The sequence below is a fragment of the Rhodococcus sp. WAY2 genome, assembly GCF_009859915.1.
Taxonomy (GTDB): domain Bacteria; phylum Actinomycetota; class Actinomycetes; order Mycobacteriales; family Mycobacteriaceae; genus Rhodococcus_F; species Rhodococcus_F oxybenzonivorans.
In genome coordinates, this window is record NZ_CP046572.1 from 859598 (window position 1) to 915656 (window position 56059).

Annotated in this window: 52 protein-coding genes and 3 pseudogenes (2 of these 55 cut by a window edge); 27 read left to right on the plus strand and 28 right to left on the minus strand. The window is 65.8% G+C overall.

Going from position 1 to position 56059, the window contains the following annotated elements:
* Both GFS60_RS04045 and GFS60_RS04050 read left to right on the plus strand, forming a co-directional pair.
* Positions 1-5108, plus strand: the final stretch of a protein-coding gene (locus GFS60_RS04045) for a non-ribosomal peptide synthetase (protein WP_159919080.1). 12832 nt of this gene lie to the left of the window's left edge; only the last 5108 of its 17940 coding nucleotides appear in the window; its start codon lies off the left edge, out of view; the stop codon is at positions 5106-5108.
* Positions 5109-5485: 377 nt separating this feature from the next.
* The gene (locus GFS60_RS04050) at positions 5486-5887 is read left to right on the plus strand and encodes a serine recombinase (RefSeq protein WP_159919081.1); all 402 of its coding nucleotides are present in this window, start codon (positions 5486-5488) and stop codon (positions 5885-5887) included.
* A gap of 44 nt (positions 5888-5931) precedes the next feature.
* On the opposite strand, the gene puuE is transcribed toward GFS60_RS04050, so the two are convergent.
* The 6 genes from puuE to GFS60_RS04080 form a co-directional block, all read right to left on the minus strand.
* The gene (gene puuE / locus GFS60_RS04055) at positions 5932-6876 is read right to left on the minus strand and encodes an allantoinase PuuE (RefSeq protein ID WP_159919082.1); all 945 of its coding nucleotides are present in this window, start codon (positions 6874-6876) and stop codon (positions 5932-5934) included.
* On the minus strand, positions 6873-7868 hold the full coding sequence (gene alc / locus GFS60_RS04060; RefSeq protein ID WP_201453500.1) for an allantoicase: 996 nt from the start codon (positions 7866-7868) through the stop codon (positions 6873-6875). Before alc ends, puuE begins: the two co-directional genes overlap by 4 nt.
* Positions 7869-7951: 83 nt before the next feature.
* The gene (locus GFS60_RS04065; protein ID WP_159919084.1) at positions 7952-9199 is read right to left on the minus strand and encodes a DUF6986 family protein; all 1248 of its coding nucleotides are present in this window, start codon (positions 9197-9199) and stop codon (positions 7952-7954) included.
* Positions 9200-9537: 338 nt separating this feature from the next.
* On the minus strand, positions 9538-9774 hold the full coding sequence (locus GFS60_RS04070; protein WP_159919085.1) for a hypothetical protein: 237 nt from the start codon (positions 9772-9774) through the stop codon (positions 9538-9540).
* Between the two features lie 136 nt (positions 9775-9910).
* Complete coding sequence (locus GFS60_RS04075) at positions 9911-12112, minus strand: heavy metal translocating P-type ATPase (protein ID WP_159919086.1); 2202 nt, start codon at positions 12110-12112, stop codon at positions 9911-9913.
* Position 12113: 1 nt separating this feature from the next.
* Complete coding sequence (locus tag GFS60_RS04080; protein ID WP_159919087.1) at positions 12114-12398, minus strand: DUF1490 family protein; 285 nt, start codon at positions 12396-12398, stop codon at positions 12114-12116.
* 665 nt (positions 12399-13063) lie between these two features.
* Here GFS60_RS04080 and GFS60_RS04085 point away from each other — a divergent pair.
* A pseudogene (locus GFS60_RS04085) lies at positions 13064-13243 on the plus strand (DUF4177 domain-containing protein); the annotation flags it as partial.
* Between the two features lie 45 nt (positions 13244-13288).
* Here GFS60_RS04085 and GFS60_RS04090 read toward each other — a convergent pair.
* Positions 13289-13876, minus strand: a complete 588-nt coding sequence (locus GFS60_RS04090) for a DUF998 domain-containing protein (protein ID WP_236603369.1) — start codon at positions 13874-13876, stop codon at positions 13289-13291.
* A gap of 870 nt (positions 13877-14746) precedes the next feature.
* On the minus strand, positions 14747-15145 hold the full coding sequence (locus GFS60_RS04095) for a DUF7144 family membrane protein (RefSeq protein WP_159919089.1): 399 nt from the start codon (positions 15143-15145) through the stop codon (positions 14747-14749).
* Positions 15146-15404: 259 nt separating this feature from the next.
* Between GFS60_RS04095 and GFS60_RS04100 the strand changes: the two are divergent.
* Positions 15405-15575: pseudogene (locus tag GFS60_RS04100) on the plus strand (PhoU domain-containing protein); the annotation flags it as partial.
* Between the two features lie 229 nt (positions 15576-15804).
* Here GFS60_RS04100 and GFS60_RS04105 read toward each other — a convergent pair.
* The gene (locus GFS60_RS04105; protein ID WP_159919090.1) at positions 15805-16188 is read right to left on the minus strand and encodes a hypothetical protein; all 384 of its coding nucleotides are present in this window, start codon (positions 16186-16188) and stop codon (positions 15805-15807) included.
* A gap of 262 nt (positions 16189-16450) precedes the next feature.
* Here GFS60_RS04105 and GFS60_RS04110 point away from each other — a divergent pair, with 262 nt between their 5' ends.
* From GFS60_RS04110 to GFS60_RS04130, 5 genes are read left to right on the plus strand one after another with little or no spacing between them, the layout of a single operon-like run.
* A complete protein-coding gene (locus GFS60_RS04110) occupies positions 16451-17449 on the plus strand; it encodes a DUF4129 domain-containing protein (protein ID WP_159919091.1) in 999 nt (332 codons plus the stop codon).
* The gene (locus GFS60_RS04115) at positions 17431-17913 is read left to right on the plus strand and encodes a hypothetical protein (protein WP_109326645.1); all 483 of its coding nucleotides are present in this window, start codon (positions 17431-17433) and stop codon (positions 17911-17913) included. Before GFS60_RS04110 ends, GFS60_RS04115 begins: the two co-directional genes overlap by 19 nt.
* A complete protein-coding gene (locus GFS60_RS04120) occupies positions 17910-18866 on the plus strand; it encodes an AAA family ATPase (RefSeq protein ID WP_159919092.1) in 957 nt (318 codons plus the stop codon). Before GFS60_RS04115 ends, GFS60_RS04120 begins: the two co-directional genes overlap by 4 nt.
* Positions 18863-20095: a DUF58 domain-containing protein gene (locus GFS60_RS04125; RefSeq protein ID WP_159919093.1), complete on the plus strand. Its 1233-nt coding sequence runs from the start codon at positions 18863-18865 to the stop codon at positions 20093-20095. The genes GFS60_RS04120 and GFS60_RS04125 overlap by 4 nt, the downstream gene beginning before the upstream one ends.
* Complete coding sequence (locus GFS60_RS04130; protein ID WP_159919094.1) at positions 20092-20415, plus strand: hypothetical protein; 324 nt, start codon at positions 20092-20094, stop codon at positions 20413-20415. Before GFS60_RS04125 ends, GFS60_RS04130 begins: the two co-directional genes overlap by 4 nt.
* Here GFS60_RS04130 and GFS60_RS04135 read toward each other — a convergent pair.
* Together GFS60_RS04135 and GFS60_RS04140 are read right to left on the minus strand one after the other, a co-directional pair.
* Positions 20394-20918, minus strand: coding sequence for a C40 family peptidase (locus GFS60_RS04135; RefSeq protein WP_236603370.1), 525 nt, complete (start codon positions 20916-20918; stop codon positions 20394-20396). The two genes, GFS60_RS04130 and GFS60_RS04135, sit on opposite strands and share 22 nt — an antisense overlap.
* 161 nt (positions 20919-21079) lie before the next feature.
* Positions 21080-21946 (minus strand): MaoC/PaaZ C-terminal domain-containing protein, encoded by an 867-nt coding sequence (locus tag GFS60_RS04140; protein ID WP_159919096.1) that lies wholly within the window; start codon positions 21944-21946, stop codon positions 21080-21082.
* Between the two features lie 215 nt (positions 21947-22161).
* Here GFS60_RS04140 and GFS60_RS04145 point away from each other — a divergent pair, with 215 nt between their 5' ends.
* The 3 genes from GFS60_RS04145 to dmpG are packed head-to-tail and all read left to right on the plus strand — an operon-like array spanning position 22162 to position 24895.
* Positions 22162-22947, plus strand: coding sequence for a 2-keto-4-pentenoate hydratase (locus GFS60_RS04145; RefSeq protein WP_159919097.1), 786 nt, complete (start codon positions 22162-22164; stop codon positions 22945-22947).
* Between the two features lie 11 nt (positions 22948-22958).
* Positions 22959-23861: an acetaldehyde dehydrogenase (acetylating) gene (locus GFS60_RS04150; RefSeq protein ID WP_159919098.1), complete on the plus strand. Its 903-nt coding sequence runs from the start codon at positions 22959-22961 to the stop codon at positions 23859-23861.
* 5 nt (positions 23862-23866) lie between these two features.
* Positions 23867-24895 carry a 4-hydroxy-2-oxovalerate aldolase gene (gene dmpG / locus GFS60_RS04155; RefSeq protein ID WP_159926855.1) on the plus strand — a complete coding sequence of 343 codons (1029 nt, stop codon included), beginning with the start codon at positions 23867-23869 and terminating at the stop codon, positions 24893-24895.
* Between the two features lie 99 nt (positions 24896-24994).
* Here dmpG and GFS60_RS04160 read toward each other — a convergent pair whose 3' ends face one another.
* The 4 genes from GFS60_RS04160 to GFS60_RS04175 form a co-directional block, all read right to left on the minus strand.
* The gene (locus tag GFS60_RS04160) at positions 24995-26194 is read right to left on the minus strand and encodes a DDE-type integrase/transposase/recombinase (RefSeq protein WP_236603167.1); all 1200 of its coding nucleotides are present in this window, start codon (positions 26192-26194) and stop codon (positions 24995-24997) included.
* A gap of 133 nt (positions 26195-26327) precedes the next feature.
* Positions 26328-26705 (minus strand): VOC family protein, encoded by a 378-nt coding sequence (locus GFS60_RS04165; RefSeq protein ID WP_159919099.1) that lies wholly within the window; start codon positions 26703-26705, stop codon positions 26328-26330.
* 167 nt (positions 26706-26872) lie between these two features.
* Complete coding sequence (locus GFS60_RS04170) at positions 26873-27220, minus strand: hypothetical protein (protein ID WP_159919100.1); 348 nt, start codon at positions 27218-27220, stop codon at positions 26873-26875.
* 2 nt (positions 27221-27222) lie between these two features.
* Positions 27223-28398 (minus strand): Rieske 2Fe-2S domain-containing protein, encoded by a 1176-nt coding sequence (locus GFS60_RS04175; RefSeq protein ID WP_159919101.1) that lies wholly within the window; start codon positions 28396-28398, stop codon positions 27223-27225.
* A 216-nt stretch (positions 28399-28614) separates the two neighbouring features.
* Here GFS60_RS04175 and hsaA point away from each other — a divergent pair, with 216 nt between their 5' ends.
* Genes hsaA through hsaB form a run of 4 tightly spaced genes read left to right on the plus strand, consistent with a single transcriptional unit; the run spans position 28615 to position 32136 of the window.
* The gene (gene hsaA / locus GFS60_RS04180; RefSeq protein WP_201453588.1) at positions 28615-29763 is read left to right on the plus strand and encodes a 3-hydroxy-9,10-secoandrosta-1,3,5(10)-triene-9,17-dione monooxygenase oxygenase subunit; all 1149 of its coding nucleotides are present in this window, start codon (positions 28615-28617) and stop codon (positions 29761-29763) included.
* Positions 29764-29771: 8 nt separating this feature from the next.
* Positions 29772-30650, plus strand: coding sequence for a 4,5:9,10-diseco-3-hydroxy-5,9,17-trioxoandrosta-1(10),2-diene-4-oate hydrolase (gene hsaD, locus GFS60_RS04185; RefSeq protein ID WP_159919102.1), 879 nt, complete (start codon positions 29772-29774; stop codon positions 30648-30650).
* The gene (gene hsaC, locus GFS60_RS04190; protein ID WP_159919103.1) at positions 30650-31552 is read left to right on the plus strand and encodes an iron-dependent extradiol dioxygenase HsaC; all 903 of its coding nucleotides are present in this window, start codon (positions 30650-30652) and stop codon (positions 31550-31552) included. Before hsaD ends, hsaC begins: the two co-directional genes overlap by 1 nt.
* Positions 31549-32136: a 3-hydroxy-9,10-secoandrosta-1,3,5(10)-triene-9,17-dione monooxygenase reductase subunit gene (gene hsaB, locus GFS60_RS04195; protein WP_159919104.1), complete on the plus strand. Its 588-nt coding sequence runs from the start codon at positions 31549-31551 to the stop codon at positions 32134-32136. Before hsaC ends, hsaB begins: the two co-directional genes overlap by 4 nt.
* A gap of 24 nt (positions 32137-32160) precedes the next feature.
* Here the strand turns inward: hsaB and GFS60_RS04200 are convergent, their stop codons facing one another.
* On the minus strand, positions 32161-33609 hold the full coding sequence (locus tag GFS60_RS04200) for an NAD-dependent succinate-semialdehyde dehydrogenase (protein ID WP_159919105.1): 1449 nt from the start codon (positions 33607-33609) through the stop codon (positions 32161-32163).
* A 118-nt stretch (positions 33610-33727) separates the two neighbouring features.
* Here GFS60_RS04200 and GFS60_RS04205 point away from each other — a divergent pair, with 118 nt between their 5' ends.
* The 3 genes from GFS60_RS04205 (at position 33728) to GFS60_RS04215 (ending at position 36903) form a co-directional block, all read left to right on the plus strand.
* The gene (locus GFS60_RS04205; RefSeq protein WP_159919106.1) at positions 33728-34969 is read left to right on the plus strand and encodes an aspartate aminotransferase family protein; all 1242 of its coding nucleotides are present in this window, start codon (positions 33728-33730) and stop codon (positions 34967-34969) included.
* Positions 34970-35105: 136 nt separating this feature from the next.
* A complete protein-coding gene (locus GFS60_RS04210; RefSeq protein ID WP_236603167.1) occupies positions 35106-36305 on the plus strand; it encodes a DDE-type integrase/transposase/recombinase in 1200 nt (399 codons plus the stop codon).
* A 103-nt stretch (positions 36306-36408) separates the two neighbouring features.
* Positions 36409-36903: a DUF3830 family protein gene (locus tag GFS60_RS04215; protein ID WP_109326674.1), complete on the plus strand. Its 495-nt coding sequence runs from the start codon at positions 36409-36411 to the stop codon at positions 36901-36903.
* An 88-nt stretch (positions 36904-36991) separates the two neighbouring features.
* Here GFS60_RS04215 and GFS60_RS04220 read toward each other — a convergent pair whose 3' ends face one another.
* Together GFS60_RS04220 and GFS60_RS04225 are read right to left on the minus strand one after the other, a co-directional pair.
* Complete coding sequence (locus tag GFS60_RS04220) at positions 36992-38362, minus strand: amidase (protein ID WP_159919107.1); 1371 nt, start codon at positions 38360-38362, stop codon at positions 36992-36994.
* Positions 38363-38397: 35 nt separating this feature from the next.
* Entirely contained in the window at positions 38398-39372 is a 975-nt protein-coding gene (locus GFS60_RS04225; RefSeq protein WP_159919108.1) for a D-2-hydroxyacid dehydrogenase, read from the minus strand.
* An 83-nt stretch (positions 39373-39455) separates the two neighbouring features.
* Between GFS60_RS04225 and GFS60_RS04230 the strand changes: the two genes are divergently transcribed.
* The 4 genes from GFS60_RS04230 to thpD are packed head-to-tail and all read left to right on the plus strand — an operon-like array spanning position 39456 to position 42583.
* Positions 39456-40196, plus strand: coding sequence for a maleate cis-trans isomerase family protein (locus GFS60_RS04230; protein ID WP_159919109.1), 741 nt, complete (start codon positions 39456-39458; stop codon positions 40194-40196).
* 32 nt (positions 40197-40228) lie between these two features.
* The gene (locus GFS60_RS04235) at positions 40229-40969 is read left to right on the plus strand and encodes a maleate cis-trans isomerase family protein (RefSeq protein WP_159919110.1); all 741 of its coding nucleotides are present in this window, start codon (positions 40229-40231) and stop codon (positions 40967-40969) included.
* Complete coding sequence (locus tag GFS60_RS04240; protein ID WP_159919111.1) at positions 40956-41633, plus strand: GntR family transcriptional regulator; 678 nt, start codon at positions 40956-40958, stop codon at positions 41631-41633. Before GFS60_RS04235 ends, GFS60_RS04240 begins: the two co-directional genes overlap by 14 nt.
* A 35-nt stretch (positions 41634-41668) precedes the next feature.
* Positions 41669-42583 carry an ectoine hydroxylase gene (thpD, locus tag GFS60_RS04245; protein WP_159919112.1) on the plus strand — a complete coding sequence of 305 codons (915 nt, stop codon included), beginning with the start codon at positions 41669-41671 and terminating at the stop codon, positions 42581-42583.
* Positions 42584-42625: 42 nt separating this feature from the next.
* Here thpD and GFS60_RS04250 read toward each other — a convergent pair whose 3' ends face one another.
* Positions 42626-43069 (minus strand): MarR family winged helix-turn-helix transcriptional regulator, encoded by a 444-nt coding sequence (locus GFS60_RS04250; protein WP_109326680.1) that lies wholly within the window; start codon positions 43067-43069, stop codon positions 42626-42628.
* Positions 43070-43225: 156 nt separating this feature from the next.
* Between GFS60_RS04250 and GFS60_RS04255 the strand changes: the two genes are divergently transcribed.
* Positions 43226-44419, plus strand: a complete 1194-nt coding sequence (locus GFS60_RS04255) for an MFS transporter (protein ID WP_159919113.1) — start codon at positions 43226-43228, stop codon at positions 44417-44419.
* A 13-nt stretch (positions 44420-44432) separates the two neighbouring features.
* Here GFS60_RS04255 and GFS60_RS04260 read toward each other — a convergent pair whose 3' ends face one another.
* The 3 genes from GFS60_RS04260 to GFS60_RS04270 all read right to left on the minus strand — a co-directional run bounded on the left by GFS60_RS04260 (position 44433) and on the right by GFS60_RS04270 (position 47000).
* Complete coding sequence (locus GFS60_RS04260; RefSeq protein ID WP_159919114.1) at positions 44433-45275, minus strand: amino acid-binding protein; 843 nt, start codon at positions 45273-45275, stop codon at positions 44433-44435.
* A 148-nt stretch (positions 45276-45423) separates the two neighbouring features.
* On the minus strand, positions 45424-46152 hold the full coding sequence (locus GFS60_RS04265; RefSeq protein WP_159919115.1) for an acetoacetate decarboxylase family protein: 729 nt from the start codon (positions 46150-46152) through the stop codon (positions 45424-45426).
* Positions 46149-47000, minus strand: a complete 852-nt coding sequence (locus GFS60_RS04270) for an SDR family oxidoreductase (protein ID WP_236603371.1) — start codon at positions 46998-47000, stop codon at positions 46149-46151. Before GFS60_RS04270 ends, GFS60_RS04265 begins: the two co-directional genes overlap by 4 nt.
* A 143-nt stretch (positions 47001-47143) precedes the next feature.
* On the opposite strand from GFS60_RS04270, the pseudogene GFS60_RS04275 reads away from it, so the two are divergent.
* A pseudogene (locus GFS60_RS04275) lies at positions 47144-48319 on the plus strand (cytochrome P450).
* Positions 48320-48386: 67 nt separating this feature from the next.
* Here the strand turns inward: GFS60_RS04275 and GFS60_RS04280 are convergent.
* Entirely contained in the window at positions 48387-49268 is an 882-nt protein-coding gene (locus GFS60_RS04280; protein WP_159919117.1) for an aldo/keto reductase, read from the minus strand.
* A gap of 66 nt (positions 49269-49334) precedes the next feature.
* On the opposite strand from GFS60_RS04280, the gene GFS60_RS04285 reads away from it, so the two are divergent.
* The gene (locus tag GFS60_RS04285) at positions 49335-50159 is read left to right on the plus strand and encodes an HAD family hydrolase (protein WP_159919118.1); all 825 of its coding nucleotides are present in this window, start codon (positions 49335-49337) and stop codon (positions 50157-50159) included.
* 342 nt (positions 50160-50501) lie between these two features.
* On the opposite strand, the gene GFS60_RS04290 is transcribed toward GFS60_RS04285, so the two are convergent.
* A complete protein-coding gene (locus GFS60_RS04290; protein WP_159919119.1) occupies positions 50502-51848 on the minus strand; it encodes an HNH endonuclease signature motif containing protein in 1347 nt (448 codons plus the stop codon).
* 87 nt (positions 51849-51935) lie between these two features.
* Here GFS60_RS04290 and GFS60_RS38930 point away from each other — a divergent pair, with 87 nt between their 5' ends.
* Entirely contained in the window at positions 51936-52511 is a 576-nt protein-coding gene (locus tag GFS60_RS38930) for a cold-shock protein (protein WP_236603372.1), read from the plus strand.
* A gap of 9 nt (positions 52512-52520) precedes the next feature.
* Here the strand turns inward: GFS60_RS38930 and GFS60_RS04300 are convergent, their stop codons facing one another.
* The 4 genes in view from GFS60_RS04300 to GFS60_RS04315 are tightly spaced (each overlapping or abutting the next) and all read right to left on the minus strand, a layout consistent with a single transcriptional unit that may run on beyond the window.
* A complete protein-coding gene (locus tag GFS60_RS04300; protein ID WP_159919120.1) occupies positions 52521-53579 on the minus strand; it encodes an acyl-CoA dehydrogenase family protein in 1059 nt (352 codons plus the stop codon).
* Complete coding sequence (locus tag GFS60_RS04305) at positions 53576-54544, minus strand: acyl-CoA dehydrogenase family protein (protein ID WP_159919121.1); 969 nt, start codon at positions 54542-54544, stop codon at positions 53576-53578. The genes GFS60_RS04300 and GFS60_RS04305 overlap by 4 nt, the downstream gene beginning before the upstream one ends.
* The gene (locus GFS60_RS04310) at positions 54541-55701 is read right to left on the minus strand and encodes an acyl-CoA dehydrogenase family protein (RefSeq protein WP_159919122.1); all 1161 of its coding nucleotides are present in this window, start codon (positions 55699-55701) and stop codon (positions 54541-54543) included. Before GFS60_RS04310 ends, GFS60_RS04305 begins: the two co-directional genes overlap by 4 nt.
* Positions 55701-56059, minus strand: the final stretch of a protein-coding gene (locus tag GFS60_RS04315; RefSeq protein WP_159919123.1) for an enoyl-CoA hydratase. It continues 514 nt past the right edge of the window; the window shows 359 of its 873 coding nt (coding positions 515-873); the start codon falls outside the window, past its right edge; the stop codon is at positions 55701-55703. The genes GFS60_RS04310 and GFS60_RS04315 overlap by 1 nt, the downstream gene beginning before the upstream one ends.

Consider the following 56059-nt stretch of genomic DNA (forward strand, 5'->3'; position numbering starts at 1 on the left):
CAGGCGCCGTCGACGTCGACTCTCTCGTGCACCGGATCGACTGGGATCCGCGGACGGATCCGACCGAACCGGCTCGGCGTGAACTGGATTCGGCGCTGAACCGCCTGAACCCGCGGGCCGGCATCATGCTGCAGTGCGTCTGGCTCGACCCGGTCGGCGTACCCGGACGGAGCGGCCGTCTGATCGTCTCCGCCCACCACCTCGTGGTCGACGGCGTGTCCTGGCGCATTCTGATTCCGGATCTGATCGCCGCGTGGGCGCAGATCTCGTCCGGTGAGGCTGCGACGCTCCCGCCGGTCGGCACGTCGATGCGCCGGTGGGCGCACGCCCTGACCGAGGACGCGCACACCCCGGAGCGAGTTGCGGAATTGCCGTTCTGGCAGGGGATTCTCGACGGTCCGGACCCGACGCTCGGGTCCCGGCCGTTCGACCCCGCAACCGACGTCCTGGCCACGGTCGACCACGTGCGCGTCGAACTCGACGCGGCGGTGACGCGATCACTGATGACGTCCGTTCCCGCTGCCTTCCGGGGTGGCGTCGGCGACGGGCTGATCGCCGCGTTCACACTGGCCGTGAGCGCCTGGCGGCGTCGCCGGGGAATCGACGAGTCCTCACTTCTCCTGCAACTGGAGGGCCACGGACGCGAGGAGGAGGCGGCGCCCGGCGCCGACCTCTCCCGCACGGTCGGATGGTTCACCAGCGTGTATCCGGTTCGGATCGACCTCGGTGGAATCGACGTCGACGCCGCCCTGGCCGGGACAGGCGACACCTCCCGCGCCGTCAAGGCCGTCAAGGAAAACCTGCTCGCACTACCTGCCCGCGGGCTCGGCTACGGGCTGCTGCGCCATCTCAACTCCGAGACCGTCGCGGCGCTGGACAACCTCCCCACCCCTCAGGTCAGCTTCAACTACCTGGGCCGGGTATCGGCGGCGGACATTCCGGAGGAGTTCGCGCACTTGGGCTGGACGCCCACCACTGACTTCGGCGACCTCGGGGGCGTTGGCAACGACGACATGCCCGCCGCCGCCGTTCTCGACATCAACGCGATCGTCACCGGTGTGGACGGTGAGTCCAGGTTGACGGCCACCTTCTCGTATCCCCGGGAAGTGCTGTCGGCGGCCGACGTCCGGGAGCTTGCGGACCTGTGGACCAGTGCGCTCATCACGGTCGCGGCGCATGTGGACAGCGGAACGGCGGGCGGGCTCACGCCGTCGGACGTGCCCCTCGTCGCGGTGGGGCAGCGGGACCTCGAACTGTGGGAAGAGCAGTACCCGGCGCTGTCCGACGTCTGGTCGCTGTCGCCGCTGCAGCACGGGCTCGCCTTCCATGCGCAGCTCGCGCAGGACACGGTGGACGTCTACACGACGCAGACGGTGCTGAAACTCGGTGGCGTCGTGGACGCCGACCGGATGCGTACAGCGATCTCCGCCCTGCTCGACCGGCACGCAAACCTGCGCACAGCGTTCGTCGGTGCGAGTACCGGCGAACTCGTGCAGGTGGTCCTCGACAGCGTGGAGATCCCCTGGCGCACCATCGATCTCGGGGCCGTGGACGAGTCCGCTCGAGCCGCTGCGCGGGACGCGGCGCTCACCGCAGACCGCGAGCGCCGGTTCGACCTCGCTGAGCCGCCGCTACTGCGGTTCACGCTGATCGACGGCGGCGACGGGCACCACGTCCTGGCCGTGACTCTGCACCACATCCTCGTCGACGGCTGGTCCATGCCGTTGCTGTTGAAGGAACTCCTCGTTCTGTACGCCACCCGAGGTGACGCGTCCGTGTTGCCGCGGGTGCCGTCGTACCGCACGTTCCTGTCGTGGCTGGCATCGCGAGACCGCGCCGCCTCCCAGGCCGTGTGGGCCGAGGCGCTCGCCGGTATGGAGCAGCCGACTGTCGTCGGCTCCGACGGTTCCGGACAGGCGGGACCGACCGCAGTGACGGCGGTGGACGCAGACGCCGGACCTGAGCTGTCCACCCGGCTTACCGCACTCGGGGCGGAACTCGGTGTCACGCTCAACACGCTCGTCCAGGCCGCATGGGGAATTCTGCTGTCCCGCATGCTCGGCCGCGAAGACGTGGTGTTCGGGGCGACGGTATCGGGCCGCCCCGCGGAACTCGAGGGCGTCGAGTCGATGGTCGGCCTGTTCATCAACACCCTGCCCGTGCGGGTGCGCATCGACCCGGACGAATCGGCGGCCGGCCTCCTGATCCGAGTGCAGCGCGAACAGGCGACGCTGCTCGATCACCACTACCTCGGCCTGAGCGAAGTCCAGCAGACTGTGGGCAGCGGCGCCCTGTTCGATACGCTGACGGTGTTCGAGTCGTATCCCGTGGACACCGCAGCACTGGCCGAGGTGACCTCGATCGACGGCATGACCGTCCTCGGTGTATCCGGCGAGGAAGCCACCCACTACCCGCTCACTCTCACGGTGTTCGCCGACGACGGGTTGCGGTTCACGCTCAGGTATCGCACCGATGTGTTCGACGAGACGTACGTGACCGCGCTCCGCACACGGCTGCTGAGGGTTCTCTCCGTACTGGTGGCCGACCCCGCCGCACCGATCGGCCGGATCGAAATCCTCGACCCCGACGAGCACGCTGCCCTCGCGCCTGTGCGCGGTCTTCCGGCCGCGGCGCCGACCACCCTCGCCGGGAACATCGACGCCGCCGCACGTACCGCCCCGGAACGGGTCGCGCTGTCCTGGAAGGGCCGAGACTGGACGTACCGCGAGGCCGACGCCTGGTCGAACCGTCTGGCCCGGTTGCTGCTCGCGCAGGGTGTCGGACCCGAAACGTTCGTCGCTGTGGCGTTGTCGCGGTCGGTGGAATCGGTGCTGTCGGTATGGGCGGTGGCTAAAACGGGTGCCGCCTACCTCCCCGTCGATCCCACCTACCCGACGGAGCGCATCGACCACATGCTGTTCGACTCCGGCGCCCGCATCGGCATCACCGTCGCTGCGGATCGGGATGGACTGCCGGACGATACCTCCTGGCTCCTTCTCGACGAGATCACAGACGCGCTCGACGCCATCCCGGCCACCCCGGTGACCGACGCGGAACGCGCGCGGCCTGTGCGTATCGAGAACCCGGCGTACATGATTTACACGTCCGGTTCGACAGGACGGCCGAAGGGTGTCGTCGTCACCCATGGCGGCCTTGCGAACCTCGCCGCGGAACGCCGTGAGCACTACCGCGTCGAGCAGTCGTCCCGGTTCCTGCACAACACCTCGCCCAGCTTCGACATGGCGGTGGGCGAAATGATGTCCGCCCTCTCCGCCGCAGCGACCCTGGTGATCACCCCACCGAGCGTGATCGGCGGGGACGAATTGGCCGCCTTCGTCCGGGACGAGCACGTGACGCATGCGCTCATCACCCCGGCGATGCTGTCCTCGATCGACCCTGAGGGGCTGGAGGAACTGCGCGTCCTCGGTGTCGGTGGTGAGGCGTGTACTCCCGAACTGGTGGCCCGTTGGCAGCCGGGACGCATCATGCTCAACGGTTACGGACCGACCGAGGCGACCGATATCTCGACCGTCGGTGATCTCGTGGCTGGCGCGCCGGTCACGATCGGGCATCCGGTGCGTGGATTCGAGGTCATGGTTCTCGACACCCGCTTGCGGCCCGTTCCTGCCGGTGTTTCGGGTGAGCTGTATGTCGCGGGACCGGCATTGGCGCGCGGCTACCATGCTCGGCACGGCCTGACCGCCGAACGGTTCGTCGCCAACCCCTACGGCGCACCCGGCGAGCGCATGTACCGCACCGGCGACATCGTCCGCTGGACGGCAGCGGGCGAACTCGAGTACAGCGGCCGCTCGGATCACCAGGTCAAGATCCGGGGTTACCGCATCGAACTCGGTGAAATCGACGCCGCCGTACTGGAACACCCCGACGTCGACTACGCGATCACCCTCGGCCGTCGCGGCCCGTCGGGTGACACCGTGCTGGTGTCCTACGTGGTCCCCGCCGCGGGGTCCGCGCCAGACCCCGCTCGGGTGCGCGCATTCGTGTCAGAGTTTCTGCCGACGCACATGGTGCCGTCGGCGGTGGTGTGCATCGATTCCGTCCCGCTCACCCCCACCGGGAAGCTTGACGTCGATGCGCTTCCGCGCCCCGATTTCGTTGCTGCCGAATACCGTCGGCCGAACGAGGGACACGAGAGCACGGTCGCGGCTGTGTTCGCCGAAGTCCTGGGAGTCGACAGGGTCGGCGCCGAGGACAACTTCTTCGACCTCGGTGGCACATCGCTGTCCGCGATGCGGGCGGTGAGCCGACTACGGGCCGGCAGCGACGTGACCGTGTCGCTGCAATGGTTGATGACCGAGCCGACACCCGCCGCGATCGCGGCCCGCATGGACGCGGCCGACGGCGACACCGAGGATCCCGCGCTCGACGTGGTCTTCCCGATCCGCGCGGGTGGGGCGGGTGCGCCGATGTTCTGGATCCACCCGATCAGCGGACTGGCCTGGTGTTACACGGGATTCGCCGAACACATCGACGAAAACCGCCCTGTCTTCGGCATTCAGACTCCGGCCGTCGTGGGAGAGGTGCTGCCCGGCTCGATCGAGGAACTTGCCGACCGGTATCTCGTCGAGGTGCAGCGGATCCAGCCCGAAGGCCCCTATGATCTGGCCGGCTGGTCGATCGGTGGCGTCATTGCCCATGCGATGGCGGTGCGACTGCAGGAGACCGGCCACGTGGTGGGTTCACTCGTCATGCTCGACAGCTTCGCGGAAACGCAGCAGTCGGAGGGCAGCGGTGAGGCGGCGGTTCGCGAGGAGGACACGGCGGACGTGCTGTCGGCCCTGAGCCCCGAGTACCTGCATCGCCTGACCGCGGCCGCGCACCACAACGCCACCCTCATGAGCGACTACCGGCCCGGGTTGTTCGACGGCGACGTGCTGTTCTTCACGGCGGCGCACGATGATCCGACGCTGCGGCGTGCGGTCGGCACCTGGCGCCCCTGGGTGAACGGGCGGATCGCGAACCATTCTGTGGCTGCGAATCATTGGCAGATGACCGAACCTTCCGCGGTCAGTGTGATCGGCCCACTGCTCGCCGCACACTTGGCCGACGCCGTGCATCACGCTTGGAGAATGGAGATCGACCGATAAGACCCGCCGGGTGGTGATGCGACGGCTGGTGCTGACGTCACAAGCTCTTCATTTCTTCCGCTTTCGGACGATCTGAGTCGACTCGAGCGCCTTCTCTCGTTTCTCCGCCCGACGCTCTTTGAGGGCACGTGCGGACTGTTTCGAACTTCTGACGGTGGACTTGTCAGCCATTGTCGGTCCTTTCCGAATCGGCAACCGCGAACTGACCTCGACCATACCCAACACAAGAATTAAGTCCAGTTCAGCTCTTCGTGACGACGGATCGTCGGTGACTCCGAGGTGCAAGGCGCGCAGTAAATTTCACGTAACTTGCTTATTCCTCACCCACGGCTATGGTGCATGGCAGCACTAGTCGCACCTACTTGGAGGACCGAAATGTGAACGCAGCTACCGATCGTCAGTGGGCGGTTCGTGACGCTGTTCTGCGTTGGCTTCTCGCGAAGACAACGGAGGGATATCGGAGTCCCATCCTGGACGCGGATGCCATCGGAGCGGAAGTCGGCTGGGTGGCCTCGAAGCTCACCAGTGACGAAGTGGCCGACGCCTCGATGTTCCTCTTCAAGGAGAACTATGTGACGGGCGTGCCGGTAATGGGTATCGGGATTCCACGACCGATGCTGACCGTCGCCGGACGTCGGGTGGCCAAGGCAGGCAAATCCCTCAGGTACAAGGACGACGCTCAGCAGGCGAAGTTGCGCCGGCGTTTGACCGTGCCGCTCGCAGAGACCTCCGCAACGACGGCAAGCTCCGGCGCATCAGGGACGGAGTTCGATCGGTAACGGATCGCGCACGCGTCACCGCCGCCGTGTCGAACCACACTGAATCACCGGCTGGGAGCCACCGGGTGCGTGTCGCGCCAGTGGCGGGCGATCTCGATCCGCCTGGCTACCCACACCTTCTCGTGGGACTGCACGTGGTCGAGGAATCGTTCCAGCGCGGCGGTGCGCGCGGGCCGGCCAACGATGCGGCAGTGCAGACCCACGGACAGCATCTTCGGCGCCCCCTCGGCGCCCTCCGCGTAGAGCACGTCGAAGGCGTCCCGTAGATGAGCGAAGAACTGCTCGCCGCTGGGAAAACCTCCCGGTGAGGCGAACCGCATGTCGTTCGTGTCGAGGGTGTACGGCACCACCAGGTGGTCGACCAGCCCCTTGCCTGGCGAATCCACCTTCACCCAGTACGGCAGGTCGTCGGCGTACGAGTCGGAGTCGTAGAGGAAACCGCCGTGTTCGACTACCAGTTCCCGGGTGCGAGGGGAGTCGCGGCCGGTGTACCAGCCGAGCGGCGACTCACCGGTCAGATCGCGCAGGATGTCGACCGCCTCCGCCATGTCCTTGCGTTCGGCGTCCTCGTCGGAAAGCTGATACGACTTCCACCACAGACCGTGGCTGGCGATCTCGTGGCCGAGTTCACGAAAGGCGCTGACGGCTTCTGGGTTTCGCTGCATGGCCTTCGCCACCGCGAAAATCGTCAGCGGCAGTCCTCGCCGCTCGAACACCCGTAGCACACGCCACAGTCCGGCGCGGGAACCGTACTCGTAGATCGACTCCATGCTCATGTGCCGGTTCGGGAACGGCTGCGCCCCCACCATCTCGGACAGGAACGTCTCCGACGCCCCGTCTCCATGGAGGACGTTGCTCTCGGCGCCCTCCTCGTAGTTGAGGACGAACTGGACGGCGATCTTCGCGCCGCCCGGCCACTGCGGGTCGGGGGGCTTCGGCCCGTACCCGACCAGGTCACGGGGATATTCGGAGTCGAATCCGTGGGTCATGACTGCAACCCTGCCCGACCGGCTTCGGTCAGGGAACCCCACAGCCGCAGCCGTGCCATGCCACCGTCCGGAAAGATGTCGAGCCGGGCCTGCGTGACCGGCTGATCGTTGTCGACGACGAACCGATGCCTGGTGTCCGGCTGCAGGCGTGTCCGGGGGAGGAGCTCCACCCAGTCGCCGTCGCCGTCGCGTCCCTGAATACTCGCCTCACCGGGCGCATTGCCGAGGAAGTACGAGGTGTCCAGTTCGGCCAGCGACACGATGCCCTGAGCGGCGAGAAGAATCTCTACCCAATCGTTGTTGTCGTCTCGTCGCCGAGAGGTTTCCCAGCCGTCGCCCATGACGCGAGCCGATCCAGGGAGCAGCATGTTCTGTGGTGATCCGTAGAACATGTTGGAGCAGGACATCACTCGTGCCCCGTTCTCCAGGGCAGCGAGATCCACCGGTCCGGCGTCGAGGAAGCGAAGATCCGGACGACCTTCGCCGTGCACGCGCAACCGGGCCACCCCGCCGTCCGGGTACAGGGTCAGTTTGACGTGCGTCCACCGCCGCGCCGAGTCCACCGGAAAGGGATTCTCGGTGTCCCCTCGAACTGGGCTGCGGCCGACGATGGTGGTCCACTGTGCGCCGACCACTTCGTCGGCCGACGGGTATCCGTCGATCGCCGCGGCTTCGACGGAAATTTCCGGTGGATAGTTGCCCGTGAACCATGCGGTGTCGACCACCACGCCCCGAATGACACCGGGAACCCCGAGGCGCACGATGGCCTCGTCGATGCCCGCGGTCCGGCGTCGGCGCGTCTCCCAGCCGTCGTAGATCTGGCCCTTGTGCCCGAACGTGGCCGACTGGTACACGGCCGCAGTCGGGCGGATCAGATTCTCGCGCTCGGCGAACAATTCGTCGTTCGCCCACACGACCGCGCCGCCGAGCGTGCGGACGGCCAAGTCCGGAAGACTGCGAAAGCTGGGCGGGGCAGGAGTGTTCGGAGTCACGATGGAGTACCTCCTGATCGGGCGTGGAGCAAGTGTAGGGCGTCGGCGATGCCGCCGGAGCGTCGCCGACCGGGTCCGGCCGCTCAGGTACCCGGGATCACCGTGCGGGAGACGAGGTTGTGGAGGACGTCGACCGTGCATCCGGGGGCTTGCGCCAGTACCACGTCCTCGTCGAACGCGCCGCAGGCGAGCCCGCGGAGAGCGACGGTGGCGAGGGCTTGTGCCGTGGCCGGTTCGTCCACCACGCCACCGCCCTGCCGATCGAGGTAGGCCTGCAGACGGGTCGCCGCGGCGGGCAAGGCACCCCGGTAGAAGTCGAAGGTGGCGAGCCAGCGGGTGATCAGATGCCCGGGATGCATGTCCCAGCCCTGGTAGTAACCGCGCTGGAGCGACCGGGTGACGAGCCGGTAGTGCCGGGACAATGCGGCGCGGACGTCGTCGTCGCTGCCCTGTGGGACGACCTGGGTGGAGCCGTCGCAGACCCACACCCCGGTCTGGGCCGCCGCCACCAGCATCACGGACTTCGCGTGGTCTGCCACCGGATGCTCGAGCGATTGGAAGCGAGACGCGATGCCGCAGGCCGCGCTGTAGTCGTAAGTGCCGTAGTGCAATCCGGTGCACCGGCCGTCGGCGAGATGAATTGCCTTGGCGACGGTGACGGTGCCGTCCGGGCCGATGACGGCCTGGGGGCTCTCGATCTGCAATTCGAAGTGCAGTGACCCGTCCGGCAACCCGTAGGCGCGTTCGAGTTCCTCGCACAGTGCCACGACAGCGGTGACCTGCGCCGCGGCGCGCAGCTTCGGGACGGTGAATACGAAACCGTTCGGAACGCCGCCCGCACCTTCGAGGACGAGCTCGAGAGTGCGGATCCCGCGGCGGCGTTCGTGGGGCGCCAATCCTTTGGCGCGAATCCCGAGGGATCGCGGGCCGTCGGGATCGGACGAGAGCAGGCGCAGTGTGCGCCCCGCGTCGAGCGCGGCGGCGTCCTCGATGTCATCGCTCCGCCATCCGTACCCGTCCTCGAAGTCGATGCGCAAGTCCATGACCGGACGGTTCTGCAACACCGTGCGGACATCGGGCAGAGCGTCGGTGGTTCCGAAGGATTCGAGCACATCGGCGTAGCGGTCCAGCAGCGCAACGGCCTGTTCCGACCAGCGCCGGGGGGTGTCGGGGCGCGCATCCGCCGCACTCACATAGACGGTGTGGATGGGCTGAGACTGCGGACGATCACCCGGAAAGTGTTGTGCAAGAGAGGTGTCGATGGGCCCGAGGAGGGCGTCGACGCGGTCGAAGCCGCTGTCCGGGAGCCGACTGAGGTACTGGGGGTTCACAGCACGATCTTGGCAGAAATGCCGGCATCGCGAGGAGTGGCAGATCCGAACTCCTGCCCTGGAGAGAAACCCTGCCCCGAAAGAACCCCGGCCCAGGGGAAACGGGCCGGGGTTCGATGACGGTGAAGGATATGGAGAGGAGGGTCAGTTGCTGCCCGGCCCGCTTCTCGTCGTCGCCACAGTGGTGGCAGGGCGGATTTTTGCGGCATTCGGGCCGCTCCACGCGCCGGCCGGTTGCGAAGAAATTGCGGGCGGGGCAGCAACGCCCTCGGGAAGTAAGCTCACGCTAGGGCATCACCATCCTTTCGACTCCGTGTTCCCTCTTCGTCGAGCGGTCATCATCCGCGCGGAGGGGAGCGCTGCGTCGCGTCGACTTCCGCTCCCGTGGCCTGCGCAGCCAGTTCCGTTCGCGTAGAGGGGACTCGGCCTGCAGAGGGAACGCGCTCGGCGCGGATCGCGACTCGTACCAGCGACACCACGGCGCGTGGCGTCAGCGCCTCGGCGAGAAGTCGATCAGAGTCGGCGATCGACAGGTCGTAGTCGATATCGCACCATCGGCGTTCGCTGCACAGCATTGCGTCGACCTCCGGAAACCCTCGTTGCTGACAGGTTACCTACAGCAGAAGCTGTAGATTCGTTATAGCAAACGCCTCAGCGTGCTGCAAGGGGCTGTGGCCGCGATTTTGTCCCAAATGAGAACATCCGGACATCTCACGCGGACTTGCTGCCGACTCCGGGGCGTGTGGGTTGCTGCAGCTCGTAGGTGATCAGGCGGGAGCTGTTGGCGACGACGGCGACGGAGGAGGCGTTGTGCAGAATGGCGGCGAGGACGGGCGACAAGGCGCCGCCGGCGCTGACGAGTAGGCCGATCGCATTGACCGCGATGGACATCGCGTAGTTCTGCTGAACCAATGCGACCGCGTGGGCACCGAGGTCGCGGACATCGAGGAGGCGGCGCAGGTCGTCGCTCGCGAGCGCCACGTCGGCGGTTTCGACGGCGACGTCGGTACCGGCCAGGCCCATGGCGATTCCGATGTTCGCGGCGGCGAGCGCCGGCGCGTCGTTGGTGCCGTCACCGACCATCGCGACGGTGTACCCGTTGTCCTGCAAACGGCGGACCGCGTCGAGTTTGTCTTCCGGCATCACCTCGGCCTGCCACTCGTCGATGCCCAGTTCCGCCGCCACCGCCGCGGCCGTCATCGGATGGTCGCCGGTGAGCATCACGATTCTTCGGATACCGTCCGCCCGCAACCGCGACAACACCTCGAGCGCCTCGGGCCGCACCTCGTCACGGAGACTGATCAGCCCCACCAGCTTGCCGTCGACCGCCAACAGCAGCGGCGTCTCGGCCCGCTGCTGGAGTTTGCGTACCCCGTCGGCGGCCCGCTTCGACACGCGGACGTTCTCGTCGCGCAGCAATCCTTCGCTGCCCAGGAGCAGCGTCCGCCCGTCCGCCCACGTGCGCATACCGAGGCCGACGAGGACCTCGCACTCTTCGTGCGGTGGGATCACGATGTGCCGTTCCTCGGTCGAGCGGATCACCGCCTCGGCGAGTGGATGCCGGGAATGAATTTCCGAGCTCGCCGCATAGGCAAGGACCCGTTCCGGCTCCCAATCCTTCGCAAAAGCAACCACATTCGTGACGATGGGGCGACCGATGGTCAGAGTGCCGGTCTTGTCGAAGACCATCGCATCGACGCATCCGGCCTGCTCCAGGTGCGATCCGCCCTTGATCAGGATGCCGCGCCGGGCACCGTTGCCGATAGCGGCGCTGATCGCCGTCGGCGTCGACAACCCGACCGCGCAGGGGCACGCGATCAACAGCATCGTCATGGCGCGGCGGACATCACGGGTCAGGACGAGGGTCAGCGCGGACAAGGCGAAGGATGCCGGCACGAAACGGCGGGAGAAATTTTCACCGACGGTCTGGATCGGGGCGCGGTGCTCCTGCGCCTGCTCGACCTGAGAGATGATGCGTCCGATCGTGGTTTCGTTGCCCACCGCGGTGGCCCGGATGACGAGCCGTCCGCGCAGCACCACCGAACCCGCGTGCACGAGGTGTTCGGCCGAGGTGGCGATCGGCAGCGTTTCACCGGTGATCGCGGACTGGTCGACGATCGCCTCACCCTCCACCACGACACCATCCACGGGTATCGCGACGTGATCGTGGACCACGACTTCGTCCCCCACCTGCAGCGAATCGACGTCCACCGAAACCTCGGTGCGGTCGGCCAGACGAATCCACGCGGTGTCCTGAGTGCCCTTGAGGAGATCGGAGATGGCGCGCCGGGTACGGCGCAGGGTGAGTTCTTGGAGGTACTCCCCGATGTTGAGCAACCACAGCACCGTCAGGGCCACCACGTTCTCCCGGAGAACCAGGCTGGCCACCGTCGCGGCGGAGACCAGAGCATCAGTGCCCGCCGTGCGGTTTCCGGTCAGAGTGCGGAGTGCTCCTTTGAGGAAGGGGTAGCCGGTGAAGATGGTCGCGCCGGTGGCGAACACGCGGCTGGTCGGGCCGAGTAGCGGTGCGCGGCGCAGTCCGTATCGGCGGACTCCGAGCACGAGCAGGGCGGCGCCGCCGATGGCCATCCGCACGATGTCGGCGTTACCGACGTCGGCCGAGCGAGGGGAGCGGTCCGGGACCAGCGCCCAGGGCGTCTCCTCGCCTGCAGCGATGGTGTCGAGCAACTCGGTGCGATCGAGCCGTTTCGGCGAATACCAGACCACCACCGACGCGGTCCGCGGATAGGCGTGCACGGCACGCACCCCGGCGAGCTTTTCTATCGAATCTTCCAGGGCGACGGCCCGTCCCACACTCGCGCGGAGCCACGGCAGATGCACGCGAATTCTGCCCGCCGCATCCGACAGGACTGCGACATCGTGCGAGACATGCGAGGCCGGCTCGGCGGACATGTCAGTGTGTGTGACCGTGACCGGTGTCGGGCTCCGCCGGCGGGGGAACTTCCTCGCCGATCCTGCCCTTGGCCTCGGCGATGACGTCGGCCACCTTCAGCCTTGCCGACTCCGCGCCCTCCTCCGCCTTCCGGGTCCCGCGTAGTCCCCACGCGGTCACGGTGACCGCAGTCTCGTGGAAGGGCGCCTTCGCGACCGCTTTGCGGGCCGCGTTGTACGCGGCGACACCGACAGCGCCGGTGACCACGGTGGAGGCAGCTTTGGCGAGCAGAATGTGAAGGGCCATGACCTATCGTTGCACCCACAGCTCGAAAATGGGATCTATTGCAGTAGCCGCGACATCATGCATCGCGCAAAGCTGACGTTTCCGCCGGTCGAGGCCTCCGCGAGGATGGGGGCCGGATCGCCTGCGTTCTAGGTCTTCGCGTGTGTTACATCCACGAAATATGGTTCGACGAGCACTATCTCGCCGAAGTGCGGCGAGCGCTGGCGCCGCAGGCTTACCCGGCGCTGTGGGCGACAGAACGAGTGAGCCGAATCGCGCGCCGCGCTCGATCAATGACGCCTACATGACCGCTCGAAACGCCGCAGCACTGGAGGCGGCGCTTGATCTGCATTGTCTGCGCCACTCCTATCTGCTCGCGAGCCGGGAGCTCACGCCACCAGGTGCCGGCGGCTTCCTACGCCAAAGGCACTCGAAGTGCCAGGGGGACCTTGCTTGCGTCCCCTGAATCAATTCACCGTTTCACACTGCCCGAACTCTCACGTCGACACGACGCGTCGAGCGGGACCGACTGGGGTAATACGAGGACAGGCGTGCCCGGTAGTCCGGAGTATCGGTCGTGCCCAGACCGCGCCGGTTCAGCATGGAGCCGGTGCGGCCGCCCACTCCTGCACCTCGCGGGCCTGTGACCCAGGCCTTCGTCGTCTCCGTCGTCGTGGGCGGCGGCCGTCGAGGTCCGCGAGAAAATGATCGGCGGCAAAATGTCCGGCGACAAACTCGAAGACCTGCTCAACCAGTACGCCCAGCAAGGATGGCGTCTCCAAGCAATAGCCTCGTCCGATGTCAAGGGCAGAATCGGCCCTGGCAGCGTGGAGGGACTGATGATCACCTTCGAACGCGAAGGCTGAGCAGGTCCGGACACCGATCAGCCGACGTGTTTTACGCGCCGAACATCACCTTCGCCGTGAGGCGGGGACCAGGCGAGGCCCCGGGAGCGAGGGAGTGGCTGCCATCCGATCGAGCACCGAGGTGCCGCATCCGCGGACCTTTCTCGACCGTGAGGTGGCGGTGCGCGGGTGGAAAGTGCGCAGCGAGAACTCGGCGTTGCGGAGCACCGTGCGGCGTGCCAGCCCCATCAGTACCGCCATGCCGGTCACGGCCATCCACATCGGCAACGGGTAGAGAGCGAGACGCTCCCCCAGGCCGAAATGCAGCGCCTGTCCCAGCATGAGGCCGGCGCCGACCACGCCCACGAGTGCGCACAGTGCGGACCACAGGGCGACCAGCCGCTTCTCGTGCCACATATGCCAGGCGATGAGCACGAGCACCACGTGGCGCGCCACGAAGCCCGGCAACACGGCCGACCAGTGGATGATCGTTCCATCGTTCGCCGGAAACAGTCCGGTGGCAGCAGTGCTGACCGCGATGATCACGGCAAGGGAGAGTATCCACTTCTTCTCCCGGCCACTTCGTATGTGTCGATGAAGAAACAGTGCACCGAGGAGGGTGAGCACCCCGAGCGCGACGAATGTCGAATTCATGACGTCGTGCATCGGTGAGCAGGATCCGACTTCGCAGGTCGTCACGCCCAGGGAGCTGATCGAGTCGTGCGCGAAGCTGTAAGGCGTGCTCCACGCCGCCGCGGTGAACACCTCCGCCAGCAAGTAGGCGAACGAAAGTACCCAGGCCGTGCCAGCAGCTGCGTGGCGCAGATTATCTGTTCTCGGTGATGGTCCGGCGCCGTGAGGATTGCTGATAGTGGATTCTCTCTGTCGAACCAGATATGTCGAGTGAGGCCGGAAAGCGGCCCGGATGATCTGCGTGGCCCTACGACCCGAACCTGAGGATGCTGCCCGAAATGTCTGCATGGTCAGCCTCCACTGTGTATCGGGTCGTACTACTGGCGCGCAATCGATCCGCGGTGTCTAGGTTGCCGACCTCTCCGCTCGTATTGGGGACCAAACCGTCCCCTCAGCCGTTTCGTCCGCTGACGACTGCTGACCGAGCGTGCCACAATGACCGCCAGTACGGCGATCACGACAATGACCGCGATCAGGATCCATCTCTTCAGACCTCCTCGTCCTTAGTACGGAATACCCAACCGACTATTTCGGAAACGGCGATTGCAGTATGCACCCCGCGGGTCGGCGAGAATCAATGCGGCAACCACCGGCACGCCCGATGTTCGAAACCTCGCTACGAAGAGGCCAGCGCTGCCGGCCATCCTGATACAACGAGACTCCCGGGGTGAGCTGGATGGCGTCGGGGGTCAGAACGGAACGGTGCAGTGGTGGAGGGATGGGTTCAGTTCACCGGTTCCGGAGCCGCGCGGCCGCCGGCCTGCCGCTTACCGTGTAGTAGCCGTCGTTCGCTTCTGCTCCGAGGGTCGAAAGGCGCGGAAGGGTTGCAGATCAAATCGCGTCGGTCCTCCAGGTCGCGACCGCCCAGATCACCACGGTGTTCAGGGCGATGATTGTCAGCGCCCACGCCGGGTAGTGCGGCAACCAAAGGAAATTGACGAAGATCGACACACCGCAGATCACCACGACCCCAGGCCGTGCCCATGTCGCATCGGCAAACAGGGCAATGCCAGTGACGATGCCGATCATGCCGAGCACCAGATGAGTCCATCCCCATACGATGAGGTCGAACTGGTAGGTGTACTCGATGTCGGTGACGATCATCTCGTCCGCGAAGATCACGGAAATGCTCTGCAAGACTTCGAGGATACCGACGGCAATGAGTAGAACAGCTGCGCCCCAGGATGTTCCCTGTTCGAGAACCTGTTTGACCCACGATTCCTTGGACATGACCGTTCCCTTCCCGGGAAACGTACAAAGTGCTCTGGTCTCGCTCATTGTTCTCCCTCAAAGCGGTGACGACAGCATTGTTTCCGAAATCCGGCGATCTTGGCCACTCGATCTCCGGCGCACGCCAGGCCTGGTCACCACCGTGATCGCCCTGCTTTACGCCTTCATCCCGGCCGGGATCACGCGCAGGGTCCCGCGCCCGCGACGGCCCGGCGGTCGGGATCCGTCGCATGATCGGCGTAACGGTTGGACCGGACCTGGCGAAGCCATCGAGTCGGCCACCGACGCCCTGGTCCGCGCCGATCTTCCGCTGGCCGAGCGGGTCTTCGACCTCACCGAGCAAATCGAGCGGTTACACGGTCCGTGTGAGGAGCAGGCGATGGCGTTGCTGGCGTTGCAGGCCAGTGAGAGGGTTTTTCGACAGGTGCTCGAACGACAGGGAAGAGGAGTACGTAATGATTCCTGGGTTTGGTACATACCTATCCCGGACGAATGGCGGTACACGCTGATCGTGCTGCAATCGCAGTGGATGGGACTGGGTTGATCTCTTCGAAACGTCTCGATGCCGATCGAAACAAATACTGCACATTTCGAATGCCGCACCTCCCCAGACAATCGCACGACGACGGGCTCTCGTCGTGCCCGGATCCGTCCTCACCCTAACGTTTCGGTTCCTTGACTCTGTTGCGCAAAAAGATGAGCGGGAGGACGAGCGTGGCGACGGCGGTGACGAGCCACACGATCAGTGTGGCGAAAACCCACGACTGCCACCCGGTGATGGACATGGCACCGAACAGGTTGACCAACACCAGCGAGACGAAGGTGGATACCAAACCGATTCCCCCGAGGAAAGCCGGAGCGTTTCGTTCGGTCACTTTGGTGATGAAGGGCGCGAGGATGCTTTGCGCCAACGCGAAGAGCACCACCGTGCCGATGAATCCTGCGGCGGTGATCGATACCTCGGGCAGGAGCCACACCGCCGCGAGAAGGCCGATCGCTGCCGAGCCGAGGAAGATGACGGCCTGGATGAGAAATCGAATCATGAGTCGATCCTTTGCGTCGCAGGGTCAACAGATCACGGTCAGGAGTACGCCCTCGCGGTGAAGGATCAGCGGTTCGGCAGGGGGCCGAGGGCCGCTGTTTTCTGACATACGTCATTGTCTCTCCCACGTGACCGTCTCGCGGCAAGTTGACGATCTCTGCGACTCGACCAGCGGCCGCGCGGCCCCCGCCGAATCCGGGAGGAATGCCTGACGTTCCGGCGCCTGCGTGCGACGATGGGAAGTACTTCGGGAGTGATGGGGTATGTCGAACCGCCGTGTGACGGGTGCAGCGATCTACACGGCCGCGCTGCTGGCGGCCGTAGCGACGGTCACGCTTGCCGTACGAGTGGTGCCCGCCTCGGATGCCGGGAGAAGCGCTCCCGAGCCGGGAACGGGTGCCACTCGGGCACTGATCGTCATTGCTGTCGTCGCAGTCGTGATCGCGGCGATCGCGCTCGCGGCTGCTCTGCACGGTGGGCGCCCCCGGATGGCCCCCGACGAGCCGGCGGCCGATGCGGTCGAGCGGGCACTCTCTGCGAAGTCGCGCAGACAGATCCTCGCGTGGACGGCCGGTGCCTGTGTCCTCGTGATCGCCGCGTATCTCCTCGGCTCCGCCGGTGGCAACGAGCCCCCGGCCCAGGAGGCTCCGGCCGCCGCCGAGTCCGGGGGCAACTCCGAATCACCGTCCGAAGCCACTCTGCCCGAGGAGTTGCGTCCCACGTCCGACAGCGCGCAAGCCCGCAGCGATCAAGCCGAATTATGGACTGCCGCAGCCATAGTCGGACCCGTGCTGGTCACCTTGCTCATACTCGGTGCGGCGGCCCGACGCCCTGTGGTCGTGGGCCGTGAGGTACCGACGCCGGTCGATATCGACACCGCCTCGGCCGCGGCGCAGTCGCTGGTGCGTGCGGCGGAGGAGGGTCTCGCGGCGGTCGTCACGACGGAGATGCCGCCACGGGAGGCCATCATCGCCAGCTACGCCGCCATGGAAGACGCCCTTCGGCGGGCGCCGGGCGCCGAACCCCGAGATTCGGATACGCCGTCGGAAGTGCTTGCCCGGGCGGTGCAACTCGGTGTGCTGCGCTCGGAGGCGGCAGCGCCGTTGGTTCGTCTGTTCGCCGAGGCCCGGTTCAGCCGGCATCCGATGGACGAACGTCACCGCGCCGAGGCGGTCGACCTGCTCAGGCGCGTGCTGGACGATGTCGGGGCGCAGCGCCGTGCGAATGACCTCGGGAGCAACACGTGCTCGCCATTGCCGTGATCGGTATCGCGGCAGTACTGGCCGTGGAGATTCCGCTCGTCGTATCCGGTCGGGACAACGTTGCGGTCGTGGTGGCGGGGGCCGTGACCGCCCTCGTGCTCTTCGAGGTTCGGCGGCGCATGTCACAGGAGGACGACGACGATGTGGTGGCGGGTCCGGAAGCCGATCGGGCCGAGGCGATGAGCCGCTGGCTGACGCGCACGGAGTCGCTGATCAGCTGGGCGGACGGCACCCGCGGAGACTGGGACCACCATCTGCGTCCACTGCTTGCCCGCGAATTCCAACAGTCCACCGGGCAGCGAAAGGGCGTCGACCCGGCCGCAACTACCGCCGCCGGGCGAGTGTTCTTCGGTGACCTGTGGCAGTGGGTGGATCCCGACGACGTCCGCCGCTCCGACCGGACCGAACCCGGCCCCGGTCGCGACGTGCTCGACCGGATACTTCAACGGCTGGAGTTGCTATGACCCTCCCCGCCCAGATGACCACCGCCCGCGCTCAGGCCGTTCTGGCGGAAGTCGAACGTGCCGTGGTGGGGAAACACGACGAACTGACGTCGATACTGCTCGCGGTCCTCGCGGGTGGCCACGTACTGATCGAGGATCTGCCGGGGCTGGGAAAAACTCTGGTTGCCCGGTCGTTCGCAGCCGCACTCGGGCTGGACTTCACCCGCGTGCAGTTCACCCCGGACCTGCTGCCTGCCGATCTGCTCGGCGCCACCATCTACGACATGCCGTCAGGTCGGTTCGAGTTCCGTCCCGGTCCCATCTTCACCAACCTTCTCCTGGCCGACGAGATCAATCGCACCCCGCCGAAAACCCAGGCTGCACTACTCGAGGCGATGGCAGAGGGGCAGGTGAGTGTCGACGGCACGACGCGGATCCTGCCGCGACCGTTCATCGTGCTGGCCACCGACAACCCCATCGAATACGAGGGCACGTATCCGTTGCCCGAGGCCCAGCTCGATCGCTTCGCCCTGCGGTTGCGGCTCGGGTACCTGACCGAGAAGCACGAGCAGGAGATGCTACAACGCCGTCTCGACCGGGGATCGGCTCCGGTGGTGGTCCAGCAGGTGGTCGACGCCGCGGATCTGCAGGCGATGCGCGAATCGCTCGAGGAGGTCAGTGTCCATCGTGACGTCCTCGGCTACGTGGTCGCTCTCGCAAATGCCACGCGTCAGCACCCGCAGGTCGAAGTGGGGGCCAGCCCACGTGCCGAATTGGACTTGGTGCAGTTGGCCCGGGCCCGGGCGCTCCTTGCGGGGCGCGATTTCGTGATTCCGGAGGATATCAAGGCGCTGGCAGTCCCCGCGGTCGCCCATCGGATCAGTCTGCGACCGGAAATGTGGGTGCGGCGTGTCCGCAGCGAGGATGTCCTGACCGAATTGCTCCGACGGCTGCCCGTGCCGAGGGCACGATGACCGAGCACGTTCTCACCCGGCACGACCTGACGTGGCGGGCGTCGCCCGCAGCCCGCACCCTCGCGACCTGTGCGGCCGTCGCGCTCACGGTCGCCGTGGTGGGCCGCTGGTGGGAGCTGATCGCGTTCGCGGCACCGATGCTCGGCGCTCTGGGCGCGGTGGTGTGGTTGCCGCCGCGGGCCACCGGAATCCGCGTCCGATCGGACACTCCCGCGTTGCGGTGCTTCGAATCGGAATCGGTGCAGTGCGAAGCCGAGGTGACGACGGTCGGCGGCGGCGCGCGGCTCGACGTGTCGCCTGCGCGCTCCGACGGCTACACGGTCGACGACGTCGGCGACGGGTATCGGATCACCGCCCACCGGTGGGGTCGCTACGAACCTGCACTGCACATCACGGCGCAGGCGTGCGGAGGTCTGCTCAGCGCAGCACTCGAGGTACCCGTGACCGAACTCCGGGTATTTCCGCTGGCGCCGCCGCTGCCGACCCCGCTGCCCCATCGCGCGCTTCCCGACCGGATCGGAGCGCACCGCACCCGCCGGTACGGGTCCGGCGTCGAATTCGGTGACATCCGGCCGCATTCACCGGGAGATCCACTGCGAAGCATCAATTGGCGGGTCAGTGCCCGACGTGGGCGACTGCACGTGACGGAGCGGATCATGGACCGCGCAGCCGACGTCGTCGCCGTGCTCGACACCACGCCGCAGGCGCCCGGCCCTGCAACGGACAGCCTGCAGCGCACCGTCCGTGGCGCCACCCAGGTGGTGCAGTCGGCACTGCAACGGGGAGATCGGGCCGGGGTGGTGGTCAGTGGCTCGCGCCTGCGGTGGCTCGGTGCCGACATCGGGCGTCGCCAGTTCTACCGCATTCTCGACACTGTTCTGGACGCCGGCGGCACGTCCGGTGGCACCCTTGTTCCGCGGGCAGCGCTACCACCCACTGCCGTGGTGATCGCCTTCTCCACCATGCTCGACACCAACTTCGCGCTGTCGCTGCTCGAGCTGCGCCGCCGGGGCCACGTCGTCGTCGCCGTCGACGTACTGCGAGGTCCGCCGTTCGAGGTCGAACTCGATCAGATGTCCGCCCGGATGTGGAAGCTCGAACGACGGAACATGTACCGGAACATGAGTGTTCTGGGTGTCCCCGTGGTCGCGTGGGAAGACGACTTGGCATTAGATCTCGCCCTCACTCTTGCGGATCGAGCTCAGCGCCCTCAGGGGGTGGCCAGGTGAAGTGGGCCGCAGTTCTGGCAGTGCAGGGAGCGATGGTCGCACTCGTCCTGGGCGATGCGTCCGTTCTGGCAGCCGCGACGGCGGGTATCGCGGCAACCGCGCTGCTTCTCGTCGCATTTACGGGACCGGCACCCGGATTTTGGACGCTGATGGTGTGCGCGGCAGTGGCGGGTGCTCCCGCCTACCTCGTCACCACAGTCCCGGTGGGTCCGCGATGGTGGTCGTTGCTCGGACCGGTTGCCGTCGTGGTGTTGTTCTGCATCGCCGTGGCTCCCTACGTCCGGAAACGCAGCACCGCTCAGAATCGGCGGATGCTATAGACGTGGAACTGTGACAGCGGGGCAAGGCCCACAGGCACTCCGCGTCCGTAGGCATTGAAGACCTGGCCGAAGCCGGCATAGATACCGATGTGCGACGCATCCGGATTGAGAACCACGATGTCGCCGGGAGCGAGCGCCCACAACGGTATCCGGGCGCCCACCTCGGCCTGCTCCCATGTGGTACGCGGAAGCCTGACTCCCGCTTGCCGGAATGCCCACTGCACGAGTCCCGAACAGTCCCAGGCATCCGGGCCCGTTCCGCCCCAGAGGTAGGGCTTACCGGTCTGGGTGACCGCTGCCGCCAGCGCGGCGAGACCGGTGGGCGTCGGAATCGGCGTGGGGAGAATCGCGGATCCGCTGGAACTGCCCGCTGTGCTTCCACTGTCGGCGCTGCCGGCGACCGGTGCCGCATGGGAGGGAAACGCCGTCAGGGCGGCCGCGCAGAAGGTCAGTGCTCCCGCTATCACTGCGCGTCGTACGGGAAGATGCCAGCGCTGGGACACGGAGTCCCCCTTCGTTTGCTCCTGCTCCGTGGAAGGCGTGCACCACCTGTTCCCCCGGCGGTACACGCCCATATTGCGTCACGGGAAGCGTACAAAGTGTCGCGCGAGTGTGCTTGGCATTTGCCGATATCCGCGCCGAAGCGCCGGTACGGCCCCGGCCGTCACCGCTCGGCGATGGTAAGCACCACGTCGGCCAGGGCAGGGGCGTGATCACGCTCGGGAACGGTGGCCGAGATCAGCAGGAGCCCGGGCTCTTTCCAGATGCGGGCGCGCAACGTCTCGCCGGGAAACACCACACCTGCGAATCGTGCTCGGAAGCCCGCGACCAGCGACGCGTCGGAGTCCAGCATCGTGTCGACCACCGCCTTGCACACCATCCCGTAGGTGCACAGCCCGTGAAGAATCGGCGCCGGAAAACCGGCGGCGGCCGCGAACTGCGGATCGGAATGCAAGGGATTGCGGTCACCACACATTCGATACATCAACGCCTGTTGCGGCAGCACAGGAATGTCGACCTCGGCGTCGGACGGGCGGTCCGGCAACTCGACGGACTGCGACGGCCCGCGCTCGCCGCCGAATCCACCCTCGCCGCGGGCGAAGATGGACGAGCGGCTGGTCCAGAGGGGCGCACCGTCGACGTCGGTGGTGGCCGACTCCTGGACGATGACCGCGGCCTTTCCCTTGTCCCACACCTCCGCGATGCGGGTTGTCGTGCGAGCCTTACCCTCCGGCGGAAGCGGCCGGTGCACGGTCACCTCCTGGCTGCCGTGGACCACTTTCGCGAGATCGATGTCGACACCGGGGAAGGACACCTGCGGAGCGTCGACGGCATGAAAATTGGCCGCGACCGTCGCGAAAGTCGGTAACACCTGAGGAGTGCGGTCCGTGAGGTAGCACAACTCCTTCTCATCCAGCGGACGGGAACCCGCACCGAGGGCGAGATGGTAGTGCTGCACGTCGGACGCGGTCCAGGCGAACTCGAGCGTGGGCAGTTCGGCGCCGATGGCGATCTTCGGGTCAATAGGCATGCGGGGCGTCCCCCTTCTGTGTGAGGGGGATGGTCGAGACCACCGTGTCGGATTCGTGCTTGCTCATGTAGAACACGTTATAGAATGATGGGGTTGTCGGTCCATTCTCACTGCCAGGAAGTGTCGGGGACGACAGCGCACCGAACAAGAACACGTGGCATCGAATGTTTCGGGCGTGCGCACTCACGTCAGTTTTCAGGGAAGGCACACAGAACATGCTCTCGAACCAACTACGCACCGAGTTGGCCGATCAGCTCGACGCCGCAGAGCGCAGTCGCATTCCCGTCGGGCCCCTGACCGCCGCCCATCCGGACATCGACGTCGTCGACGCATACGAGATCGCGTTGATCAACATCCGCCGCCGGCTGCAGCACGGCGCGAAGGTTGTCGGGCACAAGGTAGGTCTGTCGTCTCTCGCCATGCAGCAGATGATGGGTGTCGACGAACCCGACTACGGACATCTGCTCGCCGACATGGAGGTGTTCGAGGACCAACCCGTCGACACGGCTCGGTTCTGCTACCCGAGAGTCGAGGTGGAGGTGGCTTTCGTCCTCGGCGCCGATCTTCCGGGAGCGGACTGCACCGAGCAGGATGTCGTCGATGCCACAGTGGCGTACGCGCCGTCCATCGAGTTGATCGACAGCCGCATCAAGGACTGGAAGATCGGCCTGGCCGACACTATCGCCGACAACGCGTCTTCCGCAGGGTTCGTGCTCGGCACCGACCGGGTGCGCCCGTCCGACATCGACATCAAGGCCATCGACGCCGTCCTGACCCGCAACGGTGAGCTCATCGCCGAGGGCCGCAGCGATGCGGTGCTCGGCAACCCGGTGACGGCCGTCGCCTGGCTGGCGCGGAAGGTCGACAGTTTCGGCGTTCGATTGAGAGCCGGCGACATCGTGCTTCCCGGTTCGTGCACCCGCGCCATCGACGCTCGTCCCGGCGATCACTTCCGAGCCGAGTTCAGTGGACTCGGAACCGTCTCTCTGCAGTTCAAGTAGGAGTTGTATTCATGACCAAGGCAAGTGTGGCGATCGTCGGTTCGGGCAACATCAGCACCGACCTGCTCTACAAACTGCAGCGATCCGAGTGGCTCGAGCCGCGATGGATGATCGGCATCGATCCTGACAGCGAGGGCCTCGCCCGGGCACGCAAGCTGGGTCTGGAGACGTCCGCCGAGGGCGTCGACTGGTTGCTGAACCAGCCGGAGAAGCCCGACCTGGTGTTCGAGGCGACCTCCGCCTACGTGCACCGCGAGGCAGCGCCCCGATACGAGGCAGCAGGCATCCGGGCGATCGACCTGACACCGGCCGCGGTCGGGCCCGCCGTCGTTCCGCCGGCCAACCTGCGTGAACACCTCGGTGCCCCCAACGTCAACATGATCACCTGCGGGGGGCAGGCAACCATCCCGATCGTGTACGCGGTGTCCCGGGTCGTGTCCGTGCCCTACGCCGAGATCGTCGCCTCGGTCGCGTCGGTCTCCGCCGGCCCCGGCACCCGCGCCAACATCGACGAGTTCACCAAGACCACCAGCCGTGGCATCGAGACCATCGGCGGAGCGCAGCGCGGCAAGGCCATCATCATCCTCAACCCGGCCGACCCGCCGATGATCATGCGCGACACGATCTTCTGCGCGATCCCCGAGGACGCCGACCGGGCCGCCATCACCGAATCCATCCACCGCGTCGTCGCGGACATCCAGCAGTACGTCCCCGGTTACCGGCTGCTCAACGAACCGCAGTTCGACGACCCCAGCGTCGTGTCCGGCGGACAGGCCACGGTCACCACCTTCGTCGAGGTCGAGGGCGCAGGCGACTTCCTGCCCCCGTACGCGGGCAACCTCGACATCATGACCGCAGCGGCAACCAAGGTGGGCGAAGAGATCGCCCAGAAGCTCCTGAGCGTGGAGGCGTGAGCACGATGGTCCACTTCGACCCCAGCTGGGACATTCGCGTCACCGACACGTCGTTGCGAGACGGCTCCCACCACAAGCGCCATCAGTTCACCGGTGACGAGGTGCGGGCGATCGTCGGCGCCCTCGACAATGCGGGAGTGCCCGTCATCGAGGTCACTCACGGTGACGGGTTGGGCGGTTCGTCGTTCAACTACGGCTTCTCCAAGGTGCCCGAGCAGGAACTCATCTCCATCGCCGTCGACACGGCGAAGAACGCGAAGATCGCCTTCCTGATGCTGCCCGGTCTGGGGATCAAGGACGACATCATCGTCGCCCAGGACAACGGCGCGTCGATCTGCCGGATCGCGACCCATTGCACCGAGGCGGACGTCTCGATCCAGCACTTCGGACTGGCCCGCGAGCGCGGCCTCGAAACCGTCGGTTTCCTCATGATGGCCCACTCCATTGCGCCGGAGAAGCTCGCCAAGCAGGCGCGGATCATGGCGGACGCCGGATGCCAGTGCGTCTACGTCGTCGACTCGGCCGGTGCCCTCGTCCTCGAGCAGGTGTCCGACCGGGTCGAAGCGCTGGTGCAGGAACTGGGGTCGGACGCGCAGGTGGGGTTCCACGGCCACGAGAACCTCGGTCTCGGAGTGGCCAACTCGATAGCCGCGGTGCGCGCGGGAGCTAAGCAAATCGACGGCAGCACAAGACGGTTCGGAGCCGGTGCCGGCAACGCCCCCGTCGAGGCGTTCGTGGGAGTGTGCGACAAGATCGGCGTCAAGACCGGTATCGACTTCTTCGCGATCGCCGACGCCGCCGAGGACGTGGTCCGGCCGGCGATGCCTGCCGAGTGTCTCCTCGACCGCCAGGCGCTGATGATGGGGTACGCAGGCGTGTACTCGAGCTTCCTCAAGCACGCCGAACGCCAAGCCGAGCGGTACGGCGTCTCGTCCGCCGAACTCCTCGTCCGCGCAGGCAAGCGCAAGCTCGTCGGTGGGCAGGAAGATCAGCTCATCGACATCGCGCTGGAGCTGCAAAAAGAGCGCCTGTGAGTGCGGCTACGCCGCCTGTGAGTACTTGTTAACCGCGGGCGGTTTGTGCTGTCTACGTTGATATGAGACACGGGTGTCTACGTAGATGCGAGACAGATTTTAGGCGGGTTGGAGTTGTCCTTGGTAGCGCTTGGTGTGGTCGAGGTGTAGGTGTCCGATCACGTTGCCGTCGGCGGTGTAGGCGGTGACGTGGTCGTCGTCGTGGAGCAGGGTGATGGTCTGCCCGGCTCTGCGCCGGCCGACGCTCAGTCGGGTGTGGGAGTCGATGCACACGGTGCCGGCGGAGGAGACGATCAGGGCGTGCACGGTGGCGTCGTGTTGGATCGGAAGTGCTTGTGGCCCACCGAGGAGTGGCGCGTTCTGCCAGGCCTGCAGTGGCGGCATCTTGACCGCACTGTGCGGGCGGTCGGTGTTGTAGAACCGCTGGTAGGTGTCGCAGAGCTGCTGCAGTTCGATCAGAGTGGTCGGTTGGGTGGGGTGAGTGGCCAACCATTGCTTGAAGGTGCGGTGGTGGCGTTCGACCTTCCCGCAGGTCTGTGGGTGGTATGGGGTGGAGTGGATCAGCCGCGCCCCGGCCCGCTTCACGACCCGGGTGAAGCCCGAGGTGCCGCCCTTGGTGCGGCGGGAGGTGAACGCGCTGCCGTTGTCGGCGAGTACCAGTGCCGGAACCCCGAAGTCGGTGAACGCGGCGGTGATCGCCGCGATCGCCCCGGCGGCGGTCTCGGCGTCCGCGACCCGGGTGGCGACCAGGGTGCGGGTGCAGTCGTCGAGGACCTCGAAGACGGTGGCCTTGGCTCCGGTCGCCAACCGAACTTCGGTGGCGTCGATCTGATAGCAGTCGCGGGGTTTGCGGTAGCAGAACCGGCGGTAGGACGATTTCGGGCGTTTCTTCGGCTCGGGGACGACCAGGTGGTAGCGGGAGAGGATCTTGTTGATCGTGGCCCGGGACGGGATGGTCCAGCCCTGCTCGGACCAGTGTTGTTTCTCGGCGACCGCGTTCAGGTGGTAGGCGATGGTGTCGGCGCCGCGCTCGTGATGGGGCAGGTTGAGGCGAAGCCGCACGATCTCGGCCTCCACCTCCCACGCGGTGGCGTGTGGGCAGGAGGTGGGCCGGCGGGACCGGGCGGTCCACCGGCCGTCCTCCTCGATCCGTTTCTTGTGCCGGTAGGCGGTGGCGCGGGAGATCCCGTGGTCGGTGCACCAGCGGGCGAAGTTCCCGTCGAACATGTCGGCGCCGGTGGTCTGCGAGACCACCAGCAGGGCGTGTAGCAGTTCCATGACGGCTTCCGTTCCGGTCATGAACCAAGTCCACGACCAGTCAGGTGCCTCATACCTCAATCGACAGCAGCGTGTCTCACATCTGGGTGGACATCATCTGTCTCACATGTCCCCAGACTCAACAAACCGCGGGCGGTTAACAAGTACTCACAGGTCAGTGGGCTGTTTCCCAGAGCCCGACGACGTTGCCTTCGGTATCGGTGAAGTAGGCGGCGAACCCCATCGTGCCGACGGGTGTCCTGCCGGTGACCGTCTTCCCGCCGAGCGATTCGACCTTCTCCAGTGCGGCGTCGATGCTCTCGACGTCGACGACGACGACGGGGGAGGCCACCTCGTCGCGCTGCATCATGCCGCCGTTGATGAACCCGGGCTCGGTGGGCATTCCGCTCTCGCCCACCGGTCCGGTGGTGACCATGCTGTAGTCCATCTCCGGGATCTCGGCGATGGCCCAGCCGAACGCGTCACGGTAGAAGGTGCGGGCGCGCTCACCGTCGTCGAAGGGGATCTCGAAATGCACGATTCGGCCTGTCATGGGTTGCCTCCGGCTCGGCGGAAACCGCCGTGTCCGACGGCACTTTTCAGCGTAAGTCGCCGGGTTCGCAGGCGAAAGGGGTACGCACAGCTTCGCCCGATGTGCCATCGGGCGCAGTCGAACTGCACCCCTGTCACATCGGGCGAGAGCAGGGTGGAACCGGACGGCTACTCGAGGTGATCGCGCACGTCGATGAACCCCTCCATCACCGCGTGGTTGATGCTGTCCCACAGCCGCGGGCAGCCGTCCTGAAGGGCGGTGGGCTGCCCCTCCGCGGCCCGGTCGCGAAACGTCGGACACGTCTTCGCCGGGTCGCTCGTCCATTGGACGCTGGTGTGTTTGAGACTGTTCTTGCGCACCAGGACGCAGGTGCCGCAGGTGCGGCACTCGACCTCGTTCATTCCGTCGTCGAGGTAGTTGGCCTTGTCGGCCATCGTCTGCGCATGAATGGCCTCGAGCCGAGCAGGTTGCCCGGCGTAGTCGGGAGCTTTGGCCCATTCGGTCGAGGCACTCATGATCAGACCTGCGCTTCCTTGTTCTCGGAGCCGGCGGTCACCGTCTGTTCCGCGGCCTCTCGCTCGGCCTTCTGCCGGGCCAGGTTTTCCTCCACCTCGTGCTGCCAGGCCTCGTTGGCCTTGGTGGTGTCGACCTCGAACTCGAAACGTTGCGTCATCTTTTCGGTGACGTCGGCGACATCGACGTAGAACTGGTCGTACCACCGTCGCAGCTGGTAGACCGGGCCGTCCTCGTCGCACAGCAGGGGGTTGTCGATCTTGGTCTTGTTCTTCCAGATTTCGACGTCCTGCAGGAAGCCCTCGGCGATGCCCTCGGTGAACTTGGCCGCCAGCTTGTCGGCGGTGTCGTCGTCGATGCCGGTCGGCTTCTTGACGGTGACGCCGTACTGGAGCATGAACGAATTGTTCGTCACCGGATAGTGGCAGTTGATGAGGACGCTCTCGACCTCGTACCCGCCGTAGCTGTTCCACAGCGGATTGATCATGTAGGACGGCCCGTAGTACGCGGCCTCGGAGCGCAGCAGCGACTCCATGCCGTACTGCGTCGCCATCCCCACGTCGGGGCGACCCTTCGTGTTGAGGTACTGGGTCGCGATGTGGCCTTCGAAGACGTTCTTGAAGTACGTCGGAAATGCGTAGTGGATGTAGAAGAAGTGCGCCATGTCGACCACGTTGTCGATGATCTCGCGGCAGTTGGCACCCTCGATCAGCATCGAGTTCCAGGTCCAGTCGGTCCATTCGTCGCTGTATGCGCCGTCGATCCGGGGGATGGTCACCTCGTCGGGCGGCGGATTGCCCTCGGGGTCGTTCCAGACGAAGAGCTGTCCGTTCCGTTCCAGCGTGGTCCACGACCGCGTGCGCGCGATCGGCGGCACCCGGCGTGCGTAGGGAATGCTCGTGCACTTGCCGTTGCCACCCCAGCGCCAGTCGTGGAACGGGCACGCCACGGAATCGCCCTTGACCGAACCCTGGGAGAGGTCGCCGCCCATGTGACGGCAGTAGGCGTCCAGAACTTTCAGTTCGCCTTTGCTGTCGGCGAAGACTACGAGCTTGGTGCCGAAAGCCAGGACCGAATGCGGATTGCCGTCCTTGAATGTCTTGGTCAAGCCGAGGCAGTGCCAACCACGCGCGAAGCGGGTCTGGACAGTGCCTACATCGATCTCGCGAATCTGCGCCATTGTGCCCTCACATCCCTTCATGCTGTCAGTAGAACACGTTATAGAAGTTCCCCACGATTCGCCAGATTTCGAGCGGCTTTCTTCGAGCGCTGGGCCGTCGAACTGCGTCTTTCCCTGAGTCTCGACAGAAATGGGAACGTGTTCTAGTCTCAGAGAGTGAGTGAACCATCGACGAGACAGGAGCGTCCTGTGGGTGACCATGACAGTCACGAGGTGATGCAGCGGCTCGAGGCGCTACTGCCGACACTGCGCGAGCGTGCGCAGGAAACCGAGGATCTACGTCGCATCCCCGACGAATCGATCAAGGCACTCCAGGAGTCCGGCTTCTTCAAACTGCTTCAGCCGGAGCAGTGGGGCGGCTTCCAGGCCGATCCGGTGCTGTTCTACTCCGCGGTGCGGAAGATCGCGAGTGCCTGCGGCTCCACCGGATGGGTCTCGTCGATCATCGGAGTTCACAACTGGCATCTCGGTCTCTTCACCCAGCAGGCGCAGGAAGACGTGTGGGGCAAGGATACCGATGTGCGCATCTCGTCCTCCTACGCCCCGATGGGCGCCGGCCAGGTGGTCGACGGTGGTTACACGGTGAACGGTGCCTGGGCATGGTCGTCCGGGTGTGACCACGCCAGCTGGGCAGTGCTCGGTGGTCCCGTGATCAAGGACGGGCGGCCGGTCGACTTCGGCAGCTTCCTCATTCCCCGCGAGGACTATCGCATCGACGACGTGTGGAACGTGGTGGGACTGAGGGGAACCGGCAGCAACACGGTGGTGGTGAAGGACGTGTTCGTTCCCCGCCACCGCTTCCTGAGTTTCAAGGCGATGAGCAACCTGACAGCTCCGGGGCTCGAGCAGAACACCGCCCCGGTGTACAAAATGCCGTGGGGGACGATTCATCCGACCACGATTTCCGCTCCGATCGTCGGTATGGCCTACGGCGCGTACGACGCACACGTCGAGCATCAGGGCAAGCGTGTCCGCGCAGCATTCGCCGGTGAGAAGGCAAAGGACGATCCGTTCGCCAAGGTCCGGATCGCCGAGGCGTCCAGCGACATCGACGCCGCCTGGCGGCAGCTGTCGGGCAACGTGGCCGACGAGTATGCGTGTCTTCTCGCGGGGCGCGACGTGCCTTTCGAGCTCCGTCTCCGCGCGCGACGTGACCAGGTACGCGCCACGGGCCGGGCCATTTCGTCGATCGACAAGCTGTTCGAGAGTTCCGGTGCCACGGCGCTGGCCAACGGCACACCGTTGCAGCGTTTCTGGCGAGACGCGCATGCCGGACGCGTGCACGCGGCGAATGATCCCGAGCGGGCCTACGTCATGTACGGGACCGGTGAATTCGGTTTGCCGATCACGGACACGATGGTTTAGGAGAACACGTGACGACGACCGAGGAAGCCCTCACGTTCGAGTCCACATCGAAGTTCGCGCAGGTACGGCCCGACCTGAGACTGCACTATCACGAGGCCGGCGTCGGGAACGGCCCCACGATCGTGCTGCTGCACGGCGGTGGACCCGGCGCGTCGTCGTGGTCGAACTTTGCGAGAAACATTCCGGTTCTTGCCGAAAAGTTCCACGTCTTGGCGGTTGATCAACCGGGTTACGGGTTGTCTGACAAGCCCACCGAGCACCCGCAGTACTTCGTGCACAGCGCCTCGGCGCTGAACGATCTGCTCGGCACCCTCGACATCAGTGGACGCGTCCACCTGCTCGGCAATTCCCTCGGTGGCGGTGCCGCAGTGCGGTTCGCTCTCGACTATCCCGACCGCGCAGGACGTCTCGTCCTGATGGGCCCGGGCGGGTTGAGCGTCAACCTGTTCGCCCCCGACCCGACCGAGGGCGTCAAAAACCTCGGCAAGTTCAGCTACGAGCCCACCCGCGAAAACCTCGAGGCGTTTCTGCGCATCATGGTGTTCGACCAGAAATTGATCACCCCCGAATTGGTGGACGAACGCTTTGCTGCAGCAAGTACCCCGGAGTCGCTGGCGGCGGCGAAGGCGATGGGGAAGTCGTTCTCCTCCGCGGACTTCGAGCAGGGCATGCTGTGGCGGGACGCGTACAAGCTCCGTCAGCGGGTCCTGTTGATCTGGGGACGAGAGGACCGGGTCAATCCGCTCGACGGGGCGCTGGTGGCACTCAAGCTGATCCCGCGCGCGCAACTGCACGTGTTCGGTGGGTGCGGGCACTGGGCGCAGCTCGAGAAGTTCGACGAATTCAACCGATTGGCAGCCGATTTCCTCCTGGACGGGGGCAAGTGATGGGTATTCGGTCACTGGCATACATGCGTATCGAAGCCACCGACATGGCCGCGTGGCGTGAGTACGGACTCAAAGTTCTGGGCATGGTCGAGGGGAAAGGCAACAACCCCGATGCCCTGTATCTGCGGATGGACGACTTTCCGGCTCGGCTCGTCATCTTCCCCGGCGACCACGACCGACTGTCGGTGTCGGGATGGGAAACCGCGAATGCCGCAGAGCTCGAACAGGTCCGGAACAACCTCTCGACGGCAGGCGTGCCCTTCAAGGAGGGAACGGCCGAGCAACTGCAGGATCGCAGGGTAGACGAGCTGATCACCTTCGAGGACCCGTCGGGCAACACACTGGAGGCATTCCACGGTGCGGCCCTCGAGCACCGCCGCGTGGTCAGCCCCTACGGGCACAAATTCGTCACCGGCGAACAGGGGCTCGGCCACGTCGTCCTTTCCACCACAGACGACGACGCTTCGCTGCGCTTCTACCGCGACGTCCTCGGGTTCCGTCTGCGCGACTCCATGCGATTGCCGCCGCAGATGGTCGGGCGGCCGGCCGACGGGAAACCGGCGTGGCTGCGGTTCTTCGGCTGCAATCCGCGCCACCACAGCCTCGCGTTTCTGCCGATGCCCACGCCCAGCGGGATCGTGCACCTCATGATCGAGGTGGAGAACTCCGACGATGTCGGGCTCTGCCTCGACCGCGCACTGCGGAAGAAGGTGAAGATGTCGGCGACCCTCGGCCGCCACGTCAACGACCTCATGCTCTCGTTCTACATGAAGACCCCAGGCGGCTTCGACATCGAGTTCGGCTGCGAGGGAAGACAGGTCGAAGACGAGAGCTGGGTGGCGAGAGAGAGCACGGCGGTCAGTCTGTGGGGTCACGACTTCGGTGTCGGGATGCAGTCGTGAGCGAGAGGGCGGACAGTGCGGACCTTGCGGAGCAGGCGATCGACCCGCGCCGGTTCCGCACGGTGCTGGGTCAGTTCTGTACGGGTGTCACCATCATCACCACGACCGACGACGGCACACCGGTAGGTTTCGCGTGCCAGTCCTTCGCCGCGCTGTCCCTCGAGCCCCCGCTCGTGCTGTTCTGTCCCACCAAGACGTCGAGGTCGTGGGCGGCCATCGAACGCAGTGGCATCTTCTGTGTGAACGTGCTCGCCGAGGAGCAGCAGTCGACGTGCGCGCGATTCGGGTCCCGCGACCCGGACAAGTTCGCCGGGATCGACTGGACGGAGTCGCCGTTGGGCTCACCCATTCTCACGGGTTCGCTCGCCCACATCGACTGCACACTCGAGACCGTGCACGACGGTGGCGATCACTGGGTGGTGTTCGGCCGCGTGTCTTCGCTCAGCGAGATCCGCGAGGAGCGACCCCTGCTGTTCTACCGCGGGCAGTACACGGGCATCGAACCCGACAAAACTGTGCCTGCGCCGTGGCGTGACGACCTCGAGGCTTTTCTCACGACGTCGTCGGAAGACACCTGGCTGTAGGGCACCTGCCGGCCGGAGTCGCGCTCACATCGCGACTCCGATGTACTTGGTTTCGAGGAACTCGTCGATGCCGGTGAGCCCACCCTCGCGGCCCAGCCCGGATTCCTTCACCCCGCCGAACGGTGCCGCCGGGTTGGACACGACTCCCTGGTTGAGGCCCACCATTCCCGTTTCGAGGGCTTCGCTGACTCGCAACCCGCGTTTCAGGTTCTCGGTGTAGACATAGGCCACCAAGCCGTACGGGGTGTCGTTGGCCCGCTCGATCGCCTCCGCCTCGGTGTCGAAGGTGCTGATCGCCGCCACGGGCCCGAAAATTTCGTTGTGGCACATCTCGGCGTCGTCCGGCACATCCGTCAGTACGGTCGCCGGATAGAAGTTGCCGGGACGATCGAGTGGTTCGCCACCGGTGAGGACGGAGGCGCCGCGCCCGACCGCGTCTGCGACGAGAGTGCTCACCTTCGCCACTGCCGCCTCGTCGATCAGCGGTCCGACCACGACGCCGTCCTCGGTACCGCGCCCGACGGGCAGTGCCTCCATCCGCTGTGTGAGCTTGCGCGTGAACTCCTCGGCTACCGAACTGTGCACGAGTATTCGGTTCGCGGCCGTGCAGGCTTGGCCGATGTTGCGCATCTTCGCCGCCATGGCGCCGTCGACGGCGTCGTCGAGATCCGCGTCGTCGAAGACGAGGAACGGCGCGTTCCCGCCGAGTTCCATCGAAGTGCGCATCACCGTGCGCGCGCACAGTTCGAGGAGGTGCTTGCCCACCGCCGTCGATCCCGTGAACGACAGCTTGCGGGCGCGGCCGTCGAGGATCAGCGGACTGATCACCTCGTCCGGGCGAGAGGTGGTCACCACGTTGACCACACCATCGGGCAGTCCGGCTTCGGTGAGGATGTCGGCGAGGGCGAGGATGGAGAGTGGAGTCTGCGCGGCGGGCTTGATCACCGACGTGCATCCGGCAGCAATGGCCGGCCCGATCTTGCGGGTCCCCATCGCCATGGGGAAGTTCCACGGAGTGATGAGCAGGCTCGGTCCGACGGGCTGCCGGGTCACCACGAAACGCGACCCACCTCCGGGTGCGGTCATGTAACCGCCGTCGATACGGACTGCTTCCTCGGCGAACCACCGGAAGAACTCGGCTGCGTAGGCGATTTCGCCGCGCGCCTCGGTGAGCGGCTTACCCATCTCGAGGGTCATGACGAGTGCGAGCCGATCGGTGTTGTCGAGCAGCAGGCGGTGCGCGTTCATGAGGATGGTGCTGCGTTCGCGGGGAGTGGTGGCGGCCCACGACGGTTGCGCCGCCACCGCCGCGTCGAGCGCCTCGCGGGCCTCCGCCGCGTCGGCATCGGCGACCGTGCACAGGATCTGTCCGGTCGACGGGTCGTGGACCGGCATGGTGCGGGCGCTGTCACGCCACTTCCCACCGATGAAGAGACCGGTCTGGACCGAACGAATTGCTGCTTCCTCGAGCATGTTTCTTCCCCATTCTCCGTTGCCGAAGTGATGCCGCCCATGATATACAGATTGTCAACAATCTGACAATGCAAATTGCTGCGGCACGACGGCGGCATCTACGCGTGGGAGGGTTCTCGTGACTCGGTTATCTCCGCTGCTCGCACAAGCCACACCCGTGACGGTCGACCACGGTGAAGGGTGCTACCTCTACGGCACGGACGGCCGCCGTTACCTCGACTTCACCGCGGGAATCGGGGTAACCAGCACCGGCCACTGCCACCCCCACGTCGTCGAGGCTGCCCGCCGGCAGGTCGGCTCGCTCATCCACGGCCAGTACACGACGGTCATGCACCAGCCGTTGCTCGAACTCACGGAGCGGCTCGGCGCGGTGCTGCCCGAGAACCTCGACTCGCTGTTCTTCGCGAACTCGGGAAGTGAGGCAGTGGAGGCGTCCCTGCGCCTCGCCCGTCAGTCGACCGGCCGGCCGAACGTGATCGTCTTTCACGGTGGCTTCCACGGCCGCACTGTGGCGACGGCGACGATGACCACCTCGGGTACCCGGTTCTCGGCCGGGTTCAGCCCGCTGATGGGCGGTGTCCACGTTGCCCCGTTCCCCAACGCCTACCGCTACGGCTGGTCGGAGGAGGAAGCCACGGCCTTCGCGCTGAAGGAGCTGGACTACATCTTCGCCACGCTCACCGCGCCGAACGAGACCGCGGCTTTCGTGGTCGAGCCGGTACTCGGTGAGGGCGGCTACGTGCCCGGCAACACGACGTTCTTCCACGGACTGCGCGAGCGCGCCGACCGGTACGGAATCCTCCTCGTCATCGACGAAATTCAGACCGGATTCGGCCGCACCGGCAAGTTCTTCGGGCACCAGCATTTCGACGTCCGGCCCGACATCATCACCATCGCCAAGGGCCTCGCCAGCGGGTTCCCGTTGTCGGGGATCGCGGCGTCGGCCGAACTCATGGCCAAGGGATGGCCGGGCTCGCAGGGCGGAACGTACGGCGGCAACGCCGTGTCCTGCGCTGCCGCGGTCGCGACGCTCGAGGTGATCGAGAAGGAGGGTCTTGTCACCAACGCTGCGGAGCGAGGGGCGCAGCTCCTCGAGGGTGCTCGCCGCACCGCCGGTGCGGGCGTCGGGGACGTGCGGGGACTGGGACTGCTCGTCGGTAGTGAATTCACCGCGCCCGACGGAACGCCGGACCGCGCGACGGCGACCGCCGCCCAGCAATTGGCCGCTCGGAAGGGCCTGCTCCTGCTGACCTGCGGCGCCCACATGAACGTGGTACGCATGGTCCCACCGCTCATCGTGTCCGAGCAGCAGGTCGAAGACGCGCTCGCGATCTGGTCCGAGGTGCTCGACAAGGTGTAACCCCCTGTGAGTACTTATCAACCGCCCGCGGTTTGTTGAGTCTGGGGACATGTGAGACAGATGATGTCCACCCAGATGTGAGACACGCTGCTGTCGATTGAGGTATGAGGCACCTGACTGGTCGTGGACTTGGTTCATGACCGGAACGGAAGCCGTCATGGAACTGCTACACGCCCTGCTGGTGGTCTCGCAGACCACCGGCGCCGACATGTTCGACGGGAACTTCGCCCGCTGGTGCACCGACCACGGGATCTCCCGCGCCACCGCCTACCGGCACAAGAAACGGATCGAGGAGGACGGCCGGTGGACCGCCCGGTCCCGCCGGCCCACCTCCTGCCCACACGCCACCGCGTGGGAGGTGGAGGCCGAGATCGTGCGGCTTCGCCTCAACCTGCCCCATCACGAGCGCGGCGCCGACACCATCGCCTACCACCTGAACGCGGTCGCCGAGAAACAACACTGGTCCGAGCAGGGCTGGACCATCCCGTCCCGGGCCACGATCAACAAGATCCTCTCCCGCTACCACCTGGTCGTCCCCGAGCCGAAGAAACGCCCGAAATCGTCCTACCGCCGGTTCTGCTACCGCAAACCCCGCGACTGCTATCAGATCGACGCCACCGAAGTTCGGTTGGCGACCGGAGCCAAGGCCACCGTCTTCGAGGTCCTCGACGACTGCACCCGCACCCTGGTCGCCACCCGGGTCGCGGACGCCGAGACCGCCGCCGGGGCGATCGCGGCGATCACCGCCGCGTTCACCGACTTCGGGGTTCCGGCACTGGTACTCGCCGACAACGGCAGCGCGTTCACCTCCCGCCGCACCAAGGGCGGCACCTCGGGCTTCACCCGGGTCGTGAAGCGGGCCGGGGCGCGGCTGATCCACTCCACCCCATACCACCCACAGACCTGCGGGAAGGTCGAACGCCACCACCGCACCTTCAAGCAATGGTTGGCCACTCACCCCACCCAACCGACCACTCTGATCGAACTGCAGCAGCTCTGCGACACCTACCAGCGGTTCTACAACACCGACCGCCCGCACAGTGCGGTCAAGATGCCGCCACTGCAGGCCTGGCAGAACGCGCCACTCCTCGGTGGGCCACAAGCACTTCCGATCCAACACGACGCCACCGTGCACGCCCTGATCGTCTCCTCCGCCGGCACCGTGTGCATCGACTCCCACACCCGACTGAGCGTCGGCCGGCGCAGAGCCGGGCAGACCATCACCCTGCTCCACGACGACGACCACGTCACCGCCTACACCGCCGACGGCAACGTGATCGGACACCTACACCTCGACCACACCAAGCGCTACCAAGGACAACTCCAACCCGCCTAAAATCTGTCTCGCATCTACGTAGACACCCGTGTCTCATATCAACGTAGACAGCACAAACCGCCCGCGGTTAATAAGTACTCACAGGGGCTACGAAGGAGGAAACGTGGCCCGCTACATCACCATTACTCTGGACAAGCGCGGCGTGACGTGTCGCGCCCGACTTCTCGACGACGACGCCCCGCGCACCTGTGACGCGGTGTGGAACGCGCTTCCGCAGAGCGGGGACGCCTACCATGCCAAGTACGCGCGGAACGAGGTGTACACCTTGATCCCGCGCATCACCGCGGCGCCGCACCGCGAGAACCCCACCGTCACACCGATTCCCGGCGACGTGTGCCTCTTCGACTTCGAACCCTGGGAGATCGGGAACTCCGCCTACGGGTACGAGCCCGGCTCGGAGGCACACGCCGAACAGGGTGCCACCGACCTGGCGATCTTCTACGGCCGCAACAACCTACTGCTCAACGGTGACGTCGGATGGGTGCCGGGCAATGTGTTCGCCGCCATCGAGGACGGCCTCCCCGAATTGGCGGCGGCGTGCAACGACCTGTGGATGCGCGGAGTCGAGGGCGAAACAATGAGCTTTGCCCGGGCTTGACACCGCCGGACCCCGATCCGCGGACCTTCCGTACGCATCGCGCCGGTTGAGGAAGGTGCGACGCGCTGCGAAGGTCCGCGGATCGAATTCAGCCCAGCACGTGCTCGGCGAACCGTGCGACTGCGAGTACGAGGTCGTCCGAATGCCGCGGTCCGACGATCTGCAGCCCGACAGGTAGTCCCGCGGTGGTCTTGCCCACGGGGATGCTGATCGCCGGCTGCTGCGTCAGGTTGAACGGGTAGGAGAACGGGGTCCATTGGGGCCAGCTAGTGAGGTCACTGCCCGGTGGGACGTCGTATCCGGCCTCGAATGCGGGAATGGGGACGGTGGGCGTGAGCAGCACGTTGTGGTTGAAGTGGAACTTGCCCATCGTGATGCCGACGTCCGCGGCAACCGCCCGTGCGTCGAGATAGTCGACGGCGCTGAACGTCTCGCCGCGCTCCCACACCCGTGCCAGCCCTGGATCGACCTTGTCCCGCGCACCTTCGGGGAAGTTCTTCAACATCGCGGCCGCACCGGCCGCCCAGAGGAGCTCGAAAGCGTCGAGGGGGTCGGTGAATCCCGGATCGGCTGCAGTGACCGGAAGACCGGCCGAGTCGAGATACCGGACCGCCCGATCGACGATCGCCCGCACTTCCGGATCGACGGTGACGTAGCCGAGTGTCGGCGAGTAGGCGACACCGAGTCCGACGACGTCGCGGCCGATCTCACCACGAAAAGTGGTGGGGAAGGGGGCGAGTGACGTGGGGTCGCGGGGGTCGGGCAGCGACATGATGTCCATCAGCAGGGCGGCGTCCTCCACGGTTCGGGTGAGGGGACCGGCGTGTGCCAGCGGCCCGAACGGGCTCGCCGGGAACAACGGAATCCGCCCGTGAGTGGGTTTGAAGCCGACCACCCCGCAGAACGACGCGGGAATGCGCACGCTGCCGCCGCCGTCCGTGCCCACCGAACAGGGGCCGAGACCGGCTGCCACCGCCGCCGCGCTGCCCCCGGAGGAACCACCGGCCGTCTTGGTCGGATCGGCGGGGTTGCGGGTGATTCCGCACAGGGCGCTGTCGGTGACCGCTTTCCACGCGATCTCGGGAGTGGTGGTCTTGCCGAGAAAGACCATCCCGTCTTCGCGGAGCCGGGCCGCGACAGGACTGTCCACATTCCACGGCTGATCCTCGTCGATCGCCTGGGAACCGCGGAGCGTCGGCCATCCGTCGGTGAGGAAGATGTCCTTGATGGAGATGGGGACTCCGTCGAGCAGGCCCTTGGAGTAGCCGGTGTTCCAGCGCTCCTCCGACTTCTTCGCCTGGGCGAGAGCTCGTTCCGCGTCGACGAGGCTGTACGAATTGATGTCGCGGTCACGCTCGGTGATGGCGTCGAGAATCGCCTGCGTTGCCTCTACGGGCGACAGCTCTCCGGACGAGTAGGCCGTGACCAGTTCGACGGCGGTCATGTCGGTGGGATTCATGGAGACTCCTTCATCCTGGACGGTCGGCCCCTGCTTCAGCGGCTCGGGACGTACCCGAGCTGCTTGTCTACGACGTTCTCGAGGGGGTGCCCCGCGACCCATCGTTCGAAGTTGTCGGTGAACACGGTAACCAGCGCATCGCGCCACCCGGCGAAATCACCCGAATTGTGTGGCGTGATCGAAACATTCGGCATGTCCCACAACGGGTGGTCCGCCGGCAGCGGTTCGGAGTCGAACACGTCGAGTGCGGCGCCGGCGATCGTCCCCGACCGCAGCGCCTCGACCAGGTCGTCGGTGCGGACGAGTTCGCCGCGGCCGACGTTGACGAACCGTGCCCCCGGCTTCATCGCCGCGAAAGTCTCTGCGCAGAACATGTGCCGTGTCTGTTCGGTGAGCGGCGCCACTGCGACGACGTAGTCTGCGTCGGTGAGCTGTGCGGGCAGGTCGTCCGCCGGCAGAACGACGCCGAAGTCGGGATCGGATTCGTGCCCCCGGCGCCCCGATCCGCGGACTGTCATTCCGGCAGCGCGGAGCAGTCGGGCCACCGCACGTCCGATGGGACCGGTGCCGACGATCAACGCGGTGCGCCCCGCGATGCGTTCGGACTCCCGGTGTTTCCAGGTGTGGGACTGCTGCAACCGTATCGATCCGGGAAGGTCCTTGGCGAACGAAAGGATCTGCGCCAGTACGTACTCGGCGATGGCGCCGTCGAACACGCCCCGTGAATTGGTGATGGTGACGTCGCTGTCGCGGGCCTCGGGAAACATCACCGGGTCTACCCCGGCGGCGGCGATGTGGAGCCACTGCAGCGAGTCGGCCGCGTGCCAGGCTGCCGGGACGGCGCCGCTCAGGAAGTCGTAGAGGAACAAGACGTCGGCACCGTCGAGCGCGCGCGCCAACCCAGCCTCGTCCGTGTAGCGAACCTCGGCGCGCGAGTCGACCGGCGCCATGAGGTCGTTCCGCGGCAGGACCTGCGCATGGAGCACCGCGACGATCGGTTTTCGACTCACGTTGACACCGTAAGAGTAGCTCGTATGATTGTCAACAATCCGAAAAGGCTCAGGCGTTGCCGAAGCGAAGGTGAGGCCCGGTATTGGAACTGAACATTCCCGAATTCGAAGGGCCAATTGCGCAGCGAGGAATCGGCATCATCGCCCCGTTCGACCTGGCGCTCGAACGCGAGCTGTGGCGATGGGCGCCGCTCGAGGTGAGCCTGCACCTCGCGCGCACCCCTTACGAACCGGTTCCGGTGAGCCTGGAGATGGCAGAACTGGTGTCCGAGCGCCGGCATCTCATGACAGCAACCCGTGACGTGATGCATGTGGAACCCGAAGTCGTCGCCTACCTCTGCACGTCCGGCAGTTTCATCAAGGGCATTGCGCACGAACGGAAGCTGTGCGACGCCATCTGTGAGGCAGGCGCCCAGCACGCGATCACGACGTCGGGCGCCCTCCTCGAGGCGATCGAACACCTCGAGCTGAGCAAGGTCTCGGTGATCACCCCCTACGACGCGGCGCTGACCGAACGGCTGCACAGTTTTCTGCACGAGGCGGGAACCGACGTGGTGCGGTCCGATCACCTCGGACTCGGCGGCGGAATCTGGAAGGTCAACTACCGGACGATCGCCGAACGCATCATCGCCGCCGACGACCCGAAATCGGAAGCCATCTTTGTCAGCTGCACCAATCTCCCCACCTACGACGTGATCGCCCCGCTCGAGGCGGAGCTCGGTAAACCCGTCCTCACCGCCAATCAGCTCACGATCTGGGCATGCCTCGGCCGGATGAAGCTCCCGATGTCCGGACCCGGCAAATGGCTCCGCAACGTCTTCTGATCCGACCCCCCGACCCCCGCAGAGGAGAACGCATGACCCGCCTCCAGGCCCCCACCGTGGGATTCATCTACCCCGACCACGCGGCCGAGGACGACTACCCGTTCGCCGCGGACATGCTCGGGGTAGACCTGCCGGTCGTGCACATCTACGGCACCGACCTGCACGCCGTGCCCGAACTGCTGGACCTCGGCAGTCCCGAGAAGCTCGCCGGCGGCGCCGCCCTCCTTGCGGAGCAGAAGCCGGACGCCGTCGTGTGGGCGTGCACCTCGGGCAGCTTCGTCTACGGACCCGACGGCGCGAAGCAACAGGCCGATGCCCTCGCCGCGGCCACCGGTGTGCCCACGTCCAGCACCAGTTTCGCGTTCGTCCACGCGCTGGCTGCCCTCGGGATCACCCGCGTCGCGGTGGCCGCGAGCTACCCGGAGGACGTCGCGAAGTTGTTCGTCGACTTCCTCGCCGCTGCCGGCGTCGAGGTGCTGTCCATGTCGAGCGCCGGCATCGATACCGCCGCCGAAGTCGGATTGCTGAGCCCGGAGGAAGTGGTCGAGCTTGCGGTCGAAAACGATCACCCGGATTCGGAAGCACTCCTCATCCCCGATACGGCGATGAGGACGCTGGGCGCGCTGAGTACTCTCGAGCAGCGCCTCGGCAAGCCGGTCCTCACGGCAAACCAGGTGACCATCTGGGAAGGCCTGCGCCTCGCGGGCCACACGGCGGTGCATCCGTCGTTAGGAACCTTGTTCGAGAAAGGCCACAGTCATGGCTCTGACTGACTTGGAACCCGTCAGTCGTCAATCGACTGCCGAGTTCATCGCGGATCGTCTGCGTGACGCCATCATGAAGGGCGCACTCGAGCCCGGCACGCAGCTGGGGGAGGCGGATCTGGCCGCGCACTTCCAGGTGTCGCGCGGGCCGCTACGCGAGGCCATGCAGAGGCTGGTGTCCGAGGGAATCCTTCACAGCATCCGTCACCGGGGCATCTTCGTGACGGAGCTGACCCTCGACGACGTCGTCGACGTCTATCGGAGCCGATCGGTGATCGAGCGAGGTGCGCTCGAGATGATTTTCGACGACGGGCTGAGGGAGGACGTCTATCGCGCTCTCGAAGCACCTGTCATCGCGATGAAGGCCGCCGCCGAGCGGGGTGGCGCCGCCGCCGTATCGGACGCCGACCAGCTGTTTCATCAGGTTCTGGTGGAAAGTGCGTCGAGTCCCCGGCTGGTTCGTGCGGCCCGGACCTTGCTGATCGAGACGCGGATGTGCCTGGGCGCCCTGCAGACCACCTATGAGGACATTCGGGAGCAGGCCCAAGAACACGACGAGCTGCGAGAAGCGATCAGAACGGGTACACGTGAAGAGGTGCAGGAATTACTGGCCGAGCATCTCGACGATGCCGTTCAGCGCCTGCGCGCCGATCAGAGGACTTTGTCCTCGTAGAACACCGAAGTAGAGGAACGCGCCGAGGAGGGCATATGACTCAGGTAGCTGAGATCCAGGAACAGACGAACAGCCGCGACCACTACCCGACCCGGATCAGCACCGAGCCGTCCATGATCGCGCGCAGTGAACCTGCTGTATGGGGAACGCCCTCCGACGGCCCCTTCGACGCCGCCGCGCTCGAGCGTCATGAGGCCCGAGGTTTCACCATCGTCGAGAACCTGCTGGGCGCGGACGAGGTCGCCGTCTACCGTGAGGAGCTCGACCGGCTGTCCCACGACGCGCAGATTCGCGAGAGCGGGCGGGTCATCACCGAACGCGGCACGGACGAGGTCCGTTCCGTTTTCGACGTCCACCGGTGCAGTGCGATGGTCGCCGAACTCGTTCGCGACGGCAGAATCCTCGATCGCGCGCGGCAACTCCTCGGCTCCGACGTCTACATCCACCAGAGCCGGATCAACTCGATGCCCGGTTTCAAGGGCACGGGTTTCTACTGGCATTCCGACTTCGAGACCTGGCACGCCGAGGACGGCCTCCCGATTCCCCGGACGGTCAGCTGTTCGATCACGCTCACGGAGAACTTCCCGTTCAACGGCTCGCTGATGGTGATGCCCGGATCGCACAAGAGTTTCGTCCAGTGTGTAGGCGCCACACCGGAGAACAACTACGCGTCCTCGCTGGTCTCCCAGGAAGTCGGGGTTCCTCGGCGGGAGGATGTGACCGACATGGCCGCGGAGTACGGGATCGAGCAGTTCACCGGCGCTGCGGGCACCGCGCTGTGGTTCGACTCCAACGTGATGCACGGGTCGGGAAATAACATCACGCCGTTCCCGCGGTCGAACATCTTCCTCGTGTTCAACAGCGTCGAGAACACTCTCGTCGAGCCGTTCGCCGCTGCGCGTCCCCGGCCCGACTACATCGCGTCGCGCGACTTCACGCCGCTCGGCTGACCTCCGGTGGGCGGCGACGCGTGCCGATGCGCGCGTCGCCGCTCACCCGGGCAGCTCGTGCAGGACACGGGCGAGATGGGCGAGCTCGGGAACCTCGGCAGCCTGATCGAGCGCCGCTTCCAGCGTGGCATCGTGAGTGGGGCGCGCCGCGTCCAATGCGGCTCGGCCCGCAGGTGTGAGCTCGGTATAGATACCGCGACGGTCGTCGTCGCACAGAATGCGGGTGAGTAGGCCCCGGTTCTCCAATCGATTCACCAACCTGGTGGTGGCACTGCTGCTGAGCGCCGCGGCCCGCGCGAGCTGCGCCATCCGCATATGCCAGCCGTCCTGACGGTTCAGGGCGTCGAGCACCGTGTATTCGACCACGGAGAGGTCGTGGTCGCGCTGCAGTGCACGTTCGAGCTCCGACTCGAGCAGTCCGTGCAGGGCGGCGAGTGTGCGCCACCCTTGTGAACGGATCTCGACGGCATCATCGGCGACTGCCACTGACCAACCTCCTGTTGTGCGGCTCCATACCAAGATTACCAGCTTGCGCACATAGAGCGCGTATGCAACTATTTATCCCGCGCCTGCAACTACTGCAGGCGCGTGATTAAAGCGCTCGCTCGCATTCTTCGAGTCTGTACGAAAGGGGTGGCTGCGATGCCACTGGGCCTACTCGCCCTCGCCATGGGCGGTTTCGGTATCGGACTCACCGAGTTCGTCATCATGGGACTGCTGCCGGAAGTGTCGGCTGACTTTCAGGTCAGCGAATCGGCGGCCGGTTACCTCATCTCCGGCTATGCCATGTCGGTGGCAGTCGGAGCCATCGTCATCACCGCGGCCGTCACACGCTTCGACCGCAAGCGTGTCCTCCAACTACTGATGGTGTTGTTCATCGGCGGAAATCTGCTGTCGGCGCTGGCCCCGACCTACGAGGTCATGATGGCCGGCCGGGTTCTCGCCGCCCTGTGTCACGGCGCGTTCTTCGGCATCGGCTCCGTGCTGGCGGCAGATCTGGTCCCCGCAAGCAAGAAGGCGGGCGCCATTGCGACCATGTTCGCCGGACTCACCGTTGCCAACGTTCTCGGAGTCCCCTTCGGTACCTTTCTCGGTCAGCAGTTCGGATGGCGTTCGACCTTCTGGGCCATCACCGTCATCGGTGTGATCGCACTGATCGGGATCGCGACCCTGGTGCCGGCGGTGGATCGTCCGAGCGATCCTGCCTCAGCCGGACTTCGCGGCGAACTGCGCGCCTTCCGCTCACCCCAGGTGTGGTTTTCGATCGCCGTCACGATCCTCGGGTTCGGCGGCATGTTCGGTGCCTTCACCTACATCGCCTTCACCCTCACCGAGGTCGGTGGATTCGCCTCCACCAGTGTTCCGTGGCTACTCGTCCTCTTCGGTGGCGGCTTGTTCGTCGGCAACTTCCTCGGTGGGCGTGCCGCGGACAAGGCACTGACCCGCACACTGATCACCATTCTTGCGGTGCTGACCGTGGTCCTCGTCGTTTTCGCTCTCACCGCCGACAACAAGCCCATGACCGTCGCCGCACTGTTTCTGATGGGTGCATTCGGATTTGCGACCGTGCCGGGACTGCAGATGCGCATCATGAACTATGCGAAGGAAGCTCCCACTATGGCGTCCGGCGCGAATATCGCCGCCTTCAACGTGGGGAACGCACTCGGCGCGTGGCTCGGTGGCATGACCATCGCTGCGGGACTCGGATTCACCTCGCCGATCTGGATGGGTGCCGCACTCACGGTGGGTGCTCTCGCTGTTCTCGGTCTTGGCACCGTGCTCGATCGGCGTCCGGTGTGGTCGGAGGATGAGACAGTGTCGACGGTGTCGCTCTAGCGACAATTCTCGGTCAGCTGAGCGGTGGAACAGAATTCGTCTGTTGCGCAAGCTCACTCAGGCGTTGCGCACGGGCCACCTCGGCTGGCGTGAACGGCTCGTCGACAGCCCGTGTGAAGACGAGCATGTCACCGTCACGGACCGGGATTTCGAGGAACGCCGTGTTGGCGGGGTGGGCGTTCGAGCGGGTCCGGTCGCTGACCGTGTCGACGTACTGCGCGCCGAGAAGTTCTGCGATAGACAGGGGGAGCTCGGACGGATCGGCCGCCACCCGCGCCGCCAACGTCAACGCCTTGGTCTGGCCGTCGATCAACGCGAGCGCCGAAGCGGGCCAGACGCCGACGTCGAGGCCGCCCGCGGACTCGACGGCAGTCGACAGTGCGTCCGGTGACGTGTCCCGGCACGCGCCGACAATCAACTCGTCGAGCGACCCACCCTCGAGGTGATGGACATGCACCGTGAGGATGTTCGCGTCGAGATTCGCAAGGTTGTGGGCAAGCGATTCGAGCTGTCCCGGGCGGTCGCTCACCCGGACGCGGATGCGCCAGAGCGACTGTCCGGTCGCGAAATGGCTGTGCTTCCCCTCGGGCGGGCCGTGCAACCACCCGCTGAGCAGTCTCATCGCGGACGGCTCGACGACCCAGATCACCAACACGGTCGTGCTGACGGTGAGCACTGCGACGGTGACGAGGTAGGACACGTGGACGTGGACGACCAAGGCATGGAGCACTAGTTCGACGGGAAAGACGGCGCACAGTTTGGCAAGTGCCAGGCGGACGCGGCGGGGGTGCGGGAGCCGACCGCACGCCTCGCACGCGTTGACATGAACTCCGGGTTCTCTCGCGGCATCGTTCATACACACACTGTCGGCGCACCGTGTTGCGACGTCGTTTCACCGCACGTCGGTGATGTGACAGAGGGGCGTGAAATACGTTGGGTCACAGGGCCGAGATGGCTGTCGATACAGAACTCCGTTGTTGTGAGTTGGAGCACGGGGTTCCCGGTCAGACCGGTTGCGCGTCGCCGAAGGTCATTCGGAGGTTGGGGATGGACGACGTGACCAACGCCCGCTTCGGGAGGCCCAGCGACCGCAGTTCTTCGGCAATCGGGTGGTTGCCCAGTTTGAGTTCCGCGCCACCTGGCCGGGATCGGACACCACTCGGGTTCATGTCCCAAGTGGTGAACCGGGTGATCCCATCGAGGTGTGAGTACGCCGTAAGGGAGGCACCGGCACCGGAACCGGGAAGCGGCATGCCTTTGGCAACGCTCAACTGAGCGATCAGCCGGCCATCCTGGCTGACCGACGCCCGCTTGACGGAGCTGACGTGATCGACGTCGAAATCGGCCAGCACCTTGGGGAAACCCCAAATTCCCTTACCGGCTGCGAGGGTGAACTCACCGTCGACGGGCAGCCGATGGATCAAGGCACCTGCCCGGCCCTTGGCCAGAGCCTTCACATCCTGTGTGACCGAGGTGCTGTCGGTTCGGTGGTCGCGGACGAGAAAGGTCACGCCGAATTCGTTGTAGGGGCCCAAATCTCCGTCCACGTAGTCGACGAACACCAGCGCGCAGATGCCGCGTCCGGGCCGGAACTGCAGTATCTCGAGGCCGGTGTAGTCGATCAGTTCCTGCGCGGCACCGGTCGGCACCGAGTACATCGCCGTGAATGCCGACGCCTGCCGAATCTCCACCGGCATGTCGACTTGCTTGCCCAGCACCTGATGTGAGTTCACGGCGCGACCACTCCACGCAGTGCGTCCGCACCGAACATGGGCTCGAACATCGAGCGGAAATCGGGTCCACGTCGCAACATCTGGCCACCATCGACGTTGATGATCTGGCCCGTGATCCACGTGGATGCGGGCCCGAGTAAAAACTTGGCGAGGGCGGCGATGTCGGTCACTTCACCGACTCGGGCAATGGGTGTGTTGGCCATGTAGTCGTCGAGGACCGGGCCGCCGTCGGTGATGAGCGCGACGAGATCGGTGCGGGTCAGGCCGGGCCGGATGCAGTTGACGCGCACGTGGGACGCACCCAGTTCGTCCGCGGCGAGTCGGGTGAGGTGGTCGACGCCGGCCTTGGACGGGCCGTAGGCGCCGAACCACCGGTGCGTGTTGCTGCTGGCGATCGAGGAGATGGTCACGATGGATCCACCACCCGCGGCGACGAGGGCGCGTGCGGAATGCTTGATCGTCAGCATCGTGCCGGTGACGTTCAGATCCACCGTCCGTCGCCACGCATCGACGTCGAGCTGCGTCACCGGTCCCACGGTTTCGTTTCCGCCGGCGCAGGCAACGACCCCGTCCAGCTGTCCGGTGCGCTCGCTCGCCTTCGCGACCGCGCGGACGACCTCGTCCTCGGCGGTGACGTCGGCGACGACCGTGTCGACGGTCCCGGGCGGGTTGTCGGCCTCGATCCCGGCCGCCGCGGAGGACAGCTTCTCCCCATTGCGCCCACAAATCGTGATGTGCGCTCCTGCTGCCACCAACGCCGTGGCTACGCCCAACCCGATGCCGCTTCCGCCGCCGGTGACGAGCACCGACAACTTGGCGAGTCCGCTGTCGCCGTCGTTGTTACCCACGTGCCGACCTCCAGTTGTGAGAACTCGTGTCAATTCTGAGGCGCCGATCAGCGAGAACTTGCCGCTATACCTCTGTGTCATAGTAAGAACACGTTCTATTATCGGGGCACGGTTCGCAGGATTCAATGCTGAGGAGCACGTCGATGGGGAACAGGCCGGAATTCGATCTGATCGACGGGCGGTTCTACTCGGGCGAACTCGGAGATCCGCGGGAGGCTTACGCCTGGATGCGCGCCCACGAACCGGTGTACCGCGCGGACGGCATCCTCGGGGCGGCCAGCTACGAAGCGGTGCTCACCGCGGAGCGGGATCCGGAGTTGTTCTCCAACGCGGGCGGGATCAGGCCCGGAGTCGGTCCGCTGCCACAAATGATCGACATGGACGACCCACAGCACCTGCAACATCGTCGCCTGGTCAACGCGGGCTTCACCCGCAAGAAGGTAGAAGCCAAGATCGACCGGATTCGCGAGATCTGCGACCAGTTGATCGATGCGGTGTGCGACAAGGGCGAGGCGGACTTCGTCCGTGATCTGGCGGCCCCGCTACCCATGGCCGTGGTCGGCGACATGCTCGGTGTTCGCCCCGAAGAACGCGACACCTTCCTGCAATGGTCCGACGATCTCATGAATGCACTTGGCAGCAACGTCACCGAAGAAAGCCTGCAGGCCCAGCTGAACGCCTACGTGGCATTCACCGAATTCACGCACCGCACGATCGCCGACCGCCGGAAGAATCCGACGGACGATCTCACCAGCATTCTGGTGCGCAGCGAAATCGACGGACACCGCCTCAGCGACGAGGACATCGTCGGAGAGACCCTGCTCATATTGATCGGCGGCGACGAAACTACGCGGCACGTCCTGAGCGGCGGGATGGAACAGTTGATGCGCCACCGCGATCAGCAGGCGAGCCTGGTGCGCGATCCGGACGGTATTCCGGCGGCCATCGAAGAAATGCTCCGCTGGTCCTCGCCCATCAAGAACATGTGCCGCACGGTGACCCGCGACGTCGACTTCTTCGGCACACAGCTGCGACGCGGCGAGAAGATGATGTTGCTGTTCGAATCGGCGAACTTCGACGACACCGTGTTCGACGACCCGAACCGCTTCGACATCGCACGGTGACCGAACCCGCACGTCGCCTTCGGTTTCGGCACCCACTTCTGCCTCGGCAACCAGTTGGCCCGCCTCGAGGCCAGGATCATGTTCGAACAGCTGCTGTCGAGGTTGCCGGACATGACGCTCGTCGACGACGGCCCGTTGCGCCGCCGCCCCGCCAACTTCGTGTCCGGGCTGGAGGAGATGCCGGTGAAGTGGTGAGGCGCTTCGCGCCCGTGCGCCTTTCTGGTAGCTGGAGCAACCAAAAAGGCGCACGAGCCCGGAGGGCCTACTCCGGGGCGCCGATGTTCAGCTCGTCCGGGTGGGCGCCGACGCGTGTGCCGTCGTCCATCGTCTCGATCTCGCTGAGGTCCTGCTCGGTGAGCTCGAAGTCGAAGACGTCGATGTTCTCGGCGATGCGTGCGTCGTGCACCGACTTCGGGATGACGATCAGCCCGTTCTGCAGATGCCAACGGATCAGGACCTGCGCCGCAGTCTTGCTGTGTCGGTCGCCGATGCGGGTGATGATCGGGTCGGTGAGGAGCGTGTTGGGCTTCGAGTCGCTGCCCCAACCGGAATTGCTGGTGCCGCCCAGCGGGCTCCACGACTCCACCGCGATGCCGTGTTCGGCGCCGTACTTGCGGATGTCCAGCTGCGCGAGATGGGGGTGCAGCTCCACCTGGTCGACGGCGGGTACGACACCACCCCGATCGACCAACAGTTGCAGATGTCGTGGCTCGAAGTTGCACACCCCGATTGCCTTGGCCTTCCCCGATTCGGCGATCTTCTCCATCGCATCCCAGGTGCGCAGGATGCGGTCGTCGTCCTGGAGCGGCCAGTGGATGAGGTAGAGGTCGACGTAGTCGAGGCCGAGCCGGCCGAGGCTGGCGTCGAAAGCCTTCAGCGCCGGCTCGTAGCCCTGGTCGGAGTTCCACAGCTTGGTGGTGAGGAAAATATCTTCCCGGTCGACGCCCGAGCCGGAGATGCCGCGCCCGACCCCCTCCTCGTTGCCGTAGGCGGCGGCAGTGTCGATGTGTCGGTAGCCGGCCTCGTCGATGGCGAACCGGACAGCGTGTTCGGTCTCGTTGTTGGTGGCCTGCCATACTCCCAGGCCGAGCTGCGGGATGGTGGTTCCGGAATTCAGCACGATGTGCGGTACTCGAGGACTCATGGTGTCCAGGCTATCGACTGTGATGGTGTCCGGCGCGCAACAAGCCCGGCCTGGCATCATGCGGGGGTGACGCAAATCCGGCTCCTCGCGACCGACCTCGACGGCACCCTGTTGCGCTCGGACCGGGTGATCTCGTCCCGCACCGCACACGCGATGGCGACGGCACAGCAGTCCGGAATCGAGATCGTCTGGGCAACCGCCCGGGCCCGCCACTCGGTGCACGAACTGGCGCAGTCGTGCGGGTTTCGCGGCCGGGCGATCTGTGCGAACGGCGCCGTGGTCCTCGACCTCGCCGACGGCACCCCAGTCGTGACGGCCACGACGTCGATCGCAATGGCCTCCGCGTCGGCCGCAATGAGCAGGGTGCGGACGCTGCTCCCGGGTGTCGTGTTCGCGAACGTGGGACCCACCCGCTTCGTCGCCGAGCCGGCGTACGCCGCGCTGTGCGACTTCGCCGACCACCACCGGTACCCCCACGACATGTCGCTGTCCGAGCTGCTGCCCGACCTGGACGAGCCGATGGTGAAGATCGTCGCCCGACACCCGGAGGTGTCGAGTTCAGACCTGTACCGGACGGCGTTGTCCGCCGGCGTCGACGGTGTCGAGCTGACACATTCCGGCGCGCCGTACGTCGAAATGGCCGCATCGGGTGTGTCGAAGGCCAGTGCACTAGCCGAACTGTGCGCCGTCGACGGGATCGGAGCGTCCGAGGTCGCCGTCGTGGGTGATGCGATCAACGACCTGCCCATGCTGGCCTGGGCAGGGACGGCACTGTGCCCGTCGAACGCCATAGCCGAAGTCCAGGCGCTGGCTGACCGTGTGCTGCCGAGCAACGACGAGGACGCCGTCGCCACGTACCTGGAGGAGCTGGTAGGCGCTTCGCGCCCGTGAGTGGTTAACGAGTCCACCGTCTTCGATGGACGGACTGGCTATTTTTTTCCTGGGGCTCTACGACGTCAACACCTTCTAGTTCGAAGCCGCGAAGGGAGACGGTCTGCGCAAGGTCGGCTACTCGAGAGAGCTCGAGTCGACCCGTAGATCGTGGTTGGACTCCTGGTCGAAACCACACCGGATTCCACTTGGAGAATCGGCTGTATCGAAGGGGACCACAACGCGGTTCGCTGCCGTCTGGCCTGGGCGCTGGGTCGTTTGGCGCTTGGCACGACGACATGCCGGCTCTGCAACAGGCGTGGTCCTGTTGCAGAGTCGGCAGATGTGTGTCGCGCGCCGGGGTCAGACCGCTCGGGGTCGGGCCTGGTTGTGCGCGGGTATGGGTGTGCGTTCGAAGTCGACTTGCCGGGGCGGGATGAAGACGGGGTGCCGGTCTGCCCCCATTTCGATCTCCCAGTCGCTGTGGTGGAGCAGTCGGTGATGGAACCCGCAGAGCAGCACCAGGTTGTCCATGTCGGAGGGCCCACCTTTGGACCACGGAATGATGTGGTGGCCCTCGCACCATGAGGGTGGCGCACCGCATCCCGGGAATGCGCATCCCCGATCTCTCGCGACCAGCGCTTTTCGTTGTCGTTTGGTCACTGTCCGGGTGGTGGTGCCGAGGTCGAGTGGCGCGCCGTGGTCGTCGAGGACGATCGGTGTGTAGATCGAGTCGCAGCTGAGGAGCCGAGCCGCTCGCAGGCTCAGCGGTCCCATCCACTCGGTCCACGCGACCCCGTCGACCGCGAACAGCGACGCGTCCCTCGCGCAGGCGCCGCGCTGATCCTCTGCATTGGCGTGGTTGGCGTGGTTGGCGTGCTCGGCGAGGTCTTTGATGTTGATGTGGAGGGAGACGTGGGGTCGTTCTCCGCCTTCTTCGCCGGCGATTGCGGCGTTGAGGTACCGGCGCAGCAGTTCGGTGAACCCGTCGGCCCTGCGCTGTCCGGGGGTGCGGGTGTCTGTGGTTCCGTCCTGCGCGGGTCGCGGCTGGGAGAGTCCGGAGAGCGCGGAGAGCAGCATTTCACCGGTGACGGCGTCGAGGTCGCCTTTGACGGCGACGCGTCCGTTGAGTGTTCTGGAGGCGTGGAATTCGTTGAGTTCGGTGTCTTCGGCGGGCGGCGGGTCGTCGGATTCGAAGGCGCGTTCGAGTCGAGCGATGACGGCACGCACGGCGTCGGTGTTGGCGGTAGGACCGCTCGCCGCGAACAGCAACGCGTTTCGGCAGTCGTCCATCGCTTCGAGTGGCATGCCTCGAGGTGGCCGCTCGCAGAATTTCATGATCAGTGCGGCGTGCTCCGCCGAGATAGTGGTGCCGAAGTAGGCGTCCGCGATTTCCGGTTGGGAACGTAAACCGCGTCCCAACATCAGGATTCGTCCCGCCGCATCCACCTCGAGCAACGTCTTGGAGGCCAGCCACATCTTGGTGTTCGGAAATCCCAGCACATCGACCTTGCAGCGCTGGTCGACGGCACCGACCAGCCTGACCCGCAACGCCTCGAGTCGCTGAATCTCCTCCGACACAGCAACCACCGATGCGAGCAACTCGGCCTCGGCCAGACGCCACGCATCACCGACCGCAGTCGCCAGAATCTCGTCCGACGCCAATATCTGGTCCGACAACGCCCCCTGGATATCCTCCCCGATCCCCATGAATCGAACCCTACTTCGAACGCGTGTTCGAGTCAATGGCCTGTCAATCCCGCCCAACCGCATCATCGTGAAGCGGACAATGACGGCATGGCAACTACCGGGGTGGTCCGTAGCTGGGACATCGGGAGGATGCAGGGCATCATCGATTCCGACGAGACGCCGGGTGGATGCTGGACGTTGTTCCACAGCGTGGCGGTCGAGGGCTTCCCCGCCCTTCGCGAGGGCCAGCAGGTGGAGTTCGAGTGGGACGTACTCGACAGCCCCATGCTGGGGTGCGATTTCTGCACGATTCGCGCGTGGCCCGTGGGCAGCGAACCGTACGTCGCGCCGCGATCGGGCCCATTCTCGACCAGGGCGTGGGTCACCTTTCCCGATGGCACGGGGAGGGAGATGACCGAAGAGGACTTCCCTCCCGTGCCGCCACGCGTACACGCCGAGAGAACCACCGGTACTGTGCGCACCTGGAACGCCGAAGACGGCTGGGGTGTCATCGATTCCGACGCCACCCCCGGTGGCGCGTGGACGCATTTCAGCGACGTCGCTGGCCCAGGCTTCCGTTCGCTGACGCCAGGACAGCACGTCACCTTCGAGCCCGAAAGAGTGGTCAGCGGAACGCAGCACGGCTACCACCACCGCGCTCTGGACGTTCGGAAAGCAGAGTAGATCTGCTCGCTACTTCCCTCGTCGCCAAGCCTCCGAATTCAAAAGCGGCAGATAGTCCCGCGGCTGCCCGAAGAGCTGGGCGCTGCCGTGGGCGCGTTTGAAGTAGAGCTGGGTGTCGTGCTCCCAGGTGATCGCGATGCCCCCGTGGAGTTGGATGGCCTCGGCTGCCACCGACTGCAGCGCTTCGGAGCAGTACACCTTGGCGATGACGGCGTCCTCGTGCGTGCCCGACAGCGCCGCGGCGTACGACATCGAGCGCGCCGTCTCGACCAACGCGTACATGTCGGCCATGCGATGCTTGAGCGCCTGGAACGACCCGATGGCCCGCCCGAACTGCTTGCGCGACTTCGTGTATTCGACCGTCTGTTCCAACACCGCGGACGCCGCGCCGACCTGTTCCGCCGACAGGGCGATCAGCGCGACGGTACGGATGCTGTCGACGAGGTCGGGTGACGACACCAGCCGGCGTGCGGCCACGTCGTCGAAGGTCACCTCGGCCAGCGTCCGCGTCGGATCCATCGTGGGTACCCGTCGTCGGGTCACGCCGTCCGCTGTCGCCGAAACTTCGAACAGGCCGTCGTCCGTGAGGACGAGTAGCACGTCGGCGACGTCGCCGCCGAGGACGTACTGCGCCGTACCCGAGAGGGTCTCGCCCGCCGCGGTGATCCCAAAACGGAACCAGCCTTCGGAACCTGACCAGCACAATGCAGCCACCGAACCCGCGGCAATAGCCGGGAGTAGCCGGCCGCAGGCGTCGTCGTCTCCCGACAGCAGTAGGGTCTGCGCGGCGAGGACGGCACTGCCCAGCATCGGTGACGGTGTGAGCGTCCGCCCCAATTCTTCCTGCACCACATGTACTTCGAGCAGGGAGGCGCCGACACCGTCGTACTTCTCCGGGATGGCCAGCGCGGCGACGCCGATCTGCTCGCACAGCCGTGCCCAGAGGGACTCGTCGTAGCCGTGTTCGGTAGTGATAGCGCGGCGGACGGCGGCGGAGTCGGAATGCTTGGACAGCAGGTTGCGTACGGACGCGCGGAGGTCGGCCCGCTCGTCGTTGTCGAAGCTCATGACGCACCCACGAGGGAATCGACCACGCGACCGCGATGGAAAGACGGGGTGCCCCAAGCGGTGACGAGTGCCCGGACTTTGGTAAGCCACAGCGACAGATCGTGTTCCTGGGTATAGCCGATGGCGCCGTGCACCTGCAGCGCCACGCGCGCCGCCCGGTAGGCGGCGTCACCGCAGGCCACCTTGGCGGCGGAGACGTCGCGAGGGGCGTCCGGCGAGCCGTCTCGAACCGACAGCGCCGCGCCGTGCAGCAGCGGCCGGGACATCTCGAGCCCGACGGCCACTTCCGCGAGGTGATGTTTGATGGCCTGGAACTGCCCGATCACCTTGCCGAACTGCTTGCGCTGCTTGGCGTAATCGGTGGTCATCTCGAGCAAGGTGTGTCCGAGCCCCTGCAGCTGCGCCGCGGTGGCGAGCGCGCCCAGATCGAAGGCGGGAACGAACTCGACCGCGCCCAGCCGTTGTCCGGCGGTCACGGGAAAGAGGCGGCGGGACTGGTCGACAGAGTCCTGCCTCACTCCCGGATCACCGAGGTGAAGTGACGCGTCCTCGACAAGGAGCACGAGATCGGCGGTGTCCGCATCGACGGCGAACGGCACGTGTGGGGGAGCGGCCACGGTAGCCAGGGAGCCTTCGGCGAGGGCGGACAGGCGCCCCGGCGCGGCCTGTGCGAGTAATTGTGGTGCTGCAGCGATGGTCTCGGCTACCGGGCCGGGCACGGCGTGGCGCCCCAGCTGCTCCACTGCGACGACGAGATCGACGGCGTCTGCGCCCAGACCGTCGTGCTCCTCACCGATCAGCAACCCGTTGATCCCGGTCTCGGCCAGACGCTGCCACACCTTCCGGCCGGGTTCTGTGTCACCGCGGTTCCAGGACCGGATCACCGCCGGCATATCGGACTTCGACAGCAGCGCATCGATACTGGATGCGAAATCCTGCTGGGAGGAGTCGAGCGCGAATCTCATTTATCCGCCTTGGGTAGGCCGAGCAACCGCTCGGCGATGACGTTCTTCTGAATCTCGTTGGTGCCGGCGTAGATCGGGCCCGACAGGGAGAACAGGTAGCCGTCCATCCAGTTGTCGGCGAGCTCGGCCGAGGCCCCCTGCAGTTCGAGGGCGGTCTCGTGGGTGGCGATGTCCCACTCCGACCAGAACACCTTGTTGATCGACGACTCGGCGCCCAGCTGCCCGCCTTCGGCGAGACGAGTCACCGTGCCGAAGGTGTTGAGCTGATAGGCGCGGGCCCCGATCCAGGCGTCCGCGACGCGGTTACGCAACGCGGTGTCGTCGGTGCGGCCCGTCGACTCGAACAGCTCGATCAGCCGGTCGACGGTGGCAAGGAACCGGCCGGGGCTGCGCAGGGACAGACCGCGCTCGTTGGACGCGGTGCTCATCGCGACGCGCCAGCCCTCGTTGACACCGCCGATCACGCCCGACTCGCCCGGGTGGGCCGGGTCGTCGGGGACGAAAACGTCCTCGAGGAAGATCTCGGCGAAACCGGGTTCGCCGTCGAGCTGGTCGATCGGGCGCACGGTGACACCCGGGGAGCGGAGGTCGAACATGAAGTAGGTGATGCCCTTGTGCCGCTGCGCGTCGGGGTCGGACCGGAACAGACCGAACCCCCAGTCCGCAAAAGTGGCTCGGGAACTCCACGTCTTCTGTCCGTTCAGCACCCAGCCCCCGTCGACGCGGCGAGCGGTGGAACGCAGTGAGGCGAGATCACTGCCCGACTCCGGTTCCGACCAGGCCTGGGCCCAGATGTCGTCGGCCCGGGCCATGCGGGGCATGATGCGTGCCAGCTGCTCCGCGTTGGCATGCTCGAACAGTGTGGGCGCCAACAGGAAGATGCCGTTCTGGCTGACCCGCCCGGGCGCGCCGGAGCGGTAGTACTCCTCCTCGAAGACCACCCACTCCAGCAGTGAGGCGTCGCGGCCGCCGAGCTCTTCCGGCCACGACACCACCGACAGGCGGGCGTCGGCGAGCGTGCGTTCCCACTCCCGATGAGCCTCGAAACCCTCGGCCGTGTCCATCGACGGCAGGGGGCGCGTCGGCATGTTGTCCTTCAGGAACGCTCGTACCTCGTCGCGGAACGCGAGAGTGGTGTCGTCGTACTCCAGATCCACTACTTGGCCCCGTTCTCCGAGTTACGTGCGCTTTCCGCCATCGACTTGGCGTTCATGCCGCCGAGCGGATCCGTGTCGATCTCGGCATTGTGCGCGTGCGCGAAATGGTGCAATCCGAAGACGGAGTCCATGCCGTTCCGCATGCCCATCTGGTCCTCGCACTGGTTGACGGCCTTCTTCGTGAGCGCGAGCCCGAAGCGCGGCATGGCAGCGATCCGTCCGGCGATCGCGAGGGTTTCCTTCTCGAGGTCCTCTCGCGGAACCACGCGGTTGATCATGCCGACCTCGTAGGCGCGTTGTGCGGGGAATCGATCACCGGTGTAGAGGATTTCCTTCGCGAACCGCGGATTCATCATCC

What these genes read in the sequence shown, in the direction of transcription:
- puuE (WP_159919082.1), bottom strand. Translation starts at nt 6,876, where the DNA reads ATGACCCACGGATTCGACTCCGAATATCCCCGTGACCTGGTCGGGTAC.
- GFS60_RS04070 (WP_159919085.1), bottom strand. Translation starts at nt 9,774, where the DNA reads ATGCTGTGCAGCGAACGCCGATGGTGCGATATCGACTACGACCTGTCG.
- GFS60_RS04075 (WP_159919086.1), bottom strand. Translation starts at nt 12,112, where the DNA reads ATGTCCGCCGAGCCGGCCTCGCATGTCTCGCACGATGTCGCAGTCCTG.
- GFS60_RS04080 (WP_159919087.1), bottom strand. Translation starts at nt 12,398, where the DNA reads ATGGCCCTTCACATTCTGCTCGCCAAAGCTGCCTCCACCGTGGTCACC.
- GFS60_RS04090 (WP_236603369.1), bottom strand. Translation starts at nt 13,876, where the DNA reads ATGAATTCGACATTCGTCGCGCTCGGGGTGCTCACCCTCCTCGGTGCA.
- GFS60_RS04095 (WP_159919089.1), bottom strand. Translation starts at nt 15,145, where the DNA reads ATGTCCAAGGAATCGTGGGTCAAACAGGTTCTCGAACAGGGAACATCC.
- GFS60_RS04105 (WP_159919090.1), bottom strand. Translation starts at nt 16,188, where the DNA reads ATGATTCGATTTCTCATCCAGGCCGTCATCTTCCTCGGCTCGGCAGCG.
- GFS60_RS04110 (WP_159919091.1), top strand. Translation starts at nt 16,451, where the DNA reads ATGTCGAACCGCCGTGTGACGGGTGCAGCGATCTACACGGCCGCGCTG.
- GFS60_RS04120 (WP_159919092.1), top strand. Translation starts at nt 17,910, where the DNA reads ATGACCCTCCCCGCCCAGATGACCACCGCCCGCGCTCAGGCCGTTCTG.
- GFS60_RS04125 (WP_159919093.1), top strand. Translation starts at nt 18,863, where the DNA reads ATGACCGAGCACGTTCTCACCCGGCACGACCTGACGTGGCGGGCGTCG.
- GFS60_RS04140 (WP_159919096.1), bottom strand. Translation starts at nt 21,946, where the DNA reads ATGCCTATTGACCCGAAGATCGCCATCGGCGCCGAACTGCCCACGCTC.
- GFS60_RS04145 (WP_159919097.1), top strand. Translation starts at nt 22,162, where the DNA reads ATGCTCTCGAACCAACTACGCACCGAGTTGGCCGATCAGCTCGACGCC.
- GFS60_RS04150 (WP_159919098.1), top strand. Translation starts at nt 22,959, where the DNA reads ATGACCAAGGCAAGTGTGGCGATCGTCGGTTCGGGCAACATCAGCACC.
- dmpG (WP_159926855.1), top strand. Translation starts at nt 23,867, where the DNA reads ATGGTCCACTTCGACCCCAGCTGGGACATTCGCGTCACCGACACGTCG.
- GFS60_RS04160 (WP_236603167.1), bottom strand. Translation starts at nt 26,194, where the DNA reads ATGACCGGAACGGAAGCCGTCATGGAACTGCTACACGCCCTGCTGGTG.
- GFS60_RS04165 (WP_159919099.1), bottom strand. Translation starts at nt 26,705, where the DNA reads ATGACAGGCCGAATCGTGCATTTCGAGATCCCCTTCGACGACGGTGAG.
- GFS60_RS04170 (WP_159919100.1), bottom strand. Translation starts at nt 27,220, where the DNA reads ATGAGTGCCTCGACCGAATGGGCCAAAGCTCCCGACTACGCCGGGCAA.
- GFS60_RS04175 (WP_159919101.1), bottom strand. Translation starts at nt 28,398, where the DNA reads ATGGCGCAGATTCGCGAGATCGATGTAGGCACTGTCCAGACCCGCTTC.
- hsaA (WP_201453588.1), top strand. Translation starts at nt 28,615, where the DNA reads ATGCAGCGGCTCGAGGCGCTACTGCCGACACTGCGCGAGCGTGCGCAG.
- hsaC (WP_159919103.1), top strand. Translation starts at nt 30,650, where the DNA reads ATGGGTATTCGGTCACTGGCATACATGCGTATCGAAGCCACCGACATG.
- GFS60_RS04200 (WP_159919105.1), bottom strand. Translation starts at nt 33,609, where the DNA reads ATGCTCGAGGAAGCAGCAATTCGTTCGGTCCAGACCGGTCTCTTCATC.
- GFS60_RS04210 (WP_236603167.1), top strand. Translation starts at nt 35,106, where the DNA reads ATGACCGGAACGGAAGCCGTCATGGAACTGCTACACGCCCTGCTGGTG.
- GFS60_RS04220 (WP_159919107.1), bottom strand. Translation starts at nt 38,362, where the DNA reads ATGAATCCCACCGACATGACCGCCGTCGAACTGGTCACGGCCTACTCG.
- GFS60_RS04235 (WP_159919110.1), top strand. Translation starts at nt 40,229, where the DNA reads ATGACCCGCCTCCAGGCCCCCACCGTGGGATTCATCTACCCCGACCAC.
- GFS60_RS04240 (WP_159919111.1), top strand. Translation starts at nt 40,956, where the DNA reads ATGGCTCTGACTGACTTGGAACCCGTCAGTCGTCAATCGACTGCCGAG.
- thpD (WP_159919112.1), top strand. Translation starts at nt 41,669, where the DNA reads ATGACTCAGGTAGCTGAGATCCAGGAACAGACGAACAGCCGCGACCAC.
- GFS60_RS04255 (WP_159919113.1), top strand. Translation starts at nt 43,226, where the DNA reads ATGCCACTGGGCCTACTCGCCCTCGCCATGGGCGGTTTCGGTATCGGA.
- GFS60_RS04260 (WP_159919114.1), bottom strand. Translation starts at nt 45,275, where the DNA reads ATGAACGATGCCGCGAGAGAACCCGGAGTTCATGTCAACGCGTGCGAG.
- GFS60_RS04280 (WP_159919117.1), bottom strand. Translation starts at nt 49,268, where the DNA reads ATGAGTCCTCGAGTACCGCACATCGTGCTGAATTCCGGAACCACCATC.
- GFS60_RS04290 (WP_159919119.1), bottom strand. Translation starts at nt 51,848, where the DNA reads ATGGGGATCGGGGAGGATATCCAGGGGGCGTTGTCGGACCAGATATTG.
- GFS60_RS38930 (WP_236603372.1), top strand. Translation starts at nt 51,936, where the DNA reads ATGGCAACTACCGGGGTGGTCCGTAGCTGGGACATCGGGAGGATGCAG.
- GFS60_RS04300 (WP_159919120.1), bottom strand. Translation starts at nt 53,579, where the DNA reads ATGAGCTTCGACAACGACGAGCGGGCCGACCTCCGCGCGTCCGTACGC.
- GFS60_RS04305 (WP_159919121.1), bottom strand. Translation starts at nt 54,544, where the DNA reads ATGAGATTCGCGCTCGACTCCTCCCAGCAGGATTTCGCATCCAGTATC.